The 57,212-nt window shown below is 59.3% G+C and carries 50 protein-coding genes, 2 tRNA genes and 3 rRNA genes (2 of these 55 cut by a window edge); 30 read left to right on the forward strand and 25 right to left on the reverse strand.

Going from position 1 to position 57,212, the window contains the following annotated elements:
- Together rimI and AB4N82_RS06465 are read right to left on the reverse strand one after the other, a co-directional pair.
- Positions 1–314 carry the 5' portion of a ribosomal protein S18-alanine N-acetyltransferase gene (gene rimI, locus AB4N82_RS06460; RefSeq protein WP_032886035.1) on the reverse strand. Its footprint begins 139 nt before the window's first position, so only the first 314 of its 453 coding nucleotides appear in the window; its start codon is at positions 312–314; its stop codon lies beyond the left edge, outside the window.
- Complete coding sequence (locus AB4N82_RS06465) at positions 307–1,050, reverse strand: hypothetical protein (RefSeq protein WP_050442822.1); 744 nt, start codon at positions 1,048–1,050, stop codon at positions 307–309. The genes rimI and AB4N82_RS06465 overlap by 8 nt, the downstream gene beginning before the upstream one ends.
- Before the next feature lie 187 nt (positions 1,051–1,237).
- On the opposite strand from AB4N82_RS06465, the gene mksB reads away from it, so the two are divergent.
- The 3 genes from mksB to mksF are packed head-to-tail and all read left to right on the forward strand — an operon-like array spanning position 1,238 to position 6,049.
- Positions 1,238–2,515: an Mks condensin complex protein MksB gene (mksB, locus tag AB4N82_RS06470; RefSeq protein ID WP_032886033.1), complete on the forward strand. Its 1,278-nt coding sequence runs from the start codon at positions 1,238–1,240 to the stop codon at positions 2,513–2,515.
- Positions 2,505–3,212 carry an Mks condensin complex protein MksE gene (gene mksE / locus AB4N82_RS06475; RefSeq protein WP_099601901.1) on the forward strand — a complete coding sequence of 236 codons (708 nt, stop codon included), beginning with the start codon at positions 2,505–2,507 and terminating at the stop codon, positions 3,210–3,212. Before mksB ends, mksE begins: the two co-directional genes overlap by 11 nt.
- Complete coding sequence (gene mksF / locus AB4N82_RS06480) at positions 3,209–6,049, forward strand: Mks condensin complex protein MksF (protein ID WP_032886031.1); 2,841 nt, start codon at positions 3,209–3,211, stop codon at positions 6,047–6,049. Before mksE ends, mksF begins: the two co-directional genes overlap by 4 nt.
- Before the next feature lie 95 nt (positions 6,050–6,144).
- Here mksF and AB4N82_RS06485 read toward each other — a convergent pair whose 3' ends face one another.
- The 10 genes from AB4N82_RS06485 to aptA form a co-directional block, all read right to left on the reverse strand.
- Positions 6,145–8,448, reverse strand: coding sequence for a PqiB family protein (locus AB4N82_RS06485; RefSeq protein WP_095183739.1), 2,304 nt, complete (start codon positions 8,446–8,448; stop codon positions 6,145–6,147).
- Positions 8,441–9,064 carry a paraquat-inducible protein A gene (locus tag AB4N82_RS06490; protein WP_032886029.1) on the reverse strand — a complete coding sequence of 208 codons (624 nt, stop codon included), beginning with the start codon at positions 9,062–9,064 and terminating at the stop codon, positions 8,441–8,443. Before AB4N82_RS06490 ends, AB4N82_RS06485 begins: the two co-directional genes overlap by 8 nt.
- A complete protein-coding gene (locus AB4N82_RS06495; protein WP_032886028.1) occupies positions 9,051–9,710 on the reverse strand; it encodes a paraquat-inducible protein A in 660 nt (219 codons plus the stop codon). Before AB4N82_RS06495 ends, AB4N82_RS06490 begins: the two co-directional genes overlap by 14 nt.
- A gap of 151 nt (positions 9,711–9,861) precedes the next feature.
- Positions 9,862–9,977, reverse strand: a 5S ribosomal RNA gene (rrf, locus tag AB4N82_RS06500).
- Between the two features lie 169 nt (positions 9,978–10,146).
- Positions 10,147–13,038, reverse strand: a 23S ribosomal RNA gene (locus AB4N82_RS06505).
- 247 nt (positions 13,039–13,285) lie between these two features.
- Positions 13,286–13,361, reverse strand: a tRNA-Ala gene (locus tag AB4N82_RS06510).
- 30 nt (positions 13,362–13,391) lie between these two features.
- A tRNA-Ile gene (locus tag AB4N82_RS06515) sits at positions 13,392–13,468 on the reverse strand.
- An 83-nt stretch (positions 13,469–13,551) separates the two neighbouring features.
- Positions 13,552–15,088, reverse strand: a 16S ribosomal RNA gene (locus tag AB4N82_RS06520).
- Together the 16S, 23S and 5S rRNA genes with 2 tRNA genes alongside form the textbook arrangement of a ribosomal RNA operon.
- A gap of 573 nt (positions 15,089–15,661) precedes the next feature.
- Positions 15,662–17,155, reverse strand: coding sequence for a CoA-acylating methylmalonate-semialdehyde dehydrogenase (locus AB4N82_RS06525; RefSeq protein ID WP_032887095.1), 1,494 nt, complete (start codon positions 17,153–17,155; stop codon positions 15,662–15,664).
- A gap of 39 nt (positions 17,156–17,194) precedes the next feature.
- Complete coding sequence (gene aptA / locus AB4N82_RS06530) at positions 17,195–18,544, reverse strand: omega-aminotransferase AptA (protein ID WP_122764423.1); 1,350 nt, start codon at positions 18,542–18,544, stop codon at positions 17,195–17,197.
- A 125-nt stretch (positions 18,545–18,669) separates the two neighbouring features.
- Between aptA and AB4N82_RS06535 the strand changes: the two genes are divergently transcribed.
- The 6 genes from AB4N82_RS06535 (at position 18,670) to AB4N82_RS06560 (ending at position 24,660) form a co-directional block, all read left to right on the forward strand.
- Positions 18,670–19,590 (forward strand): LysR family transcriptional regulator, encoded by a 921-nt coding sequence (locus AB4N82_RS06535; RefSeq protein WP_032887097.1) that lies wholly within the window; start codon positions 18,670–18,672, stop codon positions 19,588–19,590.
- Positions 19,591–19,677: 87 nt separating this feature from the next.
- A complete protein-coding gene (locus AB4N82_RS06540) occupies positions 19,678–21,072 on the forward strand; it encodes a uracil-xanthine permease family protein (protein ID WP_122764424.1) in 1,395 nt (464 codons plus the stop codon).
- An 87-nt stretch (positions 21,073–21,159) separates the two neighbouring features.
- Positions 21,160–21,819 carry a TetR/AcrR family transcriptional regulator gene (locus tag AB4N82_RS06545; RefSeq protein ID WP_032887099.1) on the forward strand — a complete coding sequence of 220 codons (660 nt, stop codon included), beginning with the start codon at positions 21,160–21,162 and terminating at the stop codon, positions 21,817–21,819.
- A gap of 12 nt (positions 21,820–21,831) precedes the next feature.
- Positions 21,832–22,413: an IMPACT family protein gene (locus AB4N82_RS06550; RefSeq protein WP_032887101.1), complete on the forward strand. Its 582-nt coding sequence runs from the start codon at positions 21,832–21,834 to the stop codon at positions 22,411–22,413.
- 57 nt (positions 22,414–22,470) lie between these two features.
- Positions 22,471–23,157 carry an SDR family oxidoreductase gene (locus tag AB4N82_RS06555; protein ID WP_122764425.1) on the forward strand — a complete coding sequence of 229 codons (687 nt, stop codon included), beginning with the start codon at positions 22,471–22,473 and terminating at the stop codon, positions 23,155–23,157.
- 144 nt (positions 23,158–23,301) lie between these two features.
- Positions 23,302–24,660 carry an 8-oxoguanine deaminase gene (locus AB4N82_RS06560; protein ID WP_032887103.1) on the forward strand — a complete coding sequence of 453 codons (1,359 nt, stop codon included), beginning with the start codon at positions 23,302–23,304 and terminating at the stop codon, positions 24,658–24,660.
- Between the two features lie 76 nt (positions 24,661–24,736).
- Here AB4N82_RS06560 and AB4N82_RS06565 read toward each other — a convergent pair whose 3' ends face one another.
- The gene (locus AB4N82_RS06565) at positions 24,737–25,828 is read right to left on the reverse strand and encodes a calcium:cation antiporter (RefSeq protein ID WP_032887104.1); all 1,092 of its coding nucleotides are present in this window, start codon (positions 25,826–25,828) and stop codon (positions 24,737–24,739) included.
- Between the two features lie 194 nt (positions 25,829–26,022).
- On the opposite strand from AB4N82_RS06565, the gene AB4N82_RS06570 reads away from it, so the two are divergent.
- Positions 26,023–26,976: an adenosine deaminase gene (locus AB4N82_RS06570; RefSeq protein ID WP_032887105.1), complete on the forward strand. Its 954-nt coding sequence runs from the start codon at positions 26,023–26,025 to the stop codon at positions 26,974–26,976.
- 46 nt (positions 26,977–27,022) lie between these two features.
- Here AB4N82_RS06570 and AB4N82_RS06575 read toward each other — a convergent pair whose 3' ends face one another.
- The gene (locus AB4N82_RS06575) at positions 27,023–27,709 is read right to left on the reverse strand and encodes an ArsR/SmtB family transcription factor (protein WP_032887106.1); all 687 of its coding nucleotides are present in this window, start codon (positions 27,707–27,709) and stop codon (positions 27,023–27,025) included.
- 137 nt (positions 27,710–27,846) lie between these two features.
- Positions 27,847–28,773, reverse strand: coding sequence for a LysR family transcriptional regulator (locus tag AB4N82_RS06580; protein ID WP_032887108.1), 927 nt, complete (start codon positions 28,771–28,773; stop codon positions 27,847–27,849).
- 116 nt (positions 28,774–28,889) lie between these two features.
- Here AB4N82_RS06580 and AB4N82_RS06585 point away from each other — a divergent pair, with 116 nt between their 5' ends.
- From AB4N82_RS06585 to AB4N82_RS06595, 3 genes are all read left to right on the forward strand, one after another.
- Positions 28,890–29,183, forward strand: a complete 294-nt coding sequence (locus AB4N82_RS06585; protein WP_032887109.1) for a putative quinol monooxygenase — start codon at positions 28,890–28,892, stop codon at positions 29,181–29,183.
- 23 nt (positions 29,184–29,206) lie between these two features.
- Positions 29,207–30,220: a zinc-binding alcohol dehydrogenase family protein gene (locus AB4N82_RS06590; protein ID WP_122753906.1), complete on the forward strand. Its 1,014-nt coding sequence runs from the start codon at positions 29,207–29,209 to the stop codon at positions 30,218–30,220.
- Positions 30,221–30,367: 147 nt separating this feature from the next.
- Positions 30,368–30,541, forward strand: coding sequence for a hypothetical protein (locus AB4N82_RS06595; protein ID WP_163033283.1), 174 nt, complete (start codon positions 30,368–30,370; stop codon positions 30,539–30,541).
- A gap of 8 nt (positions 30,542–30,549) precedes the next feature.
- Here the strand turns inward: AB4N82_RS06595 and AB4N82_RS06600 are convergent, their stop codons facing one another.
- Entirely contained in the window at positions 30,550–31,743 is a 1,194-nt protein-coding gene (locus tag AB4N82_RS06600; RefSeq protein WP_032887112.1) for a multidrug effflux MFS transporter, read from the reverse strand.
- Between the two features lie 84 nt (positions 31,744–31,827).
- Positions 31,828–32,025 carry a heavy-metal-associated domain-containing protein gene (locus tag AB4N82_RS06605; protein WP_032887113.1) on the reverse strand — a complete coding sequence of 66 codons (198 nt, stop codon included), beginning with the start codon at positions 32,023–32,025 and terminating at the stop codon, positions 31,828–31,830.
- 147 nt (positions 32,026–32,172) lie between these two features.
- Between AB4N82_RS06605 and AB4N82_RS06610 the strand changes: the two genes are divergently transcribed.
- The 3 genes from AB4N82_RS06610 (at position 32,173) to cueR (ending at position 35,219) form a co-directional block, all read left to right on the forward strand.
- Entirely contained in the window at positions 32,173–32,553 is a 381-nt protein-coding gene (locus AB4N82_RS06610) for a hypothetical protein (RefSeq protein ID WP_095186501.1), read from the forward strand.
- A gap of 66 nt (positions 32,554–32,619) precedes the next feature.
- Positions 32,620–34,821, forward strand: a complete 2,202-nt coding sequence (locus AB4N82_RS06615; RefSeq protein WP_122764426.1) for a heavy metal translocating P-type ATPase — start codon at positions 32,620–32,622, stop codon at positions 34,819–34,821.
- Positions 34,818–35,219, forward strand: a complete 402-nt coding sequence (cueR, locus tag AB4N82_RS06620) for a Cu(I)-responsive transcriptional regulator (RefSeq protein WP_122764427.1) — start codon at positions 34,818–34,820, stop codon at positions 35,217–35,219. The genes AB4N82_RS06615 and cueR overlap by 4 nt, the downstream gene beginning before the upstream one ends.
- A gap of 140 nt (positions 35,220–35,359) precedes the next feature.
- Here the strand turns inward: cueR and AB4N82_RS06625 are convergent, their stop codons facing one another.
- Together AB4N82_RS06625 and AB4N82_RS06630 are read right to left on the reverse strand one after the other, a co-directional pair.
- On the reverse strand, positions 35,360–36,259 hold the full coding sequence (locus AB4N82_RS06625) for a PA4780 family RIO1-like protein kinase (RefSeq protein ID WP_032887119.1): 900 nt from the start codon (positions 36,257–36,259) through the stop codon (positions 35,360–35,362).
- Between the two features lie 134 nt (positions 36,260–36,393).
- Positions 36,394–37,671: an acetyl-CoA C-acetyltransferase gene (locus AB4N82_RS06630; RefSeq protein WP_099602166.1), complete on the reverse strand. Its 1,278-nt coding sequence runs from the start codon at positions 37,669–37,671 to the stop codon at positions 36,394–36,396.
- A gap of 105 nt (positions 37,672–37,776) precedes the next feature.
- Here AB4N82_RS06630 and AB4N82_RS06635 point away from each other — a divergent pair, with 105 nt between their 5' ends.
- The 4 genes from AB4N82_RS06635 to AB4N82_RS06650 all read left to right on the forward strand — a co-directional run bounded on the left by AB4N82_RS06635 (position 37,777) and on the right by AB4N82_RS06650 (position 43,741).
- Positions 37,777–39,120: a 3-oxoacyl-ACP reductase gene (locus tag AB4N82_RS06635; protein WP_122764428.1), complete on the forward strand. Its 1,344-nt coding sequence runs from the start codon at positions 37,777–37,779 to the stop codon at positions 39,118–39,120.
- Between the two features lie 2 nt (positions 39,121–39,122).
- Entirely contained in the window at positions 39,123–39,971 is an 849-nt protein-coding gene (locus AB4N82_RS06640; RefSeq protein WP_122764429.1) for a MaoC family dehydratase, read from the forward strand.
- Positions 39,972–40,276: 305 nt separating this feature from the next.
- On the forward strand, positions 40,277–41,875 hold the full coding sequence (locus AB4N82_RS06645; protein WP_460104718.1) for a collagen-like triple helix repeat-containing protein: 1,599 nt from the start codon (positions 40,277–40,279) through the stop codon (positions 41,873–41,875).
- A gap of 183 nt (positions 41,876–42,058) precedes the next feature.
- Positions 42,059–43,741, forward strand: a complete 1,683-nt coding sequence (locus AB4N82_RS06650; protein ID WP_095186496.1) for a ShlB/FhaC/HecB family hemolysin secretion/activation protein — start codon at positions 42,059–42,061, stop codon at positions 43,739–43,741.
- Positions 43,742–43,866: 125 nt separating this feature from the next.
- Here the strand turns inward: AB4N82_RS06650 and AB4N82_RS06655 are convergent, their stop codons facing one another.
- The 3 genes from AB4N82_RS06655 to AB4N82_RS06665 are packed head-to-tail and all read right to left on the reverse strand — an operon-like array spanning position 43,867 to position 44,725.
- Positions 43,867–44,265, reverse strand: a complete 399-nt coding sequence (locus tag AB4N82_RS06655) for a response regulator (RefSeq protein ID WP_032887125.1) — start codon at positions 44,263–44,265, stop codon at positions 43,867–43,869.
- Between the two features lie 53 nt (positions 44,266–44,318).
- Entirely contained in the window at positions 44,319–44,507 is a 189-nt protein-coding gene (locus tag AB4N82_RS06660) for a hypothetical protein (RefSeq protein WP_032887127.1), read from the reverse strand.
- 26 nt (positions 44,508–44,533) lie between these two features.
- On the reverse strand, positions 44,534–44,725 hold the full coding sequence (locus AB4N82_RS06665) for a Flp family type IVb pilin (RefSeq protein WP_032887128.1): 192 nt from the start codon (positions 44,723–44,725) through the stop codon (positions 44,534–44,536).
- Positions 44,726–45,040: 315 nt separating this feature from the next.
- Here AB4N82_RS06665 and cpaB point away from each other — a divergent pair, with 315 nt between their 5' ends.
- Genes cpaB through AB4N82_RS06705 form a run of 8 tightly spaced genes read left to right on the forward strand, consistent with a single transcriptional unit; the run spans position 45,041 to position 52,480 of the window.
- On the forward strand, positions 45,041–45,988 hold the full coding sequence (gene cpaB, locus AB4N82_RS06670) for a Flp pilus assembly protein CpaB (RefSeq protein ID WP_095186494.1): 948 nt from the start codon (positions 45,041–45,043) through the stop codon (positions 45,986–45,988).
- A 17-nt stretch (positions 45,989–46,005) separates the two neighbouring features.
- Positions 46,006–47,223, forward strand: coding sequence for a type II and III secretion system protein family protein (locus tag AB4N82_RS06675; RefSeq protein WP_095186493.1), 1,218 nt, complete (start codon positions 46,006–46,008; stop codon positions 47,221–47,223).
- Positions 47,220–48,410, forward strand: coding sequence for a pilus assembly protein (locus AB4N82_RS06680; protein ID WP_032887131.1), 1,191 nt, complete (start codon positions 47,220–47,222; stop codon positions 48,408–48,410). The genes AB4N82_RS06675 and AB4N82_RS06680 overlap by 4 nt, the downstream gene beginning before the upstream one ends.
- Positions 48,407–49,678: a CpaF family protein gene (locus AB4N82_RS06685; protein ID WP_032887132.1), complete on the forward strand. Its 1,272-nt coding sequence runs from the start codon at positions 48,407–48,409 to the stop codon at positions 49,676–49,678. The genes AB4N82_RS06680 and AB4N82_RS06685 overlap by 4 nt, the downstream gene beginning before the upstream one ends.
- Before the next feature lie 10 nt (positions 49,679–49,688).
- A complete protein-coding gene (locus tag AB4N82_RS06690) occupies positions 49,689–50,573 on the forward strand; it encodes a type II secretion system F family protein (RefSeq protein ID WP_032887133.1) in 885 nt (294 codons plus the stop codon).
- A 1-nt stretch (position 50,574) separates the two neighbouring features.
- On the forward strand, positions 50,575–51,459 hold the full coding sequence (locus AB4N82_RS06695) for a type II secretion system F family protein (protein ID WP_032887134.1): 885 nt from the start codon (positions 50,575–50,577) through the stop codon (positions 51,457–51,459).
- 11 nt (positions 51,460–51,470) lie between these two features.
- Complete coding sequence (locus AB4N82_RS06700; protein WP_032887135.1) at positions 51,471–52,211, forward strand: tetratricopeptide repeat protein; 741 nt, start codon at positions 51,471–51,473, stop codon at positions 52,209–52,211.
- On the forward strand, positions 52,208–52,480 hold the full coding sequence (locus tag AB4N82_RS06705) for a DUF3613 domain-containing protein (RefSeq protein WP_032887136.1): 273 nt from the start codon (positions 52,208–52,210) through the stop codon (positions 52,478–52,480). Before AB4N82_RS06700 ends, AB4N82_RS06705 begins: the two co-directional genes overlap by 4 nt.
- Here the strand turns inward: AB4N82_RS06705 and AB4N82_RS06710 are convergent.
- Entirely contained in the window at positions 52,477–53,265 is a 789-nt protein-coding gene (locus tag AB4N82_RS06710; protein WP_122764439.1) for a response regulator, read from the reverse strand. The two genes, AB4N82_RS06705 and AB4N82_RS06710, sit on opposite strands and share 4 nt — an antisense overlap.
- Before the next feature lie 116 nt (positions 53,266–53,381).
- A complete protein-coding gene (locus tag AB4N82_RS06715) occupies positions 53,382–53,867 on the reverse strand; it encodes a prepilin peptidase (protein WP_177326438.1) in 486 nt (161 codons plus the stop codon).
- A 71-nt stretch (positions 53,868–53,938) separates the two neighbouring features.
- Between AB4N82_RS06715 and AB4N82_RS06720 the strand changes: the two genes are divergently transcribed.
- Both AB4N82_RS06720 and AB4N82_RS06725 read left to right on the forward strand, forming a co-directional pair.
- On the forward strand, positions 53,939–54,379 hold the full coding sequence (locus tag AB4N82_RS06720; RefSeq protein ID WP_032887137.1) for a TadE/TadG family type IV pilus assembly protein: 441 nt from the start codon (positions 53,939–53,941) through the stop codon (positions 54,377–54,379).
- Positions 54,376–57,117, forward strand: coding sequence for a PAS domain-containing sensor histidine kinase (locus tag AB4N82_RS06725; RefSeq protein ID WP_122764431.1), 2,742 nt, complete (start codon positions 54,376–54,378; stop codon positions 57,115–57,117). The genes AB4N82_RS06720 and AB4N82_RS06725 overlap by 4 nt, the downstream gene beginning before the upstream one ends.
- On the opposite strand, the gene AB4N82_RS06730 is transcribed toward AB4N82_RS06725, so the two are convergent.
- Positions 57,114–57,212: the 3' end of a pilus assembly protein TadG-related protein gene (locus AB4N82_RS06730; RefSeq protein WP_122764432.1), read on the reverse strand. Its footprint extends 1,911 nt past the window's final position; 99 of the gene's 2,010 nt are visible here — the last part of the coding sequence; the start codon falls outside the window, past its right edge; its stop codon occupies positions 57,114–57,116. The genes AB4N82_RS06725 and AB4N82_RS06730 overlap by 4 nt on opposite strands.

The following is a 57,212-nucleotide window of genomic DNA, read 5'->3' on the forward strand; positions in this document are numbered from 1 at the left end:
TCCAGGAAGCATTCGCGCGCCTTGGCAGCATAAGCGCGGGACATCAGGTGCTCCAGCAACGCCAAACCCAGGCCACGGCCCTGGTTTTCCGGCTTGACAGTGATGTTTAGCAAATGCGCCTCATCAAGGATGATCTGCACTACGCCGTGGCCCACTTGCTGCTCGCCTTCGAACATCAGCCAGATCTGGTACTTGCCCAGCCCATCGAGAAAGATCCCGCGAGTCCAGGGGTGGCTGAACGCCGCGTATTCGATTTTCAGCACGGCATCGAGGTCAGCCTCGGTCATCGGGCGGAAGGATAAAGCCTCACTCATCGGTTGTTTTCCAGCGCGCCATCAGCCGGCGCATGGCTTGCCAGACATCAGCCTTACGCTGTGGCTCTTCCATTAATAATTCCAGGCCCGGCAGGGCCCATACAGAACCCAGGCCCTCGACCTGCAGTTCGCGGTACCAGGACTCGGCATTCGCCTCTCCGGCAAACCGCACGGCGGGGAGGCCGATCAGCCACAGGCAGACACAGGGTTCGTCTTCCAGGCGCGCCGAGACAAAGCCTTGCACAAAGTCCCGCGCCGCTTCAGGGCCTTGGTCCATGGTGCCGCGTACCAACAGCGGCCAGCGTACCGGGTCCCCGACGATTTGCGGGCTGTCAGGCAGACCCGCAGCGCGCAGCATGTCTTTGAGCAGCATGTAGGCGGGGTCGCGCGTCTGGAAGCGTTCACCGGTGGGCAATTCCACCAACAGCAGACAGCGCCCGGCCCGCAGCAATTGCAGGGCAAAGCGCGGCGGCGGCACTACCGGGGCCTTGACCACCGGGGCTTCTGCTTCGGCGACCACGGGCTTGGCCACCGGCGACGGACGTGGCACTTCGATCTTGGTGCGTTCGACCGCCGGGCGCGCCTGCGGCTCTGGCTTGACGACTGCCACCGGTGCAGCGGCCTCCTCGCCAGAGGTCTCGAACGCGTCATAAGGCTCAAGCGCCTGCAGCAACTCGGGCCGCGACGGCGCGGCAAACGGCAGTTCGGTGCGGGGCAGCCAGTTGACCACCTGCATGGCGGTCAAGTAAGCGCGACGTCGGGACTCGATAAGCACAGCTCGGCCACTTGTGGATAAGTAAAGAGCGGGGATTCTACCGCTGTTCGGTAACAATCGCCCACTGCGCACTGACCGGCTGTGGATAAATCCCACGCCTGATGCAGTACAATCGCGACTTTTAATCGCCAACCAGCCGGCCATTCCCATGATCGAACCCAAGCGCGTCCTGCGCGCCCTCGCCGAACACTGGGCCTTACTTGAGCCACTGTGCGAACACTTCGACCAAGGCACCCTGAGCCTGAGCGAGCTGCGCGCACAACTGGCCGCCCAACAACTGGACAGCACGCCCCAGGACATCACTAGCCTGCTGGACGTGTGGATTCGCTTGGATATCCTGGTGCCTGTCGCCAAGAGCCCGAACCGTTTCGAGCTCAACGCGCAGATCCACGACTTCCTGGCGTATCTTCGCAAGGAGCACCGGCTTGGCCTGTGCCTGGAAATCGAAGCTTACCTGCGCCATCTTGAGCGCCTGGCCGGTTATATCCAGGACGCCTTCGACATCCGCGATGGTCACGACCTGGCCCGCCAACTGCGCCTGCTGGATATGCGCGTGCGGGATGTGCTGAAAAAACTCGCCAACGACGAACAAGCCCTCGCGGCCGTGGCCGACCGTGCCAAGACCAGCGACCGGCAGATCCCGTTGCGCCAGCGTTACGCCGAAGTCCTGGCGACCTGGGACGAATACGTCGAACCGATGATCCAGTTGGTGAACGCCGACGGCGCCTTCGAGCAAGGCGTGCGCAAGGTCGAGAATGTGCTGCTACGCATGCTCACCGAGCAGCAGCGCCTTGGCCACCTGGTGGACGACGACATGCTGCTGCGCACCCACGCGCGCATCCTCGAAATGCAGACCAGTGCCCAACTGACCTTGCGTCATGCGCGGGAGCTGCTGTTGCCGCTACGAGAGGAAGCACGCCGGCACAACGCCGTGACCCGTGGCGCCGCGCTGGCATTATCGGCCATCCGCCGTAAAGGCCTGGACGCTGTGCCGCAGGCGGCGATGCCCATGTTCACCCGGCCGCAAAGCACCTTCCTGGGCAGTGCCAGCCAGGTCGAGGCCTATGTGTACGCCCTGGCGAATTTCGAGCCGAAACCGGCGCGATTCCCCAAGGCGCACAAATCCCACAAGGGCGAAGCCCAACGCGCGCCGCGTACGGTCAAGGAAATGCTGGAGCGTTGCGAAGATGCTCTGCCGATGCCGGACCTGATGAACTGGCTGCTGGAGCAGGAACCGGACGGCGCCACCGACGAATTGCTGTACTGGTTCTCGCGGCTCTCGCGGGAAAAACGCTTCAAGCGCGAACGCCTGGAACGCCGCGATTACCACACACACGAGCACCAGGTCAGCCTGCGCTCCTTCGCCCTGCTCCCGGCCAGCACCGACTCCGCCGAGAATTCTGCGAGCACCCCTTATGCATCTTGATCTATCCGAACTGTCCCAGCTGGCGCCGATCTTTCGCGAGCTGTTCAAGGGTTACCACGTCAGCCGCCGCGACCCGGAGCTGTACGCGCAACTGTCAAACTTCCAGGACCAGTACCGCACGCTGTTCCGGGCGCTGGGTTTTGAGCTGGTCTGCGATACACGAGGCTTCTACTACTTCGTGCCGGACTCGGCGATCACCAGCGCACAGGTCAACAAGACCGCGCAGCGCCTGGCGCTGTTCACCTTCATCATCGTCGAGCACTTGGCCGACCAGGGCCGCGATCCGATCGCCGTGCTCGACGGCGGCAGCCTTGGACGGGATGAGTTGCCGTCGCTGCTGGAAAAATACCGCGACCTGTTTATCCAGGCCGAAGTGCAGACCCAGGAAGAACTCGAAGAAAAAATCATGCGCCGCATGACTCAGTTGGGTTTTGCCAGCGAAGACAACGGCATCTATCGCTTCCTGCCGCCGATGCACCGCTTCCTCGACGTGTGCCTGTCGGTGCAACAAGACCGCGACCTCGCCGCCAGCGTGCACAGCGTATTGCCATTGCCGGCGCCAGTGATCATCGACGAAGACAGCGATGAAAAACTGCTGAAAACCGATGATCCGCTGGACCTAAGCGACTTCGCAGAAGAAAGCGAAGAAGACGCACTGGCCCGTGCCATTGCCGAAGAACAGGAGACCGACGCATGAGCAAGGAACGCTACGGCATCCGCCGCTTCGCCCTATTGAACACCGCCGGTTACAGCCTCGGTTTGTTCCCCCTGGAAGAGCCGCTATCGGTGTATGGCGCGAACAACCTGGGTAAATCCGCATCGATCAACGCCTTGCAGTTCCCGATCCTGGCGCGCATGTCGGACATGAGTTTCGGCAAGTACACGTTGGAGCAATCGCGCCGTTTCTACTTTGCAACCGACACCAGCTACATCCTGGTGGAAGTGTCCCTGCCCCACGGTCCGCACGTGATCGGTGTGGTAGGACGCGGCCCGGGTGGCGGTTTCGGTCACCAGTTCTTCGCTTATGCGGGCAAGCTGGACCTGGCTCACTACCAAAAGAACGACACGTGCCTGCGTCAGAAAGAACTGTTTACCAACCTTGAGCGCGAGGGTCTGAAAGCCTACGAACTCAAGCCGGATGAACTGCGCCGTTTGCTGGTGGGCGGCCACACGTCGATCCCCCTGGACCTGACGCTGATCCCGCTGCGTTCCACCAGCGAACAGAGTCTGAAGACCTTCCGCGCGCTGTTTATCAACTTGCTGCATATGCGCGAAATCACGGCGGCCAAGCTCAAGCAATTGTTCCTCGATGCCTTCGAACACAGCCTGCGTTCCGGCAGTGTGGACTACATCGCCGCGTGCGAAGAAGCCTTCCGCGATGTGCGACGTATGGAACAGGATTACAACTCCCTGGTCGCAGCCGGCCCGTTGGTCGAGGCACTGGCCAATGGCGTTCGGCAGCGCGACACATTGCGCGGCAAACTGCATCGCCTGTCGCCATTGCTCGACTCGTTGCTGGGCACCTGGTCGGACTACGCCAGTGCACGTAAGGAAGAGCTGACGATCCAGGCCGAACACTATCGCAACGAGCAGGACGCGCTGCAGAACGACCAGCGTGGCGGCACCCAAGAGCTGATGCGCCTGGAGCGTGAGATCAGCGGCATCCAGCGTTGGTTGGGCGAGCTGTCGGTGCTCAAGCATCGCTTTGCCCTGGTGGATGACGTGAAGGTCCTGGAGCAACAACTGCTGGCGGCCAAGGATGCTCACGATGAACTGGCCGGCGCTTTGGCGCAGTCACGCCAGTTCAGTGCCGAGGATTTGGACGAGCGTCTGCGGGATCTGGAAAAGCGTTTGAAGTCGGTCAAGCAGCAGCTTGATCACGCAGACAACAACAGCTACGCCAAGCTGCGGGAAGAATTCTCACAGCAGGATGTCGAGCGTCTGATGCGTCTGTTCAACAGTTCGTTGTTCAGCCTCCCGTTGGGTGAACACGGCATCACGCTGGATGAGGACGGCCAGTGGGTCAAATCCCTGGAGCAGATCCTCGATGGCTTCAAGGGCGAGCGTTTCGAAGTGCCGGGGCTGTCCATCGACATCTCGCACATCGAACCACCGGCGTTGCAGGCCCTGGCAGATCGCGCCGCATTGCGCGACCAGAAAGAGCGCTTGGAAAAAGAACTCAAGCAGCTCAAGACGCAGCAGGCTGTAACTTCCGACCGCGCGGCGAGCAAGACCCAAACCGAGGCGCTGTACCAGCAAGTGCTGGACGCGCAAAAAGCCTTGGAAGATTTCCGCCGTGCGCAAACCCTGAGCGCCGAAGAAGGCGAGAAGCTGGAAAACCTGGCGCAGATGGAAGCCGCTCAGGACGAATTGAAGCGGTCCAGTGATGCATTTACCGAGCGCGTTCAGCAACTGTCGGCCAAGCTCCAACTGGTCGGTCGGCAGATCGGTGATATGGAAGCCAAACAGCGTACGCTTGATGACGCCTTACGCCGTCGTCAGTTGCTGCCGGCGGACTTGCCGTTCGGTACGCCGTTCATGGATCCGGTCGACGACTCCATGGACAACCTGTTGCCATTGCTCAACGACTATCAGGACAGTTGGCAAGGTCTGCTGCGCGCTGATGGCCAAATCGAGGCGCTGTATGCGCAGGTGCGCCTCAAGGGCGTCGCCAAGTTCGACAGCGAGGATGATGTCGAGCGTCGCCTGCAACTGTTGATCAATGCCTATGCGCACCGCACCGATGAGGCGCTGACCCTCGGCAAGGCACGCCGTGCGGCGGTCACTGATATCGCGCGGACCTTGCGTAACATCCGTAGCGACTACGACAGCCTTGAGCACCAACTGGCGCTGTTCAACCGCGAGATCAACAAGCGCCAGGTGTCCAACCTGCAAAGCTTCCGTATCGTGCTGGCGCCGAATAAGGAAGCCCTCAAGCATATCGACCAGATCATCCACAGCGCGGGTCAGTACGAGGAAGGTGAAACCTTGTCGGTCTTCGACCTCAGCCAGAGCGCCGAGCAAGACAACAAGAACGAAGAGGCCAAGGAATACCTCGCACGCCTGGTGGCGGCTAACCATAACCAACTGGGCCTCAAGGATCTGTTCGAGCTGGCTTTCGAGATCACCAAGGTGCATGGCCAGCCGGTGATTCACACCGACATCGACGGTGCAGCATCCAACGGCACCACCATGACCATCAAGGCGCTGACCAACATGTATTTGTTGCTGCACTTGATGGACCGCGACCAGGCCGGGCGTGTGCGCTTGCCGTATTACCTTGATGAAGCAGCGGACATCGATGAAAAGAACCAGGCCGCATTGCTGGAAACCAGCTTGCAGCTGGGCTTCGTGCCGATCCTGGCCAGTGTGAAGCCGCAGGTGTCTGCCCAGGTGGCAATCGACCTGGAAGGCGGCAGCGGGCCGAACGGGATCTACATCGATGAGGCGGACTGGAAGTACATCCGTCGCCATGACGCAGTCAAGGCGACGGTGAATGCGCAGGCGGATGAGCCGGAGTTGGATGAGGTCTGACGTGTTGCGCTGAAATGCAAAAAGGCCGCGATCTTATGGATCGCGGCCTTTTTTTAGGGCAGGTTTTTGCAGTGCTTTTGAGGGCGCTATCGGACCTACTTGCCGAGCGGAATTTTAGGCGCCCAGGTCAGCCATTCATCCTCAACCTTGTCGAACAGCGGAAAGGTTTGCTGCGGCCGTGCCGCGTTGCCCATGCGCTCGCCGTCTGGCGTGGCGAAGGCGATACCGCCGGAAACCAGCGTCTCAAGGGATTCGGTGCGCACGGTGGCGCCTTTGAACAGGCCGAAGTCGAGACCGAAGCCACTGGTATTCCAGAAACGACTGCCACCGCGCACCAGCGATGCGTACTTGGGCTCGATCAGGATGTGGATCAGCACACGGTCAGCGGTTTGGCCCAATTCGTAGCCAGTGACTTTGCCCACGGTAACTTCGCGGTAGGTAACGGGGACACCTTCCTTCAACGAGCCACGACGTGCGGCGCTGAGCGTGAGGCTCAAACCGTCTTCTCGTCGGACAGCTTCAGGCGGCTGGTCCAAGGCGACAAAGCTTTTTTGCGGACCGGAGCTTTTTACTGCTGGTTGCACTTCGATGTATTGGCCAGTGACCAGGGTTTCCAGGTTGGAGGTTTTCATCAAGCCCAGTTCCGGCTTGACCACCCAGAACTGGCTACCTGCACGCGCGATGCGGTCTGCCACCTGAGTGATGCGGGCGCTGAGGAGCACCGACTGCATATCGGCACTCAGGTCGACACTCTCGATCTTGCCGACATCAAGGCCTTTGAAACGTACGGCAGTGCCTGGGCGCAGGCCGTCGGCGCGGTCGACCTTGATGGTCACCAGCGTGCCATGCTGATTGGCGGCTTCACGGTCAGCGAACAAACGGAAACGCGGAATACGTTTTTTCAGCGGCACGTTTGGCTGGGGGGTTTCGAAGGCGATACCACCGGCCATCAGGCTGGCCAGAGATTCACTCTTGACCTGGATGCCGCCGGTGAGGCCGCCGGTCAGGGTGACGCCGCTGGCATTCCAAAAGCGCGTGGAGCCATTGACCAGGTTTTCGTATTCCTTCTCGATGTGAACGCCAATCACCAGTTGCTTGTTCTTGCGCGAGAACTGGTAGCTCTGCACCGAACCGACCTTGACCTGCTTGTAGAGGATCGGGCTGCCAACATCCAGGGAGCCGAGGTTATCGGTGAACAGCACCATGTGCAGGCCCGGTGAACGCAGGTCCAGTGGCGGCGCTTTGGCGCGGGCAACGTATTCGCGCTGCGGGGCGCTGCCCTTATCGCCAGGGCGGATGGCGATGTAGTTACCTTTTACCAATGCTTCCAGACCGGTGATGCCTGCAAGGGAGATGGACGGTTTCACAACCCAGAATTGGGTGTCCTGCACCAGGTAATCTTCGGCCAACGGATCGAGAGTCAACTCGGCATTGGCGCTGGAGAGGTCCGGGTCGATCTTCAGGGTTTTCAAACTACCCACCTGGATGCCTTTGTACATCACCGGCGTACGCCCAGCCTGCAGGCCTTCGAAGTCGGTGAGCTTGACCTTCACCCTGATACCAGCAGCGGCGGCGTCGAAGTCTTCATACAGACGGAAAGGCAGGCTTGGGTCGGTCGGGGGGCTGTCTTTGCGGTTCTCCGGCGTGGCGAAGGCGATACCACCCGCGACGATGCTGGAAAGAGACTCGCTGCGCACTTTTACACCGGAAAGGTTAGCGTCGATGCTGATGCCGCTGGCGTTCCAGAAACGCGTGTGTTTGCGCACCAGGTTGGCGTAAGTCGGCTCGATGTAGACCTTGATTTCAACGGTACTTTGATCTTCGGACAACAGGTAGCTTTTGACCTGGCCGACTTGGATTTGCTTGTAGAAGACTGGGCTGCCACGGTTCAGCGAGCCGAGACGATCAGCCTTGATGGTCAAGTGCAGACCGGGCTTGGCGTCGGATAACGGGGGCTCTTCAGAGAGCGCTTTGAATTTACGTGTGGGCTCACCATCGCCAGGGCTGGCGGCGATGTAGTTACCCGAGACCAGGGTTTCCAGGCCGGTGATGCCGGCGAGGCTGACGCTGGGTTTGACCAGCCAGAAGCGCGTGTTGGTCTTGAGGTATTGATCGACGTCCTTATTCATCTCGATGGTGGCGATCACCCCGCGATTGTTACCCTCGTCATCCAAAGCCAAGGCTTTGACCTTGCCCACGGGCATGCCCTTGTAGACCACTTCAGTCTTGTTGACCTGAATGCCTTCGCCACTTTCGAAGCGCACTTGGATCTCGATGCCCTGTTGGGAATAGGCACGCCATCCCAGCCAGCCGCCGATGATCAGAGCAATCAGGGGCAACACCCAAATGGCCGACCAGTTGGAGGCTGGGCGGGTTTTAGCTTTAGGCAATTCACTCATGGTCGTCGTCCGACTCCGTGTTATCCCAAATCAGTCGGGGATCAAAAGTTACAGCGGCAAGCATCGTCAAGATCACCACACTGGCGAACGCCGCTGCGCCGAGGTTGGCCTCGACGCTGGCAAGCCGTCCAAAGTTTACGACCGCCACCAGGATGGCGATCACGAAGATATCCAACATGGACCAGCGCCCAATGAATTCGATAAAGCGGTACATCACAATGCGTTGCTGTGCAGAGAGCGGCTGGTGACGCTGCACCGAGAACAGTAGCAGGCCAATGCCAACCAGCTTGAATGTCGGCACCAGAATACTGGCGATAAATACCACGGCGGCGATGGGAAACATACCGTGCTGCACCAGTTGGATCACGCCAGCCATAATGGTGCTGGGGTCTCCCTGGCCCAATGAGTTGATGGTCATGATTGGCAGCAGGTTGGCGGGGATATATAGAATTGCGGCAGTGATCAGCAATGCCCAGGTGCGGGTAAGGCTGTTGGGACGGCGAGCATGGATCAGCGCACCGCAACGCGTGCAAATTTGCTCATCGGTATCTGCTTGCTGCTTGTTTAACTCGTGGCATTCGGTACAGATCAGAATGCCCGCATCAATCGCCCGCATGATCATCTTCCCCTGACAGTGCTTGCCAGATCTGATGCGGCGACATCACCACCTCAAGCAGAACCTGAACCATTAATAGACTGACGAAGCAGACCAAACCCAGGCCAATCGTGATGGAGGCCATGTCGGCAAGTTTTACGATAGCTACCAGTACGCCCATCAGGTAGACCTCCAACATTCCCCAATCTTTCATGTGGTGGTAGATGCGGTACAGCAGCAGGCCGTAACTACGCCCGATTTTCCAACGAATACTGAGCAGCACCGCCAATTGGCAAAGCAACTTGAGCAAGGGAATGCCCATGCTGCATAGAAACACTACAGCTGCGACGCCCTGCATGCCGGTGTCGAACAAGCCAACTACGCCACTCCAGACGGTGTCCTCTGAGGACTGCCCGAGTAGATTGAGCTTCATGATGGGAAGAAAGTTCGCGGGGATGTACAGCAACAGCGCCGCGAGAACCAGCGCGAGGCTACGTTCGACGACATTGTGGCGATGAGCGTACAGCTCGTAGCCGCAGCGCGGACATTGCGCTTTTTCGCCGAGGGCGAGCACGGGTTTGCGCATCAGCAAGTCACACTCATGGCATGCCACTAGATCGTCCAGTGGTAAATCCGACACCTCAAGGGCATCAACCGGATCGGGCATAGTAGGGCTCTGGCTCTAAAAAAGGTTAGGTGCCTATTCTAGTGGTCTGGTTCAGAAATAACTGTGCAAATTTGTCGTGGACCTCTTCGCACTTTCCGCCCGCCCAAAACAAAACCCCATCTGCTTTCGCAAATGGGGTTTCGGAATTTAATCTTGACGATGACCTACTCTCACATGGGGAAACCCCACACTACCATCGGCGATGCATCGTTTCACTACTGAGTTCGGGATGGGATCAGGTGGTTCCAATGCTCTATGGTCGTCAAGAAATTCGGGTACTGAGTCGTGACCAGTTGGCCTCGCTTCAGCAAATTGGGTATGTGATAGCTTTCGGTGTTTGCAAGAGTCGAACTTTCGGTTCATTTCGTCTTCACACACCGCAATCTGGTGCTCTTTCGCCTTTCAGCTCGAAGCAAGCAAATTGCTTGGGTGTTATATGGTCAAGCCTCACGGGCAATTAGTATTGGTTAGCTCAACGCCTCACAGCGCTTACACACCCAACCTATCAACGTCGTAGTCTTCGACGGCCCTTTAGGGAACTCAAGGTTCCAGTGAGATCTCATCTTGAGGCTAGTTTCCCGCTTAGATGCTTTCAGCGGTTATCTATTCCGAACATAGCTACCCGGCAATGCCACTGGCGTGACAACCGGAACACCAGAGGTTCGTCCACTCCGGTCCTCTCGTACTAGGAGCAGCCCCTCTCAAATCTCAAACGTCCACGGCAGATAGGGACCGAACTGTCTCACGACGTTCTAAACCCAGCTCGCGTACCACTTTAAATGGCGAACAGCCATACCCTTGGGACCGGCTTCAGCCCCAGGATGTGATGAGCCGACATCGAGGTGCCAAACACCGCCGTCGATATGAACTCTTGGGCGGTATCAGCCTGTTATCCCCGGAGTACCTTTTATCCGTTGAGCGATGGCCCTTCCATACAGAACCACCGGATCACTAAGACCTACTTTCGTACCTGCTCGACGTGTCTGTCTCGCAGTCAAGCGCGCTTTTGCCTTTATACTCTACGACCGATTTCCGACCGGTCTGAGCGCACCTTCGTACTCCTCCGTTACTCTTTAGGAGGAGACCGCCCCAGTCAAACTACCCACCATACACTGTCCTCGATCCGGATAACGGACCTGAGTTAGAACCTCAAAGTTGCCAGGGTGGTATTTCAAGGTTGGCTCCACGCAGACTGGCGTCCACGCTTCAAAGCCTCCCACCTATCCTACACAAGCAAATTCAAAGTCCAGTGCAAAGCTATAGTAAAGGTTCACGGGGTCTTTCCGTCTAGCCGCGGATACACTGCATCTTCACAGCGATTTCAATTTCACTGAGTCTCGGGTGGAGACAGCGCCGCCATCGTTACGCCATTCGTGCAGGTCGGAACTTACCCGACAAGGAATTTCGCTACCTTAGGACCGTTATAGTTACGGCCGCCGTTTACCGGGGCTTCGATCAAGAGCTTCGCGTTAGCTAACCCCATCAATTAACCTTCCGGCACCGGGCAGGCGTCACACCCTATACGTCCACTTTCGTGTTTGCAGAGTGCTGTGTTTTTAATAAACAGTCGCAGCGGCCTGGTATCTTCGACCGGCATGAGCTTACGGAGCAAGTCCTTCACCCTCACCGGCGCACCTTCTCCCGAAGTTACGGTGCCATTTTGCCTAGTTCCTTCACCCGAGTTCTCTCAAGCGCCTTGGTATTCTCTACCCAACCACCTGTGTCGGTTTGGGGTACGGTTCCTGGTTACCTGAAGCTTAGAAGCTTTTCTTGGAAGCATGGCATCAACCACTTCGTTAACTAAAAGTTAACTCGTCATCAGCTCTCGGCCTTAAGATCCCGGATTTACCTAAGATCTCAGCCTACCACCTTAAACTTGGACAACCAACGCCAAGCTGGCCTAGCCTTCTCCGTCCCTCCATCGCAATAACCAGAAGTACAGGAATATTAACCTGTTTTCCATCGACTACGCTTTTCAGCCTCGCCTTAGGGACCGACTAACCCTGCGTCGATTAACGTTGCGCAGGAAACCTTGGTCTTTCGGCGTGGGTGTTTTTCACACCCATTGTCGTTACTCATGTCAGCATTCGCACTTCTGATACCTCCAGCAAGCTTCTCAACTCACCTTCACAGGCTTACAGAACGCTCCTCTACCGCATCACTTACGTGATACCCGTAGCTTCGGTGTATGGTTTGAGCCCCGTTACATCTTCCGCGCAGGCCGACTCGACTAGTGAGCTATTACGCTTTCTTTAAAGGGTGGCTGCTTCTAAGCCAACCTCCTAGCTGTCTAAGCCTTCCCACATCGTTTCCCACTTAACCATAACTTTGGGACCTTAGCTGACGGTCTGGGTTGTTTCCCTTTTCACGACGGACGTTAGCACCCGCCGTGTGTCTCCCATGCTCGGCACTTGTAGGTATTCGGAGTTTGCATCGGTTTGGTAAGTCGGGATGACCCCCTAGCCGAAACAGTGCTCTACCCCCTACAGTGATACATGAGGCGCTACCTAAATAGCTTTCGAGGAGAACCAGCTATCTCCGAGCTTGATTAGCCTTTCACTCCGATCCACAGGTCATCCGCTAACTTTTCAACGGTAGTCGGTTCGGTCCTCCAGTTAGTGTTACCCAACCTTCAACCTGCCCATGGATAGATCGCCCGGTTTCGGGTCTATTCCCAGCGACTAGACGCCCTATTAAGACTCGCTTTCGCTACGCCTCCCCTATTCGGTTAAGCTCGCCACTGAAAATAAGTCGCTGACCCATTATACAAAAGGTACGCAGTCACCCAACAAAGTGGGCTCCCACTGCTTGTACGCATACGGTTTCAGGATCTATTTCACTCCCCTCTCCGGGGTTCTTTTCGCCTTTCCCTCACGGTACTAGTTCACTATCGGTCAGTCAGTAGTATTTAGCCTTGGAGGATGGTCCCCCCATATTCAGACAAAGTTTCTCGTGCTCCGTCCTACTCGATTTCATGACTAAGAGATTTTCGCGTACAGGGCTATCACCCACTATGGCCGCACTTTCCAGAGCGTTCCGCTAATCTCAAAGCCACTTAAGGGCTAGTCCCCGTTCGCTCGCCACTACTAAGGGAATCTCGGTTGATTTCTTTTCCTCAGGGTACTTAGATGTTTCAGTTCCCCTGGTTCGCCTCTTACGCCTATGTATTCAGCGTAAGATAACCATCTTATGATGGCTGGGTTCCCCCATTCAGACATCTCCGGATCAAAGTCTGTTTGCCGACTCCCCGAAGCTTTTCGCAGGCTACCACGTCTTTCATCGCCTCTGACTGCCAAGGCATCCACCGTATGCGCTTCTTCACTTGACCATATAACCCCAAGCAATCTGGTTATACTGTGAAGACAACATTCGCCGAAAATTCGATTTGACTCTTTCGAGCCACTCACAAATTTTACCTTAGCCTGATCCGTTACCAGTGAAAGTAACGTTCAGTCTATCTTTCTATCACATACCCAAATTTTTAAAGAACGATCTAATCAAAGACTAGAAATCAACATTCACCATCATCACAATGGAATGCTCATTTCTAAGCTTTCAACAAACAGAAGCAGTAGTGGTGGAGCCAAACGGGATCGAACCGTTGACCTCCTGCGTGCAAGGCAGGCGCTCTCCCAGCTGAGCTATGGCCCCGTATTTCTACAGGCGTTTCCCACACAAAATTGGTGGGTCTGGGCAGATTCGAACTGCCGACCTCACCCTTATCAGGGGTGCGCTCTAACCAACTGAGCTACAGACCCAATTTCGGGCTGCTTCTTTATCGTCTTCTTCAATGAATCAAGCAATTCGTGTGGGAACTTATGGAGCAGCTGATGTCGTCGATTAAGGAGGTGATCCAGCCGCAGGTTCCCCTACGGCTACCTTGTTACGACTTCACCCCAGTCATGAATCACACCGTGGTAACCGTCCTCCCGAAGGTTAGACTAGCTACTTCTGGTGCAACCCACTCCCATGGTGTGACGGGCGGTGTGTACAAGGCCCGGGAACGTATTCACCGCGACATTCTGATTCGCGATTACTAGCGATTCCGACTTCACGCAGTCGAGTTGCAGACTGCGATCCGGACTACGATCGGTTTTATGGGATTAGCTCCACCTCGCGGCTTGGCAACCCTCTGTACCGACCATTGTAGCACGTGTGTAGCCCAGGCCGTAAGGGCCATGATGACTTGACGTCATCCCCACCTTCCTCCGGTTTGTCACCGGCAGTCTCCTTAGAGTGCCCACCATTACGTGCTGGTAACTAAGGACAAGGGTTGCGCTCGTTACGGGACTTAACCCAACATCTCACGACACGAGCTGACGACAGCCATGCAGCACCTGTCTCAATGTTCCCGAAGGCACCAATCTATCTCTAGAAAGTTCATTGGATGTCAAGGCCTGGTAAGGTTCTTCGCGTTGCTTCGAATTAAACCACATGCTCCACCGCTTGTGCGGGCCCCCGTCAATTCATTTGAGTTTTAACCTTGCGGCCGTACTCCCCAGGCGGTCAACTTAATGCGTTAGCTGCGCCACTAAGAGCTCAAGGCTCCCAACGGCTAGTTGACATCGTTTACGGCGTGGACTACCAGGGTATCTAATCCTGTTTGCTCCCCACGCTTTCGCACCTCAGTGTCAGTATCAGTCCAGGTGGTCGCCTTCGCCACTGGTGTTCCTTCCTATATCTACGCATTTCACCGCTACACAGGAAATTCCACCACCCTCTACCATACTCTAGTCAGTCAGTTTTGAATGCAGTTCCCAGGTTGAGCCCGGGGATTTCACATCCAACTTAACAAACCACCTACGCGCGCTTTACGCCCAGTAATTCCGATTAACGCTTGCACCCTCTGTATTACCGCGGCTGCTGGCACAGAGTTAGCCGGTGCTTATTCTGTCGGTAACGTCAAAACAATCACGTATTAGGTAACTGCCCTTCCTCCCAACTTAAAGTGCTTTACAATCCGAAGACCTTCTTCACACACGCGGCATGGCTGGATCAGGCTTTCGCCCATTGTCCAATATTCCCCACTGCTGCCTCCCGTAGGAGTCTGGACCGTGTCTCAGTTCCAGTGTGACTGATCATCCTCTCAGACCAGTTACGGATCGTCGCCTTGGTGAGCCATTACCTCACCAACTAGCTAATCCGACCTAGGCTCATCTGATAGCGCAAGGCCCGAAGGTCCCCTGCTTTCTCCCGTAGGACGTATGCGGTATTAGCGTCCGTTTCCGAACGTTATCCCCCACTACCAGGCAGATTCCTAGGCATTACTCACCCGTCCGCCGCTCTCAAGAGAAGCAAGCTTCTCTCTACCGCTCGACTTGCATGTGTTAGGCCTGCCGCCAGCGTTCAATCTGAGCCATGATCAAACTCTTCAGTTCAAACATCTTTGGGTTTTTAAGAAACCCTAAACTTGGCTCAGCAATCGTTGGTTACATCTTTGATTTCTCGCGGAGTAACTTGTGATGCTGATAATCTTGTTGACTATCAGTCTGACTCCACAAGCACCCACACGAATTGCTTGATTCAGTTGTTAAAGAGCGGTTGGTTAAGATCTTTCGTCTCAACCGAGGCGCGCATTCTACAGCAGCCTCATTTGCTGTCAAGTGATTATTTTCAGAAGCTTTCGAAGATTTCTTCAACAACTTCAACCACTTGCGCTTCTGATCTCTCATCAGCGGGAGGCGAATTCTACAGCGTTACACGCTGCTGTCAACACCTCTTTTTCAACTTCCTTTTGGCTTCGATGAACTGAAGCAACTTACCGCCGAAAACTGCGTAACTCATTGTTTACCAAGGAGTTTTCCGTTTCGACTGCGCCGGAAGTGGGGCGAATTATAGGCTCCTAGAATCTGTGGTCAACCTTCTTTTTCATATTTTTGCCATATAACTCAAAAAAAGCCCTAGAAACGAAAAAGCCGGCCCAAAAGGGCCGGCTTTCTGCTCATAGGGCCTTACAGACTAGGGAAAGCAAACTGCGACGCCTCATGACTGGCCCGCTGAGGCCAACGCTGGGTAATCGCCTTGCGCCGGGTGTAAAAACGCACGCCATCCGGACCGTACGCATGTAAGTCACCAAACAGCGAGCGTTTCCAGCCACCAAAGCTGTGATAAGCCACCGGAACCGGCAGTGGAACGTTCACCCCAACCATACCCACTTCAATCTCATCGCAGAACAGACGGGCCGCCTCACCATCACGGGTGAAGATGCACGTACCGTTCCCATACTCATGGTCGTTGATCAATTGCATCGCCGCCTCCAGGCTGCTCACCCGGACCACGCACAACACCGGACCGAAGATCTCCTCCTTATAGATGCGCATCTCAGGCGTCACACGGTCAAACAGGCTGCCACCGAGGAAGAAGCCATCTTCATTCCCGGTAATACTTAGCCCACGGCCATCGACCACCAACTCTGCACCCGAAGCAACACCGTCTTCTATGTAGCCGCTGACCTTATCCCGCGCCTGACCGGTTACCAGCGGCCCCATATCCAGCCCACACGTCGTGCCCGCACCTATCTTCAGCGCCTTAATCTGCGGCACCAGCTTGGCGATCAACGCATCAGCTACCTGGTCACCTACGCAGACGGCCACAGAGATGGCCATGCAGCGCTCCCCGCAGGAGCCATACGCCGCGCCCATCAGCGCACTGACCGCATTATCCAAGTCCGCATCTGGCATCAGTACGGCGTGGTTCTTCGCCCCGCCCAGCGCCTGCACGCGCTTGCCGCGCTTGGTCGCTTCGGAATAGATGTACTCAGCAATCGGCGTCGACCCCACAAAACTCAGCGCTTTGACTTCCGGCGCCTCAATCAATGCGTCAACCGCGCCCTTATCACCGTGCACCACACTCAGCACGCCTTTAGGCAGACCGGCTTCCTGCAACAGTTGCGCAATCAGCAGCGTCGAACTCGGATCACGCTCCGAAGGCTTCAGGATGAAGCAGTTACCGCATACGATTGCCAGCGGATACATCCACAGCGGCACCATAGCCGGGAAGTTGAACGGCGTAATACCCGCTACCACGCCCAACGGCTGAAAGTCCGACCAAGCATCAATGTTCGGCCCAACGTTGCGGCTGTACTCGCCCTTCAGAATCTCCGGCGCCGAGCATGCGTACTCAACGTTCTCGATGCCACGCTTCAACTCACCCGCCGCGTCTTCCAGGGTCTTGCCATGCTCCTCGCTGATCAACTGCGAGATTCGCGCTTCATTCTGTTCCAGCAACTGCTTGAAACGAAACATCACCTGGGCACGCTTGGCCGGCGGGGTATTACGCCACGCCGGGAATGCGGCCTTGGCCGAGTCGATCGCCTGTTGAATGGTTTCACGGCTGGCCAGCGGTACTTGGTGAATCACCTGGCCGGTGGACGGGTTATATACGTCGGCACTGCGACCACTGTCGTTGACCAACTCACCGTTGATCAAATGCTGGATAAGGCTCATGCAGGGCTCCTGAAAAGTTGTTCTATATAGAAAGAGAAATCAGTCGATCTTGTTCAGCACTTCGCCGACCGCATCAAACAGACGATCCAGATCCAGCGGCTTGCTGTTGAAGGTTGGCCCGAACTGCAGGGTGTCGCCGCCAAAGCGCACGTAGAAACCCGCCTTCCACAAAGCCATGCCTGCCTCGAATGGACGCACGATGGCATCACCGTCACGCGGGGCAATCTGGATCGCACCGGCCAAGCCGTAGTTGCGAATGTCGATCACGTTCTTGCTGCCCTTCAAGCCGTGCAGCGCATTCTCAAAGTGCGGAGCGACTTCGGCTACGCTCTGCACCAGGTTTTCCTTCTGCAACAGGTCGAGTGCCGCCAGGCCAGCCGCGCAAGCAACGGGGTGCGCCGAGTACGTGTAGCCGTGTGGAAATTCCACCGCGTACTCAGGCGTCGCCTGGTTCATAAAGGTCTGATAGATCTCGCTGCTGGCAATCACCGCGCCCATGGGGATCGCGCCATTGGTGACTTGCTTGGCGATGCACATCAGATCCGGAGTCACGCCGAAGCTGTCGGCGCCGAACATCGAGCCGGTACGGCCAAAACCGGTAATCACTTCGTCAAACACCAGCAGGATGTTGTGCTGGTCACAAATCTCTCGCAGACGCTTGAGATAACCCTGCGGCGGCACCAACACGCCAGCGGAACCAGCCATCGGTTCGACAAACACTGCCGCGATGTTGGAAGCGTCATGCAGCTCGATCAGCTTGAGCAACTCATCGGCCAATGCGATGCCGCCCAGCTCAGGCATGCCGCGGGAGAAGGCATTGCTTGCCAGCAAGGTGTGCGGCAAATGGTCAACGTCCATCATCGCCTGGCCAAACATCTTACGGTTGCCGTTCACGCCGCCCAGGCTGGTGCCCGCGATGTTCACACCGTGATAGCCACGGGCGCGGCCGATCATCTTGGTCTTGGTGGCTTGGCCCTTCAGGCGCCAGTAGGCACGCACCATCTTCACCGCAGTATCGGCACACTCGGAGCCGGAGTCGGTGAAGAAGACATGATTAAGGTTGCCTGGGGTCAGGTCGGTAATCTTTTCCGCCAGTTGGAAGGACAACGGATGACCGTACTGGAAGCCCGGGGAGTAATCCAACGTACCCAATTGCTTGGCCACCGCTTCCTGGATTTCCTTGCGTGTGTGCCCGGCGCCGCACGTCCACAGGCCAGACAACGAGTCGTACACCTTGCGGCCCTTGTCATCGGTCAACCAGCTACCTTCGGCGGCCACGATCAGGCGCGGATCACGCTGGAAGTTGCGGTTGGCCGTGTAGGGCATCCAGTGCGCGTCCAACTTCAGTTGGCTGGCCAGGGACGATGGGACGTTTTCAGGCATGTTCATCAGCAAAACCTCGCAGGGCAAAAGGCCGCGTCGGGATTGAAACGCGTTGTTGCAGCTAAATTGCCACGGCGATAAAGTCGGTGAAATTCAACTCTTCTAACCTTCAGTCAGGCCTTCACTAAACTATGAGCAGCCGTCGACCCGATCCTCTCGCCCAAGTGAGCGACTTTGATATTCGCCTGCTACGCATCTTCCGGAGTGTGGTGGAATGCGGCGGCTTCTCGGCAGCGGAAACCGTGCTCGGCATCGGGCGCTCGGCCATCAGTCAGCAAATGAGCGACCTTGAACAGCGTCTCGGATTGCGCCTCTGCCAACGTGGCCGCGCGGGGTTCTCACTGACCGAAGAAGGCCGCGAGGTCTATCAGTCAGCCCTGCAACTATTAAGTGCACTGGAAAGTTTTCGCACCGAGGTCAACGGTCTGCACCAGCATTTGCGCGGCGAGTTGATCATTGGCCTCACCGACAACCTCGTCACCCTGCCCCACATGCGCATCACTCACGCCTTGGCCCAATTAAAGGAGCGCGGCCCAGACGTGCAGATCCAAATCCGCATGATCGCCCCCAATGAAGTCGAACAAGGCGTACTCGATGGTCGTTTGCATGTGGGCGTAGTGCCCCAGGCCAGCGCCCTTTCGGGATTGGAGTACCAACCGCTGTACAGCGAACGCTCGCTGCTCTATTGCGCAGTCGGCCATCCGTTGTTTTACGCCGAAGACAAGCAGTTGGGCGACGAGCGCATCGACAGCCAGGACGCCATCGCTCCAACATTCCGTTTGCCTGCCGAAATCCAGGCCCATTACCAAGCGCTCAACTGCACCGCCAGCGCCTCGGACCGCGAAGGCATGGCGTTCCTGATCCTGACCGGCCGCTACATCGGCTACCTGCCCGACCACTACGCCAGCCTCTGGGTACAACAAGGCCGACTGCGTGCGCTGAAATCGGCTACGCGTTTTTACGATTTAAGCCTCGCATCGGTCACACGCAAAGGCCGTCGCCCTCATTTGGTGCTGGAAAGCTTCCTCGACAGCCTGGCCACAACGCGCTAGCTCAGGCTTTACGCTAAAAGCTGAGCAACTGGACAGCTTTTTGCAAGAACAGATGGAACTTGACCATCCGCCTTGAGTTAGCCCGCCATGCCACCAGAATCCTCCACCCCCAGCGACCTGATCTACGGCCTCAACGACCGCCCCAAACCCGTCCCGGCATTTCTGGCCGCACTGCAGCACGTGCTGGCCGCTTTTGTCGGCATTATCACTCCGCCACTGATCATCGGCTCCACTCTGGGCCTGACCGCCCATTTGCCCTATCTGATCAGCATGGCGTTGATGGTGTCCGGTGTCGGCACATTCATCCAGGCGCGTAGGCCATTTGGGATAGGCGCCGGGATGATCTGCCTGCAAGGCACCAGCTTTGCCTTTCTCGGCGCGGTACTGTCGGCAGGCTTCCTGGTGAAACAACGCGGCGGCAGCCCGGAAGACATCATGGCGATGATCTTCGGCGTGTGCTTTTTCGGCGCGGCGGTGCAGATCGTGCTGAGCCGTTTTATCGGCCAATTGCGTCGAGTCATCACGCCTTTGGTGACAGGGATTGTCATCACGCTAATCGGCATCAGCCTGATCAAAGTCGGCATTACCGACCTCGGCGGTGGCTTCAACGCCCCTGACTTCGGCGCGCCCACCAATCTTGCATTGGGCCTGTTCGTGGTGCTGACGATCATTCTGCTCAACCGTTCCAACACGCCCTGGGTGCGGCTCTCGGCGATCATTATCGGCCTGGCCCTTGGCAGCCTAGCGGCGTGGTTCAGCGGCAAACTCGTGCCCCAAGCCCTGCCGGACTTACCTCTGGTGAGCCTGCCGATTCCGTTTCGCTTTGGATTCAACTTCGACTGGAGCGCTTTCCTACCGATCGCGCTGATTTACCTGATCAGCAGCATCGAGACCGTCGGCGACCTCACCGCCAACTGCATGATCGCCCGCCAGCCCATCAGCGGCCCTTCTTATATAAGCCGACTCAAGGGAGGCGTACTGGGTGATGGCGTGAGCTGCATGATCGCGGCCACTTTCAGTGCCTTCCCCAACACCACCTTTGCTCAGAACAATGGCGTGATCCAACTCACTGGCGTGGCCAGCCGTTACGTTGGCTTATATATAGGCGTGGTGCTGTTTTGCCTCGGTTTGTTTCCGTTGATTGGTGCGGTGCTGCAGCAAATCCCCAAACCCGTATTGGGCGGCGCGACCCTGGTGATGTTCGGCAGTGTGGCCGCCGCTGGCGTGCGCATCCTCGCCCAGGCGCCGCTGGACCGACGCAGCATGCTGATCATCGCCACGTCGTTTGGCGTCGGCCTGGGCATCGCCGCCCAACCCAATCTGCTTCACCTGATGCCAACCCTGGTGCAGAACTTGTTCGACTCCGCCATCACCAGCGGCGGGCTGACCGCCATCGTGCTGTGCCTGCTACTGCCGGAATCCAAGGCGATCGAAACTGCCGCAAACCAAGCGCCGGAAAGCGACACCTTGGAACCGCTTTAAGGGTTTTATTGCATCGGGACTTGTCTGAGGCTTGAGGGTGGGTTATCTGTGCACACGTCGTCTCTATCGATCAGCACGGTAATCTCCATGAGCCTCGAAGTTCCTGCCCACAGCAACCACGCCGGTAAGCCCGCCAGCCGCATTCGGCAAAAGAACGAACAAGCGATTCTCCAGGCTGCTGAAGATGAATTCGCGCGCCATGGCTACAAGGGCACCAGCATGAACACTATTGCTGCCAGCGCCGGATTGCCGAAGGCCAACTTGCACTACTACTTCACGAACAAGCTGGGCCTGTATATCGCCGTGCTCAGCAATATCCTCGAACTGTGGGACAGCACCTTCAACACGCTGACCGCCGAGGACGACCCTGCCGTGGCCCTCTCCCGCTACATCCGCACCAAGATGGAGTTTTCGCGACGCCAACCCCAGGCCTCGCGGATCTTCGCCATGGAGATCATCAGCGGCGGCGAATGCCTCACCGAATATTTCAGCCAGGATTACCGCACGTGGTTCAGTGGCCGGGCGGCAGTGTTCCAAGCCTGGATCGACGCCGGCAAGATGGACCCCATCGACCCCGTGCACCTGATCTTCCTGCTGTGGGGCAGCACCCAGCACTACGCAGACTTCGCCACCCAGATCTGCCGCGTCACCGGTCGCACCAAGCTGACCAAGCAAGATATGGAAGATGCCGGCACCAACCTGATCCACATCATTCTCAAAGGCTGCGGCATCAAGCCGAGCCTCTAGACGAAGTCACTTATGCCTTTCACGCTCACCGGCCTTTGCGAGTTTCGTGAAGAAATACGCAAAAGCCGCTTCATCACCCTAGCCGCCCCGATCACCAGCCCGCAGGACGCTCAGGCTTTTTTCGAGCAACACAGCGACCTGAACGCCACGCACAACTGCTGGGCCTGGAAGCTGGCCGACCAATACCGCAGCAGTGACGACGGCGAACCCGGTGGCACTGCCGGGCGGCCGATTCTCGCAGCCATCGAAGCCCAGGGTTTTGATCAAGTCGCGGTATTGGTGATTCGCTGGTACGGCGGCATCCAATTGGGCACCGGCGGCCTCGCCCGTGCCTATGGCGGCGGAGCGAACAAATGCCTGCAGAATGCCGAGCGTCTCGAACTGATCAGCCGCGTACCACTGAGTTGCGCCTGCGGATTCTCCGAGCTGAACTTGGTGAAGCTGCGCGTTGCTGAACTTGGCGGCCTAGTGGTGGAAGAAAACTTCACCGCCAACGGTGTGGAGTTGCAACTGGCACTGGGTGAGGCGCACATCGACACGCTCCAAGCCCAGCTCGCCGACCTGAGCCGTGGGCGTATCCTGCTGCAACGCTGAAACTGTTACTGTTATTTGCTGAATCCCCCTGAACCGCGACTCTAAAGGAAGCTTTTCATGTCTAAGCCAAAAACCGCACTGATCATCGGCGCCTCGCGCGGGCTGGGCCTTGGCCTGGTCAAGCAATTGCTCCAGGACGGCTGGGACGTGACCGCCACCGTGCGTGATCCGAGCAAGGCTGATGCCCTTAAAGCGGTGGGTCCGGTGCAGATCGAAAAACTGGACATGGACGATCAGCAAGCCGTGATCGCCCTGGCCCAGCGCCTCAAAGAGCGCACCTTCGACCTGCTGTTCGTCAACGCCGGCGTCAAGGGTCCGGCCAACCAGGAGCCCGGTCACGCCACTCTCGCGGAAGTCGGCCAGTTGTTTTTCACTAATGCCGTGGCGCCGATCAACCTGGCGCAGCGCTTTGTCGGGCAGATCCGCAAAGACAGCGGCGTGCTCGCATTCATGAGTTCGGTATTGGGCAGCGTAACGATCCCCGACGGCTCAGACCTGGCGCTGTACAAGGCCAGCAAAGCCGCGCTGAACTCCATGACCAACAGCTTCATCACTCAACTGGGCGACCACACACTCACTGTTCTGTCACTGCATCCGGGCTGGGTAAAGACCGACATGGGCGGCGAAAACGCGCACATCGATGTCGACACCAGCGTGCGCGGCCTGGTGGATCAGGTAAATGCCTACACCGGCAAAGGTGGTCACCACTTCGTGGACTACAAAGGCGACACCATCGCCTGGTAAGCGACGAGCAGCGTTATCGACTGATTGCCGTCGATAACGCTGCGCGCGTAGACTGCGCCCTCGCCCCAACCGGCGACCCTGGATCAGCAGACAGGGCAACACTGAGCTGGCAAACCTGAACCCATCATTCAGAGGAGCCGGCCAATGCCTGCGACCCGTATCTGGTTAAAAAACCCCCTCGCGATTTTCACTGCCAATGGCCTTGATGCCCGGGGCGGCCTGGTGCAGCAGGACGGTGTGATCACCGAAGTGCTGGGCTGGGGAAAAGAGCCCGCTGTGCCTTGTGGACAGGTGTTCGACGCACGCGAACACGTGATCCTGCCCGGCCTGATCAACACCCACCATCATTTTTACCAAACCCTCACCCGTGCCTGGGCGCCGGTGGTCAATCAGCCGTTGTTCCCCTGGCTGAAAACCCTGTACCCGGTGTGGGCGCGTCTGACGCCCGAGAAACTTGCTCTGGCCACCAAAGTCGCCTTGGCCGAATTGCTGCTCTCGGGCTGCACCACCGCCGCCGACCACCACTACCTGTTCCCCGACGGCCTGGAAAATGCCATCGACGTGCAAGTTGATACGGTGCGCGAATTGGGCATGCGCGCCATGCTTACCCGGGGCTCCATGAGCCTGGGCGAAGCCGACGGTGGCCTCCCGCCGCAACAGACCGTGCAACAAGGGCAGGTCATCCTCGACGACAGCCAGCGCCTGATCCGCGAATACCACCAACGCGGCGACGGCGCACAGATCCAGATTGCTCTGGCGCCTTGCTCGCCGTTCTCCGTCACACCGGAAATCATGCGCGCCAGCGCCGAACTGGCCAACAGCCTAGACGTGCGCCTGCACACCCATCTGGCGGAAACCCTCGACGAAGAAGATTTCTGCCTGCAGCGCTTCGGCCTGCGAACCGTGGATTACCTCGACAGCGTGGGCTGGCTCGGCCCACGCACTTGGCTGGCACATGGCATTCACTTCAACCCTGATGAGATCGCCCGCCTTGGCGCCGCCGGTACCGGTATCTGCCACTGCCCAAGCTCAAATATGCGCCTGGCGTCCGGCATCTGCCCTACCCTCGACTTGCTAGCCGCGGGCGCGCCCATCGGCCTGGGCGTGGACGGTTCCGCCTCCAATGATGCATCGAACATGATTCTCGAAGCACGACAGGCCCTGTACATCCAGCGTCTACGTTATGGCGCAGAAAAGATCACCCCCGAAGGCGTGCTCGGCTGGGCCACCAAAGGTTCGGCGCAGTTGCTGGGGCGTACGGATATCGGTGAATTGGCCGTGGGTAAACAGGCGGATCTGGCGCTGTTCAAACTTGATGAGCTGCGGTTCTCCGGTAGCCATGATCCGATTTCGGCGCTGCTGTTGTGTGGTGCGGATCGTGCGGATCGGGTGATGGTCGCGGGCAAATGGCGAGTGATAGACGGGCAGGTCGAGGGCCTGGATCTGAAACGTTTGATCGCCGATCACAGCCAGGCGGCGCGACGATTGATCGCAGGGACTTAAGTAAACACCGTTCAACATGCGGGAGGGGAACGTCGATTCGTCGCACAACCCCTCCCGCTTTTTATCTGCTGTGTTCTTACAATCCCAGCAGCGACAACATGATGAATGTCGCAAACAGCACAAAATGGGTCATCCCTTCGATAGCGTTGGTTTCGCCATCGTTGAGGTTGATCGCACTGACAATCAGCGTGATAAACACCATCACCGTTTGCACCGGCGTCATCGCCATCTGGAAAGGCTGGCCAGTGTAGAGCGCCATGGCCTCCATCACCGGCACCGTCAAAATCACCGTCGACAACGACGCTCCCAGTGCAATATTCACCACCGACTGCATGCGGTTGGCCAATGCGGCGCGCAAGGCCGTGAGAATTTCCGGTGCCGCCGAAATGGCTGCAACCACAATCGCCGTAATCACCGGCGGTGCGCCCGTGCCTTCCAGACCCAGGTCGAGGGTCTTGGACATCACCTCGGCCAACGCGCCAATCACAATCACGCCAAACACCAACGTGCCGATGGAGAACACCAGGTTCACCGGCGGCGTTTGCTCCTCTTCCGGCAGTTTTTTGCGGCGTTTTTCCGGATAGCTGTAACTGAAGAAATAACTGTGCGGCCCCACCTGCATGCGCAGGAACAAGGTGTAGAGCACCACCATCGCGCCAATGGTGAAGGCCGAGTAAATTTTCCAGTCAGCTTCGGGGATGAATTCCGGCACCACCATCGACACGCCCATGGCGGTGAGGATCATCACGCTGTAGGTGCGCGCCGAGTCGTCGTTGTAGGACTGCTCGCCGTGCTTGATGCCGCCCATCAAGGCGGCCAGGCCGAGGATGCCGTTGATATCCAGCATCACTGCCGAATAAATAGTGTCACGCACCAGGGTGGGCGATGGCTCATTACTCATCATGATCGCCAGGATCACCACTTCCACCAGCACGGCGGCCAGGGTAAGGATCATGGTGCCGTAGGGGTCGCCAACTTTCTCCGCCAGTTGCTCGGCGTGGTGGGCCACGCGCATCGACGCCACTACGATAAAACCAATCAGCGCCACGCCTGCCAACAGCGCGACTATTTGCCCGCTGTGCAGCATCCAGTGCTCCAGCGGGTAGGCGGCGATGGCGGCAATCAGCGCCAGTAGCATGAATTTTTCTTGCTTGAGGGAGGTGAGCATTCGGGGCCTTTTTCGTACAGCAAATCAGTCATTGATGGGGTACAGACTGCGCCACGCTGCTAACGTTTCGTTACACCTTAGTTCACAACCCTCTTGCGCGAATAAAACGAATACTCTCCTGCCGGTCAGGTTTTACCGATTATTTCGGCTATGCCCTGTAGAATGCCACCATTGCACCTGATGAGAATTTAGACATGTACGATTGGCTCAACGCCCTGCCCAAGGCTGAACTGCACCTGCACCTGGAGGGCTCGCTGGAGCCTGAGCTGCTGTTCGCCCTGGCCGAGCGCAACAAGATTGCGCTGCCGTGGAACGACGTCGAAACCTTGCGCAAGGCCTACGCGTTCAACAACCTGCAAGAGTTTCTGGACCTGTATTACAAGGGCGCCGATGTGCTGCGCACGTCTCAGGACTTCTACGACCTGACCTGGGCCTACCTGCTGCGCTGCAAAGAGCAGAACGTGATCCACACCGAACCCTTCTTCGACCCGCAAACCCACACCGACCGTGGCGTGCCGTTCGAAGTCGTGCTCAACGGGATCGCCGCAGCACTCAAAGATGGCGAGCAGCAACTGGGCATCACCAGCGGGCTGATCCTCAGCTTCCTGCGTCACCTGAGCGAAGACGAAGCACAAAAAACCCTCGACCAGGCGCTGCCGTTCCGTGATGCGTTCGTGGCCGTGGGCCTGGACAGCTCCGAAATGGGTCACCCGCCGAGCAAGTTCCAGCGCGTGTTCGACCGTGCCCGCCATGAAGGCTTCCTCACCGTTGCCCACGCCGGCGAAGAAGGCCCACCTGAGTACATCTGGGAAGCCATCGACCTGCTGAAAATCCAGCGAATCGACCATGGCGTGCGCGCCATCGAAGACGAACGCCTGATGCAGCGCATCATCGACGAGCAGATCCCACTCACCGTGTGCCCGCTGTCCAACACCAAGCTCTGCGTGTTCGACGACATGGCCCAGCACAACATCCTCGACATGCTTGAGCGTGGCGTGAAAGTGACCGTGAACTCCGATGACCCGGCCTACTTCGGCGGTTATGTCACCGAGAACTTCCACGCGCTGTACACCTCCTTGGGCATGACCCAGGACCAGGCCAAACGCCTGGCACAGAACAGCCTGGATGCGCGACTCGTAAAGCCCTGACGTGAGCGAATGTTGGAGTGAGCGCCTGTGACCACGGCGCCTGCTCCTACAGCGCGGCCAATCGGGCGATCTCTTCCAGCCCGACGTCGTTGACCACCACAGCCTGGGACTCGTTGACCAGGCTGATCCAGTTCGATTGCAGGAACAACTGAAACAACCCAGCACCCAGCGCGCCCCCGAGGTGTGGTTGCTGCTGGCTCCAGTCAAAACAATCGCACAGCAGCGGCATTGCCAATGCTTGGGTAAAAATGCCCAGGCCCGCCATTTGCTGCGCGCCCTTGAATGTGACGGCGAGCCGTTGCTCATGGCGCTCGATCCACCTCGCCGCCATCATTCGTTCATACAACTGCGCCGCCAGCTCGCCACCAAGATGACCATGACACAGCCGAGCACGGCGTAATGAGGGCGGCGCAACCAAGACCTGCGTTGAAACACCCGGCGCACTGCGTGTGGCACTGGCCAGGGTAGTACTGGCCAAGGCATGGATGGCGGCGCTGACATCGCCGTCTGCCAAGCGAAACAGTCGCTTGCCATACCGCGCTTCGGTTCGCAGCAAGCCGCTACTGGTCAGCCGCGCCAGATGTGCATTGGCCGAGGCCGACGGTAGACCGGTAAGTGCCGCCAGTTCCTTCGACGACTTCGCCGAGCCGTCCATCAAGGACCACAGCATGGCTGTGCGTTTTGGCTCAGCAAGCAAGCTGGCAATCTGACTAATGCATGGTGCTTCTTCCATCGATTCACTCCCTGTCGAATTACTTTTCTGATGCGGTAGGCGCCAGAGTATAAGTGCGCCAAGGGCGGGTTCCGTGGCGTCTGACAGCCAGAGTAGGGACGGGTTTTGAGTGAAATTTCCTTGCGTTACGGAGGCTATTACACGAGGTCCAATCGCTCCGACAATTGAGCCGTCAATGTCGCACAGCGAGCTACAAGCATTTCCCGCAGCAGGTTGATGGGTTTGCTCAACTGCGCGCGATGGGCACACAGCAGATTGAGCGGCGTGCGCTCGCCGCGCAGTTCCGGCAGGATCAGGCGCAGTCGTCCGGCCAGCACGTCGGTGCTCACATCCAGCCAGGATTTATAGGCAATGCCCATACCCGCCACGGCCCAGCGGCGCACCACATCGGCATCGTCGCTGAAGCGGTCGCCGCTGACCGTCAGGCTGACTTCGCGCTTGCCGTCGTGAAACGTCCAGTGGTCATGCACTCGGGTGCCGAGCATATACAGCAAACAATTGTGCTGGGCCAATTGCTCCAAGTGTCGCGGCTCACCGTGGCGTGCGAGGTAACTGGGGGCTGCGCACAGCACACGAACATTGCGCGGCGCGACGGGCAGTGCAATCAGGCTGGAGTCCTCGGGCTCACCATAACGCAGGGCAATGTCCACCGGCTGGCGGAACAGGTCGGCAATCCGGTCACCCAACAGCAGGCGTACGGCGAGCTGCGGATACTCACGCTGGAACTCGTCCAGCCACGGCAGCAGTTGGTTGCGGCCGAAATCCGAGGGCGCCGACAGTTGCAGCACACCGCTGACATGGTCCTGACCGCTGGCCAAAAGACGTCGCCCTTCATCAAGGGAGCTCAACGAGGCGCGGGCGTATTCCAGAAAGCCCTCACCTTCGGCAGTCAGGCGCAGGCTGCGGGTGGAACGGGCCAGCAAGCGCGCGCCCAATTGTTGCTCGATACGCTTGAGCGCCGCGCTGGCCACGGCAGGCGACAGGTCCATCACCCGCGCCGCCGCCGACAAACTCCCCAAGTCCGCAGCGCGCACAAACAACTGCAAATCATCAAAACGCAGCATCCACCCACCCATTATCAAAATATTATTGAAACAGAGTGCTGTTTTAGCCGCTTTTATCTTCAGGGGAAATGACCAATCATCTGTCCATCCCGTTCATTACGTGTCTGGAATTGAATATGCCCACAGCTTTTAACGTCATCGCCACGCTGATCGCCAAACCTGGCCAACAGGCCACCCTGGAAACCCTGCTGCGCGGCCTGCTGGAACCTACCCGCCTTGAAGCCGGTTGCGAGCAATACGACCTGCACCAAGACCTGCAACACCCCGAGACTTTCTACATGCTCGAACGCTGGAGCGATGACGCCGCACTGGCCGACCATGACCAAAGCGCACATATCCAAAGTTTTCGCGCCAAGGCCGCTGATGTACTCGAACACTTCGAACTCAAGCGCCTGAAGTTTCTCGCCTGATCACCGCCTTTTCCGGAGCCCTCATGAAAGCCATTGCCTACTACGCATCACTGCCAATCACCGATGAAAAATCCCTGCAAGACATCGAATTGCCGGCGCCCGTCGCCGGCCCCCGCGACCTGCTGGTGGAAGTCAAAGCCATCTCGGTGAACCCGGTGGACACCAAGGTGCGCCAGAACGTCGCCCCGGAAAACGGCGCCGCCAAAGTGCTGGGCTGGGACGTCGCCGGTGTGGTCAAGGCGGTCGGCAGTGACGTGAGCCTGTTCAAGGTCGGCGACAAAGTGTTCTACGCCGGCTCCTTGGTACGCCCAGGTGGCAACAGTGAACTGCACACTGTGGACGAGCGTATCGTCGGCCATATGCCCAAGAGCCTGAGCTTTGCCGAAGCCGCCGCGCTGCCGCTGACCGCCATCACCGCCTGGGAACTGCTGTTCGAGCGCCTGCAGGTGCGTGAAGGTAAAGAGGACGAAGGCCAGAGCCTGCTTATCGTTGGTGCCGCAGGTGGCGTGGGTTCGATCCTGACCCAACTGGCCAGCCAGCTCACCGGATTGAAAGTAATCGGCACCGCCTCGCGCCCGGAAACCCAGGAATGGACCAAGGCCCTCGGCGCCGACCTGGTGATCGACCACAGCCAACCGCTGAGTGAAGCGTTGAAACAAGCCGGCCACCCGCAGGTCACCCACGTCGCCAGCCTGACCCAAACCGAGCATCACCTGGACCAGTTGGTCGAAGCGCTGCAACCCCAAGGCAAGCTGGCACTGATCGACGACCCCAAGGCGTTGGACGTGAGCAAACTCAAGCGCAAGAGCCTGTCGCTGCATTGGGAGTTTATGTACACGCGCTCGATGTTCGAGACGCCGGACATGATTGAGCAGCACAACCTACTCAATCGCGTGGCCGAGCTGATCGACGCCGGCACCTTGAAAACCACGGTGGGCGAGCACTTCGGCGTGATCAGTGCGGCGAATCTGCGCCGGGCCCATGCACTGCTGGAAAGCGGCAAGGCCAAGGGCAAGATCGTGCTGGAAGGGTTCTAAAACAACGGCTGTCAGTGTTGTCCGTTATTCGTGTGAGTAATGGGCGACACCGCTAGTCAGAGAGTTGATCTTTGTCATATTTGTGAGCGTATCCGGGGTTTATATTGGCCGCCTTTGCCACGATTCTTTTACATGAGGAAGTCAGCAATGAAGATCCTGATAAAAGCGTTAGCAAAATCCCAGTGGGAGGTCCGTCTGGACCAGAAAGCCATTACTTTCCACACTGAAGCCGAGGCGCGCGCCTTTGCCGATACCCTGCAAGCGCGTATCAAGGCGCCCCACCGTTTTCCAATCAGCCAGCAACACTCCGCCGCTGGCTGACCCGCCTCTCAGCCCTGCGCCTGCAAGGCTCTGGCCCGTTGCAGGCGTTGGGTCGACACGGCCACCGTCACCGCCAATACACCGCACAGGCTGATGACCATCGCCATTGGCATGGCCGTGCCATCGTGCAACACCCCCACCAGCGACGCCGCCCCCGCCGCCACACCGAACTGGATGCAGCCGAGCAATGCCGACGCACTGCCTGCCCGAGCACCCTGCCCGCTCATGGCACACGCCGAGGTGTTGGGCAAAATGCAGCCCAGACTGGCGATGCAGATAAACAGCGGCACCAGCAATGGCCATAGCGCATCGGTGCGCAACGCCGTGATGCCCAGCAGCGTCAGCCCCGCCAGCAGATACACCCACACCGAACGCGACAGCAAAAACGCCGGGCCACGCTTGGCCAGCAAGCGAGCGTTGAGCTGCGCCACCAGGATGAAGCCAGCGGCGTTGGAGCCGAATACCCAGCCGTAATGCTCAGCGGGCACGCCATACAGTTTGATAAACACGAACGGTGAACCCGCGATGTAGGCAAACATCCCGGCAATCGACAGCGCGCCGGTAAGGGCGTAACCGAGGTAAACCCGGTCGGACAACAGCCCAAAATAGCGGCGCAACGAGCCCGACAACGGCTGGCGTGGCTGATGGGCCGGAAAGGTTTCAGGCAAGCCGAATGCCACGGCGATAGCGGCCATCACACTGAAGATCGTCAATGCCAGGAAAATCGACTGCCAGCCCCACAACCCGACCATCACCCCGCCGGCCAGCGGCGCAAGAATCGGCGCCAGGCCGGTCACCAGCATCAACTGGGAAAACACCTTGGCCGAGCCCACGGCATCGCATTTGTCGCTGACCACCGCGCGGGAAATCACCATGCCCGCGCAGCCGCCAAGGGCCTGCACGAAGCGTGCGCCAATCAGCCAATCGAGGGAGGGCGCGTAGGCGCAGGCGAAGGACGCCAGGGTAAACAGGGTCACGCCGCTGAGCAGCGGCCCGCGCCGACCAAAACGGTCCGCCAGCGGGCCATAGATCAATTGGCCAATGGCCAGGCCGGCGAAATACACCGCCAGGGTCAGCTGGATGTGTTTTTCATCGGTGGCAAACGCTGTGGCCATCGCCGGGAAGCCCGGCAGGTAGAAATCGATCGCCAGCGGCGCAAAGGCGCTCAAGGCACCCAGAATCAGGATTATGCGAAGGTTCATCAGGCACCCAAGAGAGTCGGCAGCCCGACAGTCTAGCCGGGCCTGGATGCCTTGAACATAACGATAGCTCGCTAACTATTAAAATCAGGCGAGCTTGGCGCTGTAGCCTTCCTCGGTGATCAAGCTGATTACCTCTTCGGCAGACAAGCGGCTTTCCACGCCCACTTCCTTGGCGGCCAGGTCGACCTTCACACTGGCGCTTGAATCCTTACTCTGTACCGCCTGGGTCACCGCCCGGACGCAATGGCCGCAGGTCATTCCTTCAACACTGAATACTTGCATGACATAACTCCTTTGATGAGGTTGAACCCAGTCTCGACCTTGCCACAATGGCAAGGTCAAGTTCTGAAAAAATCGGCCGGGCTGGTATTCGGCGGCACTGTCGGCCAAGCTTGAACCATCTTTGATTCACACCACGGAGCATTCGCCATGCGCTGGTCGTATTTTGCCCTTGCCGGCTTGATGAGTTTGTCTGCCGCTGCGCCCATGGCCAGTGCCGATCAAGACTATGCCGTGCTGATCATTTCCCGCGAGCGCCTGGAAGTACCGACCAATTGCGAGATCGGCCTGTACATCCAGGACCAGTTGGCCGGGCGCCTGTTCCAGGAACAGTCCACCTCGTTCAACCTGCCCGCCGGCGATGTGTCACTGCGCCTGAAGCTGCTGCCGGGCCAAGCTGCGGGCTGCCTGCCTGGCCTGCTCGCCCCGCCCGCGCAAAACATCACGCTCAAGGCCGGTGACGTACGCAAGTTACGGATCGCCCAGGGCCCGGATGGCATGTACCTCAAAGCGGCTGCATTGGATTACTGAAGGCGCTTGACCTTACCCACAGGTCAAGGTTGATGCTAGGGGCAACTTCTTCTGGAGGAATGCCCCATGAATGGATCCACCACCTTTGATCTGCCCATCAGCGGCATGACCTGCGCCAGCTGTGCCGGGCGTGTCGAGCGTGCGCTGGGCAAGGTGCCGGGGGTGCAAAGCGTCAGTGTCAACCTGGCCAACGAGCGCGCCCACGTCGAAGTGCAGGGCCAAATGGACCCCGCCGTGCTGATTGCGGCGGTCGACAAGGCCGGTTACAGCGCCAGCCTGCCTCAAAGCGAAATCGCCACCGATACCGATCAAGCCCAGCGCCTGCACCGCGAGCGTTGGTCGCTGCTGCTGGCCATTGCGCTAGCATTGCCGTTGGTGCTGCCGATGCTGGTGGAGCCCTTTGGCCTGCACTGGATGCTCCCGCCCTGGGTGCAGTTCGCCCTCGCCACGCCGGTGCAATTCATTTTCGGTGCGCGCTTCTACATAGCCGCCTGGAAAGCCGTACGCGCCGGCGCCGGTAATATGGACCTGCTGGTCGCCATCGGCACCAGTGCCGGTTACGGCCTGAGCATTTATGAATGGCTCACCGCACATGCGGGTATGGCGCCGCACCTGTACTTCGAAGCTTCAGCGGTGGTAATTGCCTTGGTATTGCTGGGCAAATACCTGGAAAGCCGTGCTAAACGCCAGACTGCCAGCGCCATCCGTGCGCTGGAAGCCCTGCGCCCTGAACGTGCACTGCGTGTGCAGGATGGCCGTGAAGAAGACGTCGCCATCAGCGCGTTGAAGCTCGATGACCTGGTGTTGGTCAAACCCGGCGAGCGTTTCCCGGTGGACGGTGAAGTGATCGAAGGCAAAAGCCATGCCGACGAGGCGTTGATCAGCGGTGAAAGCCTGCCGGTGCCGAAACAACCCGGCGATAAAGTCACCGGCGGTGCCATCAACGGCGAAGGTCGTCTGCTGGTGCGCACCACCGCCCTTGGTGCCGAAAGTGTCCTGGCACGCATCATCCGACTGGTGGAAGACGCTCAAGCCGCCAAGGCGCCGATTCAGAAACTGGTGGATAAAGTCAGCCAGGTCTTCGTCCCGACCGTGCTGGTACTGGCGGTGCTCACGCTGGTGGGATGGTGGCTGTACGGCGCGTCGCTGGAGACCGCGATTATCAACGCCGTGGCCGTGCTGGTGATCGCCTGCCCTTGCGCCCTTGGCCTGGCCACGCCGACTGCAATCATGGCCGGCACCGGTGTCGCCGCCCGCTACGGCATCCTGATCAAGGACGCCGAAGCGCTGGAGCGCGCCCACGCAGTGAGCGCCGTGGTCTTCGACAAGACGGGCACCCTCACCTCCGGCACGCCAAAAATCGCCCACTTGGTCGCGGTGGATGGCAATCAAGCCCTGCTGCTGCAACAGGCCGGCGCGCTGCAACGCGGCAGCGAACATCCCCTGGCAAAAGCCGTGTTGGATGCCTGCAGCGAACAAGGGCTGAAGGTGCCTGATGTAAGCGTCAGCCAATCCCTCACCGGGCGCGGCATTGCCGGCACCCTCGACGGTCGGCCACTGGCACTGGGCAATCGCCGTCTGCTGGAAGAAATCGGCTTGAGCGCGGGTGACTTGGCAGGTGTCGCCAGCGATTGGGAGTCCGAAGGCCGCACCCTGTCCTGGCTGATCGAACAGGGTCCACAACCGCGCTTACTCGGGTTGTTCGCCTTTGGCGACACCCTCAAACCCGGTGCGTTGGAAGCCGTTGAGCAACTCAAGGCCCAGCACATCAGCAGCCACTTGCTCACCGGCGACAACCGCGGCAGCGCCCGCGTGGTGGCGCACGCACTGGGTATCGACGATGTCCACGCTGAAGTCCTGCCTGCCGATAAAGCCGCCACCGTCGCCGAGCTGAAAAAAACCGGCGTGGTGGCGATGGTCGGCGACGGCATCAACGACGCCCCGGCCCTGGCGGCGGCCGATATCGGCATCGCCATGGGTGGCGGCACCGACGTGGCCATGCATGCTGCCGGTATCACCCTGATGCGCGGCGACCCACGCCTGGTGCCGGCCGCTCTGGAGATCAGCCGCAAGACCTACGCAAAAATCCGCCAGAACCTGTTCTGGGCGTTTGTGTATAACTTGATCGGTATTCCCCTGGCCGCGTTCGGCCTGCTCAACCCGGTGCTGGCGGGCGCGGCTATGGCCTTGTCCAGCGTCAGCGTGGTGAGCAATGCACTGTTGTTGAAAACCTGGAAACCCACTGACCTGGAGGATCAACGCCCATGAACATCGGCCAAGCCGCACGCCAAAGCGGGCTGAGCGCCAAGATGATTCGCTACTACGAATCCATCGGCCTGCTCAAAGCCGCCCACCGCACCGACAGTGGCTACCGTGTGTACGGCACGGACGACTTGCACACATTGGCGTTTATCAAACGCTCGCGGGATCTGGGGTTTTCATTGGAAGAGGTCGGCAAGCTGCTGACCCTGTGGCAGGACCGCCAACGGGCCAGCGCCGACGTGAAAGCCCTGGCGCGCCAGCATATCGAGGCGTTGAACCAGAAGATTCTGGAGCTGGGGCAGTTGCGGGATACGTTGCAAGATCTGGTGGAGCACTGCCAGGGCGATCATCGGCCGGATTGTCCGATTCTCAAGGAGTTGGCTTCAGGAAGCTGCTGCGCGTGAGGCTCTAACTGACTAACTACAAAACCAATGTGGGAGGGGGCTTGCTCCCGATGGCGGTGTGTCAGTCTCAATATCTGTAACTGACACACCGCTATCGGGAGCAAGCCCCTCCCACATTTTGATCTTCATTTACCCGAAGATCATTGCATCCAAGGCGGCGGTGGCGGTTCTTCGGACGCTTTGCTCGGCGGAGCATCATCTGCCGCCCGAATCGCTTGCTTGCGCTCTTCATCCAGCCGCGCCGCTTCGATCTCGCGAATCACACCGCCCACATCCGCCAACTCTTCCGGCTCGTCGAACTCGCCGGTCAAGACGCTGGCCGGGTGCAAGGTACCGGCTTCGTACAGCGCCCACATTTCCTTGGCGTACTTGGTCTTCTTCAACTCCGGGGCAAAACGCCCGAAGTAGGAGGCCATGTTGCCCACATCCCGTTCCAGCATGTTGAACGCGTGGTTGTTGCCCGCCGCATCCACCGCCTGGGGCAGGTCAATAATCACCGGGCCCGTGGGGGTAAGCAGTACGTTGAACTCGGACAAGTCACCGTGCACCAGGCCGGTACACAGCATCAGCACTATCTGGGAAATCAGGAAGGCGTGGTATTCGCGCGCCTGGTCCGGCTCCAGTGTCACGTCATTCAGACGCGGCGCCGCATCGCCGTACTCGTCGGCCACCAGCTCCATCAACAGCACGCCTTCGAGGAAGTCGTAGGGCTTGGGCACGCGAACGCCCGCGCCGGCCAGGCGGAACAAAGCCGCCACTTCGGCGTTCTGCCAGGCATCTTCGGTTTCTTTCTTACCGAACTTGGAGCCCTTGGCCATGGCCCGGGCCTGACGGCTGTTACGGACCTTACGGCCTTCCTGGTATTCGGATGCCTGACGAAAACTTCGTTTGTTCGCCTCCTTGTAAACCTTGGCGCAACGCAATTCGTTGCCGCAGCGCACCACATAAACAGCTGCTTCTTTACCACTCATGAGAGGGCGCAGCACTTCGTCGACCAGACCGTCTTCGATCAGGGGTTCAATGCGTTTAGGAGTCTTCATCAGCTTTTATTGTGGGTCCTTTATTACCAAATACGCGTATGGCACTCGTTATACGGCAATCGGCTCGCCGGTGGGAGGGGCTACCGATCTTTGACCACTCAAGAATGCATCCTATATGCCAGTTTCGGCTGCAATCAACGCTCAATGATCGCCGTCACCCCTTGACCGCCCGCCGCGCAGATCGAAATCAGCCCTCGGCCCTTGCCCGCCGCATCCAGCAACTTAGCCAGGTTGGCGACGATACGCCCGCCGGTGGCGGCAAATGGGTGCCCGGCGGCCAGGGAGCTGCCCTTCACATTCAACCGGCTGCGGTCGATGGAGCCCAACGGCGCGTCCAGCCCCAGGCGGGTCTTGCAGTAATCCGCATCTTCCCAGGCTTTTAGCGTGCACAACACCTGGGCCGCGAATGCTTCGTGGATCTCGTAATAATCGAAGTCCTGCAGCGTCAGGCCATTCCTCGCCAACAGACGCGGCACCGCATACACCGGAGCCATCAACAGGCCTTCGGCGCCGTTGACGAAATCCACCGCCGCCGCTTCGCCATCGCGCAGATACGCCAGGATCGGCAGCCCCCGCTCCTTCGCCCAAGCCTCACTGCCCAGCAGCACCAGGGATGCACCATCGGTGAGCGGTGTGGAGTTGCCAGCGGTGAGCGTGCCCTTTTCGCTGCGCTCGAAGGCGGGCTTGAGGGCGGCGAGTTTTTCCAGGGTCAGGTCGGGACGCAGGTTGTTGTCGCGGGTCAGGCCCAGAAACGGGGTGAGCAGATCGTTGTGCCAGCCTTCGGCATAGGCGGCCGCCATTTTCTGGTGGCTCTCCAGCGCAAGCTGGTCTTGCTCGGCCCGGGGGATCTGCCAGGTCTGCGCCATCAACTCACAGTGCTGGCCCATGGACAAACCGGTACGCGGCTCGCCATTGCGCGGCAGTTCTGGTTTGAGGTGATGGGGACGAAGTTGTAACAGGACTTTTAATTTATCCGCCATGGATTTGCTGCGGTTGGCTTGCAGCAGGATCTTGCGCAGCCCTTCATTCACCCCAATCGGTGCGTCTGACGTGGTGTCCACCCCGCCGGCGATGCCGCATTCGATCTGGCCCAAGGCAATCTTGTTGGCCACCAGCAATGCCGCCTCCAGCCCGGTGCCGCAGGCCTGCTGGATGTCATAGGCCGGGGTCTGCGGCGACAGGCGAGAGCCCAGCACGCATTCGCGGGTCAGGTTGAAGTCGCGCGAATGCTTGAGCACCGCGCCGGCGGCTACCTCGCCCATGCGCAGGCCGTGCAGGTTGTAGCGTTCGATCAAGCCTTCCAAGGCGGCGGTCAGCATCGCCTGGTTGCTCGCCGTGGCGTAGGGGCCATTGGAACGGGCGAAAGGAATGCGGTTACCGCCAATGATCGCTACACGGCGCAATTGAGTCATGGAAAGCTCCCTCTGTCTGTTATGGGCTTGATCACTGAGCCTAGTCGAACGACTGCTACCCTGGGATGGTCAACCCTTTGAACCCCAGCCTTCGGAGAGCGTTCCATGTCTGACCGTTATATCGACTTCGCCAACTCAAGCCTCGGCCATCGCCTGGTCGCCGCCCTTGGCCTGCCGTCACCGGTACGCCTGGAACGCTGGCAAGCCGGACGCCTACGCCCGGTAGACGGTGCACTGCTGCTGGGCGGTGGAGCCCTGACACGCAAGGTGCAGGCATTTGCCAACAAACTCACCGACGCGATTTATACCTACGGCGCCGAGTCATCGACGTGGATTCCCGGGCACGGCCCCAAGCTCAAGGCAGTGGTGTTCGATGCCAGCGAGCTGCAACACACCGACCAGCTCAAGCAACTGCGCGAGTTCTTCCAGCCCCTGCTGAAAAACCTCGATAACAGCGCCCACCTGGTGATCCTCGGCCGCGCCCCGGAAAGTCTCAGCGACCCGTTTGCCGCCAGCGCCCAGCGGGCCTTGGAAGGGTTCAGCCGCTCCTTGGCCAAGGAACTGCGCAACGGCGGTGTGTTGCAATTGCTCTACGTCGGCGAAGGTGCCGAAGACCAGCTGGAAGGCGCGCTGCGTTTCTTCCTCTCACCGAAAAGCGCCTACATTTCCGGCCAGGTGATTCGCCTGGAGGCTTGCGCCACGCCCGTTGAGGACTGGACCCGCCCACTGGCCGGGCGCAAGGCGCTGGTCACGGGTGCGGCGCGTGGCATCGGCGCGTCTATCGCTGAAACCCTGACCCGCGACGGCGCTGAGGTCATTCTCCTTGACGTCCCCCAGGCCAAGGCCGACCTCGAAGCCCTGGCGGCGCGCTTGGGTGCTCGCACGGTGGTGCTGGATATCTGCGCCGAAGACGCCGCCAGCCAGTTGATCGAACACCTGCCCGATGGCCTCGATATTCTGGTGCATAACGCCGGTATCACCCGTGACAAAACCCTTGCCAACATGACCCCGGAATACTGGGATGCGGTGCTCGCGGTCAATCTCAATGCACCGCAGGTACTGACCAAAGCGCTGCTCGACAGCGGCAGCCTGCACGACAACGCCCGCGTGGTGGTGCTGGCGTCCATCAGCGGCATCGCTGGTAACCGTGGGCAAACCAACTATGCCGCGAGTAAGGCGGGTTTGATCGGCCTGGTGCAGGCGTGGGCGCCGTTGCTCAAAGAGCGCGGGATCAGCATCAATGCCGTGGCGCCAGGCTTTATCGAAACCCAGATGACCGCACACATCCCGTTCGCCCTGCGTGAAGCCGGGCGCCGCATGAGCTCCCTGGGCCAAGGCGGTTTGCCGCAGGACGTCGCCGAAGCTGTGGCCTGGCTGGGCCAGCCAGGTTCCGGCGCGGTCAGCGGGCAAGCATTGCGGGTGTGCGGGCAAAGTCTATTGGGAGCGTGAGCATGGAATGGCAGACCTTAGGCAATACCCCGTTTCTGCCGCCGTTGTATTGGCGAGCGGCGCTCAAGCGCAAGATTACCGGCAGCACACTGCCTGAACAGGGGCTGCGCTGCCGGGTCAGCGTCAACCCCAAGGACGTCGCGGCGTATCGCAAGGTCTGCGGTTTTGCCGACAGCCCGATCCTACCGGCGACCTACCCACACATCCTGGCGTTTGGATTACAAATGCAGCTGCTCACGGCCAAGGCATTTCCCTTCCCGTTGCTGGGGTTGATCCACCTGAGCAATTGCATTCGAATCCATCGCCCATTGGGCGGGGTAAACGAACTCTTCGTAAGCGTGCACGCGCAAAACCTCCAACCTCACGCCAAGGGCGCAACCTTTGAGGTGGTAACCACCGTCGAAGATTCTCTCGGAGTGCTGTGGGAAGCCGAGAGCCGAATGCTCTGCCGGGGCGTAAAACTCGAAGGCGAAGCTGCCGATGACACCCAGCCCACACCTGCACACATCAGCGAACTGACCCACTGGAAGGCCCCTTCGGATATCGGCCGTCGCTATGCGAGGGTCTCCGGCGACTACAACCCGATTCACCTGAGTGCCCCGACCGCCAAGTTGTTTGGCTTCCCCCAGGCCATCGCCCATGGACTGTGGAACAAGGCCCGCACACTGGCCGCACTCGGTGAGCACCTGCCCGCTGCCAATGTAGAAATCGAAGTGGTATTCAAAAAACCGGTGCGCCTGCCCAGCGAAGTGACGTTGCACAGCAGCACCGCCGGTTCCAGTGGCGAATTACTGTTGAAGGGCGCGGGAGATATTGAACATATGGTGGGGAAATGGCGGCCAATCGCATAACAAAACCTGCTTAATTGTATATATACGCCATAAGTAATAGCGGACTTGAAAAAGTCCGCTATTTGTTTATCTAAGCGACTGATTCAATAGACATATACATCTTGATACGCCCTCCCCTTATACCCTTACGACTAGTCATTAAGCACACACTTCACGCCCTCTATATAAATCGTTAATACCAAGTTGAGCCTTGAGGGAACACGCACCCGGGTCTGTTATAGACCTACGGACAAACGCATCGCTATCCCAAGAAATAACGAGCGTTTGAAGACAACTAAGGTTGTACGGGTGCAAGGAACTCAATCATGAAAACTCAAGTAGTGTTTTGGAAAGCAAGTACCGCGTTGGCCCTGGCAATAGCAATGACACTCGGTGGCTGCAGCAGCGGTGGTGGCGGGCATCACAGTAGCGGCTCCTCCTCTTCGGATACTGCCGGAACCGGTGGAGGTACCGGTGGCGGTACTGGTGGCGGCACTGGTGGAGGTACCGGTGGAGGCACTGGTGGAGGCACTGGTGGCGGTACCGGTGGAGGCACCGGTGGCGGCACTGGTGGAGGTACCGGTGGCGGCACTGGCGGAGGCACTGGTGGCGGCACCACCACGCCACTGGTCACCGCGACCGTCGTCGACACGCTGGGCAACACCGTGACCGGCGTGGGCGGCACCGTCAGCAGTCTCGGCACCACCCTCGGCAGCTTGCCGATTGTTGGCGCGACCACCCAAGGTCTGGTGGTGGCCACAGGCACTGCGGTCGGCAGCATCGGCAACGGCCTGTCGGATGGGCTAGGCTCGTTGGGCACTGACAGCAATGCACTGGGCAACACCCTCGACGGCGTAGGCCAAGGTGTTTCCGATCTGGGCGATGGCGTCAGCACCACCGGCGCTAACGTGCGCACGCTGCTGGGTAAAGTGCCCGTGGTCAGCGCAACTGCGCCAGTGGTGGGCGGCGCGGTCGACAAAGTCGGCAACGTGGTGACCATGCTCGGCGATACCCTGAGCACCGCCAGCACCACCGGCCCGCTGGGCAATGTGACAAATGCCGTGGGCGCCCGAGTGCTGGTGCCGGTCGTCTCGCTGGTGGAAAAAACCACCGGCAAAGTTGGCAACGCAACGGGCCTGGACAGCCCGGTCGGCGGCCTGCTGGATAAAGTCGGCAGTACCGTCGATGGCCTCGGCGATAAAGTCGCCGGCGCTGGCGGCACCGGTAACCCTGTGACCGGCGCCGTGGGTAACCTGCTCAATGGCGTCGGCACCGTGGTCGGCACCGCAAGCGGCTATGTCGACCCAGCCACCGGCAACAGCGGCGGTAGCGGCAGTGGCATCAAACTCGGTCTGCCGGAACTGATCGGTGGTGTCATCGCCGGCGCCGGCAACGGCCTCAACGCCGGCAATACCAATGGCGTGGTGAGCGCTGCTGGCGTCACCGGCGCCAGCGCCGGCGGCAAAGTGGCATCTCTGGGCACCTTGCTGGGCGGCAGCGGCACTCCAAACACCGCCGCGGGCGCTCCGATCATGGCGGTGACCACCAACCTCGGCAGCGCACTTAACCCTGCCACCAGTGGCATCGCCAGCCTGACCCAAAACGTCGGCAACGCCACCGGCCTGGGCGCGCCAGTCAATGGCCTGGTGACTAACGTCGGCGGCGCCGTCAACAGCCTGGGCGGCAAAATCAGCGGCGCCAATGCCAACCCGGTCACCAACGCCCTGGGCGGCACCGTGAGCGCTGTCGGCGGCACCGTGGCGTCGGTGGGCGGCCTGGTCACCGGCGGTACCAGCGGCGGCGGGTTGCTCGGCGGCGGCTTGAACCTGGGCGGCAGCGCATCTGCCGGCGCCAGTGCCAGTGCCGGGGCCAGCACCAGCGGTGGCCTGGGGGGGTTGCTCGGTGGCCTCACCGGCAAAAAATAGAATTGCACCTGGCCGATTAGACGGCCTCACCTACAGCGCCTACGCTTGGTTGAGACGAGAGATCTAATAAATCTCTCGTCTTTTTTTAGGGCCACTGAACGGCCCCTGAAAAACACCCGAACCGCGCCTTCAGAGCCCGGCGGGCACCTGCGAAACGCTGCTGCTTTGACCATGGAGTGTCCTATGCGCGCTTTGACACCGTTGTTATTGCTCACCCTCAGTGCTTACGCCCACGCCGATACCCTGCCCAGCTTCCTCAATAGCAACGACACCATCCGCAACCTGCCGGTGCCCAATCTGCCCGCCGATGCCTACCGCCCGAACACCCCGCAAACGCAGCTGCCCACCCCTGCGGCGAGTGAGGCGCAACCGTTACTGATGGACACCAAGGTGACCATTCGCAAACTGCAGATCGACGGCGGCACGGTCTACCCGCTCAACGACGTTGCCTTGGCGTTCGAGCCCTTGATCGGCCACGAAACCAACCTGGCCCAATTGATCGAGGCGACACGCAGCATCACCCGGCGCTACCAGGCAGACGGCTACCTGCTGTCCTATGCGTTTCTCCCGGAGCAACGCTTCGATGACGGCCTGGTGCACGTCATTCTGGTGGAGGGTTATATCCGCGATTACCAAGTACAAGGCGATATTGGCTCAGTGTCGTCCTACGTCGAAAAGCTCGCCGACAAACTCAAGGCCGAGCGCCCACTGACCCGTAAAACCTTCGAGCGCTACACCACACTCATGGGCGCGATCCCCGGCGTCACCTTGCAAGCGCAAGTGCCGCCACCTGGCACCACCGACGGCGGCACCCACATGCAGATCACTGCCAGCCGCAAGCCTTTCACCACCAGCATGAGCCTCAACCAAGCCAGTCGTGGCGGCACGCAAGCCTTGTTAACCGCCACCAGCAATTCCCAGACCGCCATGGGTGAACAACTGAGCGTGAGCGGCCTGTTCCCACCGGGCGACGACAAAGAACACTACTACCGCGCCGCCTACAGCCAATTCGTCAATGCCGAGGGCACCCAACTGGTGCTATCCGGTGAACGCTATCGCGCCGACCCCGGCACCAACCTGCAACTGGGCGGCGGCTTCGAACTCAAGCCCCATCAGGCAATCGACCGATTCTCCATTGGCCTGAGTCACCCGCTGATCGCCTCGCCCACCGAGTCGTTGACCCTGGGCACGCGGTTCTATGGGGTCGACCAGAAAACCCGCTATCAACTGGTGGGATTTCCCCAGCGCTTTGACATCGAAACCAACCTGCGCGCCGTGGCGTTCGAAGGCGACTGGCGCAAGGCCGACGCCGACCAACTGCGCATCCTCAGCGCGGGGCTGTACCAAGGCATCGACGGCATGGGCGCCAAGACACGCAGCGACCTCGAAGGCCTCAAACCTGACTTGGACTTCTTCCGCCTGCGCCTGTCGGGCGTGCAAAGCAACAAGCTGTTCGGCAACGTTCAGGGCGTGCTGTCAGGAGCGCTCTATTGGAGTGACGACACCTTGCCCGACAGCGAGCGCGCCACCTTCGGCGGGCAGAACTTCGGCCGTGGCTACCCCGATGATCAAGGCTCGGGCGACAAGGGCTGGGGCATGGCCTATGAGGTCAACTACAGCTACAACCGTGCAGGCGAGTGGGTAAGAATCCTGCAACCCTACATCGTGTTCGACCGTGCCAAGACCTGGTTCAACGACCAGCCCATCAAAGGCAACAACCTGTCTTCAGCCGCCGTGGGCCTGCGCTTTGGCGACGCGAAGTATTACAACATCGCGCTCGAAGCGGCCAAGCCGATGTCGGACGAGGCCCTCGACAGCCTCAACCGCCAGCCGCGGTATACGTTGAGTTTCAGCTATCAACTCTGACAAGGCCTACAGCGCTCAGTTTAGGCTGAGCGGGGTTCTGCGGCAGACGAGCTTGCTGTGGTAAGAGGGCTTGTTGTGGCGAGCGGGCTTGCTCGTGTTCGACTGCGCAGCAGTCCCCAAAAGCCCTACCGTTTGCTGAGAGGAAACAAGCTGTCCAACGTATCAATCAACCGCACCAGGTAAATCGGCTTGCGAAACAGATCCAGGACCTGCAGGCGCAGCATGTCGCTGACGTCATCCATTTCGGCATGACCGGACATCACAATCACCGGCAGGTGCGAGCGTGAGGTGTGTTCGCGCAGGCGCTTGATCAAGGAGATACCGCTTTCCTCGGGCATGCGCAGGTCGGTGATGACCAAGGCGATATCGGGGTGAAGTGTCAACTCTTGCAGGGCGAAGGTGACGGATGTTGCCGTAAAGCACACGAACCCCTCGTTTCCGAGGGATTCGGCGAGCTCGATCAGCGCGTCCTCTTCGTCGTCCACTAACAGGATTTGTTGCCGGGGGGACGACATGGGGCTCATGTAAGGATCCTGATACTAAACGTGCACTCAGGGTAGTCGTATCGCGCCATTGATCAAGTGGACAAGATACTGGCTTCGACCAACTTGAACAGCGCAGTGACTCTGTCGCTGATGGGCGTCATGAAGATACCGATCACAGCTGCACACATGGCAGCCACAATGGCGTACTCAATACCGGAAGCGCCATCCCTGGCGCAGACCATCAGTTGAAGCTTTAAGAACACCTTGCCAATTGCTGACATGCGACTCTCCAACAAGGGTTAAAAGCTCAAGTGCCGATACCGGTCTGAATCGATGTAAAAATGGCTTTCACTTTAGTGCTGATGGGCGTCATGAACAGCCCGATCACCGCTGCACACATCGCCGCGACAATTGCATATTCGATACCGGAGGCCCCCTCTCTTCCGTAAGACAAAATCTGGATTTTGATAAACACCTTGCGAATGACGTCAAGGAACATTTGACTTCTCCTTTGCGCTCCGGGCGCTGATGTAGCTGGGCTACAGCATGATCTCGCTGTGCCATTAGAGCATTGTCGGCAAATCCACTCCCAACAACTGTAATAAGCGACTAATCACAAAGTAGTAGCCAAATCGATGACGCCTGAAGAACCTTATTTCCCACTAATGAAGAGAAATTTTCCAAGGAGTAATGGCATTTCGTCCTAGCTGAACTACCTTCAAATAGCGAAATAGTTAGACCTTGATAGTGAACTGATTGCGCAGTGCTGGATGGACCAGACAGCAGGTTCTGCAGTGGGAAAGGGAGAGCCTTTATGAGCAGTCGCATCAGTATGATTCTGGCCGGGTTGCTCTTGTTGGGAGCGCTGATTGCCGGTTATTGGGGCCTCGTGTTGAGCCGTCCGGAACCGGCGGCCGCCGTGGTTGCTCAGCCCGTTGCCACCCCCTCTTCAACGGCCCCCGTCGAAGACCCGACACGTCAACCCGTGGTGGTACTGGCCCACGACGTGCCGCCCTTCGTCGCCCTCACCGCCGCCGACCTGACCCTGGAAAAACTGCGCACTGCACCGGCTGGCAGCCTCACCACGCTGGAGCAAGCCATCGGACGCACGCCTTGGCGCAGCCTGGAAGCCGGAACCTGGCTGACCGAACAAAGCTTCGAGGCTGGCGGAAGCCTCGCCCGGATGATCCGCTCTGACGAACGCGCGCTGGCCGTTGCCGTGGATGAAGTAACCGGCGCCGCTGGGCAATTGAACCCGGGTGATTATGTTGACGTGATGCTGTACCTGCGCCAGGAAAACGGTAACCCGCAACCCTCGGCGCAAACCGTAGTCCCCGCACTTCGCCTGCTTGGAGTGGGTGACCAACTCGGGCTGACCAATGACGGTAAACCCGGCTCCCCTGTAGCAACAACGGCCGAAGACAAAGCCAAGCAACAACAGAGCCGTGCCAGTGCGCGCACCGTGTTGCTGGCCGTTCCAGAACAACTGATGAGTCGGTTGGTGCTTGCCACGCAAGCCGGTGCAATGCGCCTGGCCCTGCGCAGCGCTGACGAACAACGCTTGAGCCAGTACTGGTCGGGCACCAATGAATCAGCGGCAAACCTCGACAACGCCAAGCGCGACCTCTACCAGTTCAATCAGTTGGCCTTTACTGCACCACCCACCAGCAACTTCAGCCCATCGGCCACCACCAGCGCTCCACGTCGCTCGGGTGTCGAGGTGATACGCGGCAACCAGGTTACTCAACAAACGCCCAGATAGCGCTAAGGATGCCTTGAATGAGCAGTCGTTCCCTGAGGTTTTTTTCACGAGCGTTCTGGGCCCTCGTCACCCTGACGCTGCCCATCGCGCTCGCACAGGCAGCACCGGGCAACTGCGCCAGCCTGGGCAAGCTTCCTGCGACGCTCGAAGTCGGTGAAGGCATGCAACAAGCCATGCAATCCCCGGTTGCCATTACCCGCCTGGCGGTCGGCGACCCCAAAATCGCCGACGTTCAAGTCAACGGCAACCAGGCGTTCCTGCTGACTGGCATCTCCCAAGGCGCCACCAGCCTTATGATCTGGACCGCGTGCTCTAACACCCCACGCCAGAGCATGGTGTTCGTCAAAGGCAAAGCCACTTCAGCGTTAACCAGCTTGTCGCTGTCCCCCTCGGACGACCCCTTGCTGCCGAGCCAGGTACAGACCGATATCCGCTTCGTCGAAGTCAGTCGCACCAAGCTCAAGGAGGCAAGCACCTCGATCCTGGGGATTGGCAAAAACTTCCTGATCGGCAGCCCCAACCTCGCGGTGCCCAGCGCTAACACCTTGGCTCTGCCGGTGAGCGCCTCCAACTTCAATATCGGCTTCGGCGGCGGGCGCGTGTCGGCGATGATCAATGCCTTGGAAAGCAGCGGTTTTGCCTACACCTTGGCGCGACCCAGCCTGGTCGCCCTGAGCGGGCAAAGCGCAACGTTCCTGGCCGGGGGCGAAGTGCCTGTGCCGGTGCCCAGCGCCGGCAGCGACACCATCTCCATCGAGTACAAAGAGTTTGGTATTCGGTTGACCCTGACCCCCACCGTGGTCGATCGAAACCGCATCACCCTCAAGGTCGCACCGGAGGTCAGCGAACTGGACTACAGCAACGCCGTGCAGATCCAGGGCATTCAGGTACCCGCACTCACTGTGCGTCGCACCGACACCAGCGTGTCCCTGGCCGATGGCGAAAGCTTCGTCATCAGTGGCCTGATCAGTACCAACAACCGTTCCACCATCAACAAATTTCCCGGCCTGGGCGACATCCCGATCCTGGGTGCGTTCTTCCGCGATTCCAACATCAGCCGCGAGGAAAAAGAGTTGCTGATGATCGTCACCCCCCACCTCGTACAACCCCTGGCGGCCGATGCGCAGTTGCCGTCCCTGCCCGGCGAAAAGCTGCGCAGCTACGACCCTAATTGGTACCGCCTGTTTTTCCTTGAAAATGGCAACTTCGACCGTCGCACGGGGCTGTCCCAATGAGCGAAAGCCTGAGCCAAACGTTTCTGGCAATAACGCGTAACAGCACCGATCTGGAGTGGCTTCAGGGCGCGCTTGCACCGTTGGGCCAAGTGGTCAGTGCCGGCGGCGGCAGTCTGGACGAACTGCTGGCACTGGTCGACGTGACCTTCGCCAACCTGGTCTTCATCGGACTGGACCGTGAAAACGTCACCACGCAATGTGCCCTGATTGAAGGGGCACTGGAGGCCAAACCCATGTTGGCCATCGTCGCGCTGGGCGACGGCATGGACAATCAACTCGTACTCAATGCCATGCGGGCCGGCGCCCGCGACTTTGTCGCCTATGGCTCGCGCTCCAGTGAAGTGGCCGGCCTGGTTCGACGCCTGAGCAAGCGCCTGCCGACGGTCAGCCACACCACTCACCTGGGTGGCCTGACGGTGCTCTATGGCACCCAGTGCGGTACCGACGGCGCGTTACTGGCCACCCACCTGGCGCAAGTGGTGCAAAAAAGCGGGCAGCAAACCCTGGTACTGGATTTGGGACTGCCTCGGGGCGACAGCCTGGCGCTGTTGGGCCTGGAAAGCTCGTTTCACTTCGGTGATGCCCTGCGCCACTTACGACGCCTGGATGCCACCTTGATCAACAGCGCCTTTACCTCGGCCGAGGCTGGTCTGCGCATTCTGGCCTACACCGACGGCGACGAATCGCTGGAGCAAACCAGCGCTGCCGAGCTGTACATGCTGCTCAGCGCCCTGCGCCAACACTTCCAGCACATTGTCGTAAACCTTACCGGCCAGCCGGACAGCGAAGCGCTGCGCACCTTCGTCAGCCATTGCGACAAGTTGCTGTGGTGCACCGATCAAAGCGTGCTCGACTGCCGACGCAACCTGGCGGTGCTCAATCGATGGCGTGAAAAAGGCATGAAACTGGAGCACGGCCGTCTGCTGGTCGACCGCTATATCAAAGGCGCCGCACCGGAGGCCGAAGCGCTGGGCAAGACCTTCGGCCTGGAAGTGATTGCGGTGCTGCCCCTGAGCGCGGAAATCCGCCTGAATGCCAAAAATCAGGGCCAGACCTTATTTGCGTTATCGCCCCGCGAGCCGCTCACCCAAGGCCTGCGCACCCTTGGCGAGCGCCTGGCCAAACGCTCCGAAGGCCTTGAGAAACCACCGGCCAACTGGCTTACCCGTCTCTGGAGTACGAAATGAGCAGCGATAAACTGTTCGGTTCGCCCTTACGCGGCACCGTCGACAACACCGATCACGACGGCCTCAAACTGGTCCTGCACCGCTACATCATCGATGCCATAGAGGAGTCGGGGAAAAACCTGTTGGAAGGCACGCGCCAATCTTTGGCGCAATTTGTGATGGATAAAGTCGCCGAGTACATCACCCGCATGCACCTGGCGATCTCCCGCTATGAAATGGAGCGCCTGGCAGAAGAAATCGTCGACGAACTCACCGGTTTCGGGCCGCTTGAGGTGCTGCTGCGCGATACATCCGTCACTGAAATCCTGGTCAACGGCCCCCACCGAGTGTTCGTCGAACGCGATGGCCTGCTGCACCAAAGCGACCTGCGTTTTATCGACGACCACCATGTGGAGCGGGTCATGCAACGCATCCTCGCACCCTTGGGGCGACGACTGGATGAGTCGTCACCCATGGTCGATGCGCGGTTGCCGGACGGGAGTCGGGTCAATGCGATCATTCCTCCGATTGCCCTGGACGGGCCCTGCCTGTCGATCCGAAAGTTTCGCAAGGACATGCTCAAAAGCAGCGACCTGATGGCCATGCAGACCATCGATCAACTGATTTTCGAGTTCTTCCAAGAGGCCGTGGGCAAGCGCTGCAACATCTTGATCAGCGGCGGTACCGGCACCGGTAAAACCACGCTGCTGAACATTCTGAGCCAACTGATCAACCCCCATGAGCGGCTCGTCACCATCGAAGATGTGGCCGAACTGCAACTGGGCCACCCCCACGTAGTACGCCTGGAAACCCGCCCGCCGAATGCCGAAGGGCACGGCGAAGTGAAGGCCAGCGACCTGATTCGCAACGCCCTGCGGATGCGCCCGGACCGCATCATTCTGGGGGAGATTCGTGGCGTGGAAGTGCTCGATGTACTCACGGCGATGAACACCGGCCACGACGGGTCGATGAGCACCGTGCACGCCAACAACGCACAGGATGCGCTGCTGCGCCTGGAGACGCTGGTGGGACTCACCGGCCGTGTGGTCGCGGAGAAAACCCTGCGCCAGATGATCTGCGCGGCACTGGATGTGGTGATCCAACTGACGCGTTTGCCCGACGGTCGCCGTTGCGTCAGTGAAGTGGTGGAAGTCGTGGGCGTGCGTGATGACGTGTACGTCACCAACACACTGTTCCGGCATGACAAACGCACCGGCTTCGGTTTCCTGCGCGAAGCCATCAACCCCGCCGGCGACAAACTGCGCCGCGAAATCCCGCTGCCGTTGTAGGAGCCGCCTGATGATCGGTCCGATCCTGCTCGCATTGATCTCTCTGGGCATGCTGTTGCTGGCGACGCACATGATGCGCAGTGGCTTGCGCCAGGCACAGGCCGAGCGTGTGATGGAGCGACTGGGCCAGGGCCAACCTAAGGCAGTGAATGACAAGGCCGTCGTGACCAGCCTTGAACGTATGTTCATCCGTGCCGGCCTGGGCAAGCCCACCGAACGCCTGGGGCTATGGCTCATGCTTTGGGGCTTTGGCGTGGCGCTCGGTTTCCTGGCTGCCGAATGGCTGGGCTTGCTGACGATGGTCGTACTGCCGCCACTGATCCTGCGGTTCTACCTGGCCCTGCGCTATCAACGCCGTTTGCGCCGGATGATCGAGCAATTGCCTCAGTTGCTCGATCACGCCGTACGCAGCCTCAAATCCGGCCGCACGCTGGCGGACGCCGTGCTGGGTGGCATTGAAGCCAGTGATGACCCGCTGAAGAAGTCCATGGGACGCATCAAGCGCAATGTCATCCTCGGGGTCAGCCTGCCGGATGCGGTGCACGACTTTGCCGAGTTTTACGAACAGGATGAGCTGCGCCTCTTTGCCCTGGGGTTGAAGGTCAATCATCGCTATGGCGGCAACGCCAGCGAGTTGCTGGAAAACCTGATCAAAATGATCCGCGAACGGGACCAGGGCGCTCGCCAACTCAGGGCGATGACGGGGGAGACTCGCGTGACCGCCGTGGTGCTGGCGTTGCTGCCGATCAGCGTGGCCGGTTACTTCCTGGTGACCAACCCAACGTATCTGGTGGGTATGTGGGCCGATGACAGCGGCAGGTGGATGTTGATTGGTGCCTTCGCCATGCAGGTCTTCGGTTGCATCGCCCTGTGGCGCATGCTGAGGAGCGTCTGACATGGCCATGTTGATCAGCGCAGTATTGTTTTTCGCAGCGACGTTACTGCTGGTCGGTAACGTCCTGGCTCACCGTCGTCAACAGCGCGTGGTCACCTCTCGGCTGCAGGGCGAGACCGAGCGTGAAGACAAGATAGGCCGATGGTTGCGCACGCTGGGCAACACCCGGATTGGCCAACGCACCATCAGCCTCGACAACGAAACCCAAACCCTGCTCAACCGTATTGGCTGGCGCAAGGCCGGGCAGCGCTCGATGTTCGCCGCCTGCCAAGTGGGCGCGCCACTGGTACTGCTGGGCCTGACGCTGCTGATACAAAGCGTGTTTTTCCCTGATGCGGACCCCGTTTGGCTAGCGCCCTTCCTCGGGCTGGCCACGGGTTACCTGCTGCCCAAGCGCGTGCTCGCGTCGCTGGCCAAACGGCGCCAGGAGCAGATCACCCAGGAAATCTCGACCTTCATTCCGCTGCTGCGCATCCTGTTTGAATCCGGCATGGCCGTTGAGCAAACCTTGCGCGTGATGTCCCAAGAAGCGCAAAAGCTGCTGCCGGTACTCACTTCGGAATTGCGCATTGTGCTGGCCAGGGTGGACTCGGGCCTGGAGCTTGGCGAAGAGTTGAACAAAACCAGCCTGATGCTGAGCGTCGATGAGTTCAGTGACACCTGCACGATTCTGCAACAGCTGCTGCATCAGGGCGGCGGCGCCATGAAGTCGCTGCAGGCACTCAAGCAACTGCTGGACGACCGGCGCCTGACGCGCATGCAGGAATACATTTCCAAGATGTCGGCCAAGATGTCCGTGGTCATGATGGTCTTTCTGTTTCCGGCGTTACTGATCGTACTGGCCGGTCCCGGCTTTATCGCCATCTCGAAGGCCATGGGGCCTTGAAAGGACAACCGATGAAAACACTGATTGCCGCGTGCAGTTTGTTGCTCATGAGCGGCTGCGCGAACCTGGGCCAGACGCCTTGGTCCGGGTTCGCCGCTAACGGCAGTTGCTCCAAGCCCAGCGCCGACCAGGAGCTTTCGCTGAACCTCGCCGACGACATGGCCAACGACGGCAAGCTGCACGCCAGCCTGGCCAATCTGCAAAATCTGCCGGACTCCTTGCCTCAAGTACGCTTGCGCAAAGCAAAGGTCTACCGGCTGTTAGGGCGCAACGACGCAGAGCCGTTGTACAAAACTCTGCTGGGTACATGCTTGTCGGCTGAAGGCGAACATGGACTCGGGCAACTCGCCGTCGCCAAGGGCGACAACGGTAAAGCACTGGCCCATTTGCAACGGGCCGCCCAGCTCTCGCCTACCGATGAAAAAATCCGCAATGACTTAGGAGTGGTCTACCTCAACCAACTGCGTATGGACGATGCACGTTTCGAGTTCCTCACCGCCATGGAGCTCAACCAGAGCAATCAGTTGGCCGCCATTAACCTGGTGACCCTGCTGATCTACCAGGACAACTGGGGGCAGGCCGCACAAGTGGTCAGTCGCATGGGGTTGAGCCCCGTTCAAGTCAGCCAGGCCCAGGCCCGGGCGCAGCAACTCAAGCGTTCGCCTGCGTCGCCCGCCAAGGATCAAATAGCGGCTGTCAGAGATGCCTTGCAGGCGCCTATCAAGTCAGTCAATCAGGGAGAATCCAGATGAAACTCGCATTGCTCGCCAACCTGCTGCTGGCAACGCTGCCCCTGACCGCCATGGCCATTGAGCCCGGCCCGTCTTCGCCTCAACAGAAACAGACCGAAGGCTGGCTACAGCTGCAGGTCAGCGGCCAACTGGCGTCGTCCAAGCCGCAGAAGGCGACCCCCGCTGAACGCGAGGGCGCCATGCTGCGCCTGATAGAGAGCTACAAGCACCCTATTCCTGAGTACTACGACCAGAAACAAGGCGGTACCTCGCCGAGCGGTAGCAACTAGTGGGCGGTCACCCGCTGGCGTATCGCCGAATTGCTCGGTGACAGCGCCAGCGCCAACTGCGTGCGGTTATGCATATGGGTGAGGCGCAACACCTGGGAAACGTAGAGCTTCACCGTGTTTTCAGTGATGCCCAGCTCACAGGCAATCTGGTAGTTGGTCTGCCCCTTGCCCACCAGCCGTGCAACGTCCAATTGACGCGGTGACAGCTGTTTGAAAATAACCGGCATCTCCACATCAAGTGCTTCACCCTCCCCCTGCGCCTCGGTGGCGGTGATGGAGGATTGAGGGTTGCTACGCACCTTGTCGAGATCGTGATAAAGGTCATCGATGGACGCCGACAGGTATTGCAGCTTCTGGTTCAGGTGCCCCAGCTCAAGGCTTTTATGCCGTTCCTGCAGCACCGCCTCCTGACGTTGCAACCCTTCCAGCAACTCGGGGAGATTGATCGGTTTTTGATAATAGTCCGCGATTCCTGCGCGCAGGGCCTTGATGACATCTTGTTTGTCGGCGCGCCCCGTCAGCATGATGGATTCAAAGGCACGCTGTTTACCGGCCAAACGCTGCAACGCCTGCACCAACTCGATACCGTCCATTTCCGGCATATGCAGGTCGCACAGCACCAGGCCGATGTCAGCGTCTTCGCTGAAACGTTTTACAGCCTGGAGGCTGGAATGGCATGGGATGCAGCGATAGCCGCTGCTTTCGAGGTATTCGCACAGCTCTTCCACGATCAAAGGTTGATCATCGACAACGAGCACTTTCACTAGAGAGGTAAGCTTGTTCACGCGCGACTCCATGCCTGGGCAAGCCAAAGACCAACCGTTCCATTCCAACCGCTTATTTTCCGTACAACTCACCCTTAAACGTAGACGTACTTTCTTACTATGTACATAGCACTAGGCTACGTCACGACTAATGGGATCCAAGCCCAAGCGAGTACAAATCCGACGAACAAAAAGGGCGCAAATGGCTGTTTGTTTGACGCCTGCGGCTCAAGGTGACAAAGAGCGTTTCTAACTCCTTGATTCATCAGCGGCCACATCCTGGGCGCCACCAACAACCATGCAACGCTCGCCAGCCCTGCGCCGACAAACGTGCCGAGCAAGTACTGGCTGTTGGTTGCCAACGCCAACGCCGCCAATAACTTCACATCCGCCGCGCCCAGCCGACCTAAGGCATAACCGGGCAAGGTAAACAGCAGCGCCAGGGTAAACGCCCATCCGCCCTCGGCAGCGGATGCCCCTAGCCAGGTGGACCCGCTCCAGAGCAAATAAACCAATGCCAGCAGCAACCCACCCCACGTCAGGCGGTTGGCGATCTGGCGTTGACGGATATCTTGCACGGCGCATAACGCCAGCCAAACAAACAGCAACAGGCTATGAATCACGTAAAAAAATCCCTTTTCGCTGAATGATTCTATGCTGATATCAGGTAGTGGTTGTCAGGGTAGACGCAGTCATGAAAAAGGGCCTCCCTAGAAAACAGAAAGGTGCCGCCGCGCTTGAGTTCGCGATGGTATTCATGATTTTTTTTGCCGTGTTTTATGGTTTGGTCAGTTACAGCCTGCCGTTACTGCTGCTGCAATCGTTCAACCAGGCAACGGCAGAAGGTGTAAGACGCGGCGTGGCGCTTGACCCTACGACGCCTGGCTACACCGATGCGCTGAAAACCCGCGCGATCAGTGCCGCCCAGGCGCAATTGCAGTGGCTGCCGCCGGCCTTCAAATTCGTACCGGCCTATGTCACAGCTGACTATTCGGGCACCGGGATGCTGACCGTACGAATCAATTACCCCTCCGACAACCTCAAGAGCGTTCTGCCCTTCCTGGTCCTGCCGGGCTTCGGCACTGTGCCCAACTTGCCTACGACACTCTCGGCCCAAGCGAGCCTGCAGTTTTGAACTCGGGGGAAAGGTTTTTCGATCGACTCCTGGGCCGCCCTCCGGGTATCTCTGCTTCGCCAGCACACGCCCCCGCGAACGCCGGCCTGCACATTTATCTGGATAATCAGGGTCGCGTGCTGCAAACCGACGGCGCGCTGCGCCATCGCTTGGCGAAAACAACCGACTCGCAACAACCGATGCCACTGCTGGACTATGTAGATGCCCACAGCGCCGTGGTGATCGAGGGCTGCCCCGGCGACTGGCAAGGACAAACCCTGGACCTGGATTTCAAGGCGCATGCGGGGCGCGTCCTGCAAACCCGAGGCTGGATTCAACCTCAAGGTGATGGCTGGGTATTACAACTGCTCGACATCGGCGACTTGATTGCCCACCGCAATCAAGCTGAAACCCGCGAACAGAATCAGTACCTGAGTGCCCAGATCAGTGAGCGACTGTGGGTTTGCAGCCTGGCGCGCCTGCCCGAGGAACTCCAAGACAACCTGCAAAGCATTGCGCAATGCTTGCAGATTCCCTGTGTCGCCATTGCCCTGCTCGATAGCCAGGAGCAGGGTTGGTTGATCCACAGCCACTATCGCGCACACGATGCACCTGCCCTGTGGCACGACGGACAGCCCCTGGGAACCGCGCTGGACAGCCTCGACGGCAAGACCCCCTTGAACCTGAGCCTGAACCATGGCCACAGCGAGCACCCGCGCTTGCAGGGCATTTTCAACAATGCCGCAGGCTTCCTGGTGCCCTACCGTGACGACCATGGCGTTGCCGCCTGGCTGCTTTGCGGGTTTTATCGCGGCGAAGAAAAGGCCAGTGACCGTGACTGGCTCCAACTGACCGCCGCCATCGCCGCCCCATTACTCAGCCGCCTTCGCGAGCAGCGTCATCAGCAGCAACTTGACCGGCTGGAAGCGTTGCAGGGGTTACTGGGCACCGGTTGGTGGGAACTCGAACCAGACACTGAAGAGATCCAGCTGGCACCGCAGTTGTTACAGCACCTGAGCCCCAACCACAGCACCCCGCGCATGGCCCTGACAGAGTGGCTGATGCTGATCCACCCCGCTGACCGCCAGGAGCTCGCCAGTCGCCTGCAAGACTTGCAGACAACGAGCAAACCGGTGTCCACCAGCGTACGTCTGCATCGTATGGACGCCGCACAAAACCCCCTTTGGTACCGCGTTCAAGGCCAAGCGTTAGGGGTGGGAAGCACACGGCGGCTGATCGGCTTCATGCTGGATATCAGCGATATAAAAAACCAGCAGCATCAAGCCGCCGCCGCTCACGCAAGGCTGGACAACCTGATCGCCAGCTCACCGGCAATCATCTACGTACAACGGTATGTCGAAGGCACCCTGCAGCCGCTGTTTTTCAGCGACAGCCTGCTGCCTCTACTCGGCCGCACCCTCGAAGAATGCACGCCGGCCAGTCTTATCGAATGGATTCATCCCGATGACCGTGACCTCTACTTCGAGCGCACTCGCCAACTGCTTCGCGAAGGCAACGTGCGCAGCCGCTACCGCGTTCGCGATAAACACGGCGTAGACCATTGGCTGCTCGACGAAGCCAAGCTGCTGCGCGATGAACTGGGTCTACCGGTAGAGGCCGTCGGGCTATGGCTGGACGTCACCGAAGCGACCCTGGCCGCCGAACAGATCAAAAAGAGCGAAGAGCGCTATCGCATCCTGGTGGAAGACTCCCCGGCCATGATCTGCCGCTACCGACCAGACCTGACCCTGACCTTCGGCAACACACCGCTGGCCAACTATCTGGAATGTTTGCCCACGCAGCTGCCGGGGATGAACCTGGGGCATTGGTTGTCGGTAGAGCAGCGCCAAGCCTTTGAGCAGCGCATCAACCAACTGACTCCGGAGTTCCCGGTCAGCACCGCCGAAATCAGCCTGGAACTGCCTGGCCGCGAGCATGCCTGGTGGGTCTGGTCGGACCGCGGGGTGTTTGATGAGCGCGGCGCGCTGGTGGAAGTGCAAGCCGTAGGCCGGGATAACACGGAAGTGCGCCGCTCCCAGCAACAGCTGACCCAAAGCGCCAAGATGGCCACCCTCGGCGAAATGGCCACGGGCCTGGCGCATGAAATCAACCAACCGCTGAACGTGATGCGCATGGCCATCGTCAACGTGCTCAAGCGCCTGAGTAGCGGCAACGCAGACGTCGATTACCTCACCGAAAAACTTCAGCGCATCGACGCCCAAGTGCTGCGCGCGGCGCGGGTGGTGGACCATATGCGGGTGTTTGGGCGCCGCTCGGAAATCGAGCAGCAGCCCTTCGACCCGGCACAGGCGGTGGAGGGCACGCTGTCGATGCTCAGCGAAGGCTTGAAGGGCAAAGGCATGGACCTGCGCGTCACCCCGGTGGACTTCACCGTGCAGGTCAAAGGCTACGTCGACCAGTTGGAACAAGTACTGATCAACCTGATGGTCAACGCCCGTGATGCACTGCTGAGCAATCGCGAACAGAACCCGGCACTGCGCCCTTGGATCGCACTGCATTGCGAGCACGACAGCCGCCACGTGCGGATCTGGGTCGAGGACAACGGCGGCGGTATTGACCCTCGCCTGCTGGAACGGATTTTCGAGCCGTTCTTCACCACCAAGCCGATTGGCGTGGGCACGGGGCTGGGGTTGTCGGTGAGCTACGGAATTGTGGAAAACATGGGCGGCCGGCTGAGCGTCGTCAATGGCGCAGAAGGCGCCAGGTTTTGTGTGGAGTTACCGATCGTGGAGGCTTAAAGCACCAATGCCGCTTGCCCGTGGGGTCTGCAACTGAGGTTGGCGCCGACTTCAACTTTGTTGAGGTTGATGCCCAAGGTGGACAGCAAGCCGTT

This window comes from Pseudomonas sp. H1_D04 (assembly GCF_054683855.1).

Coding starts and splice junctions, on each gene's coding strand:
- AB4N82_RS06490 (WP_032886029.1), bottom strand. CDS start 9,064: ATGCGGGCGATTGATGCGGGCATTCTGATCTGTACCGAATGCCACGAG.
- AB4N82_RS06650 (WP_095186496.1), top strand. CDS start 42,059: ATGCGCGCTTTGACACCGTTGTTATTGCTCACCCTCAGTGCTTACGCC.
- AB4N82_RS06705 (WP_032887136.1), top strand. CDS start 52,208: ATGAAACTCGCATTGCTCGCCAACCTGCTGCTGGCAACGCTGCCCCTG.
- AB4N82_RS06615 (WP_122764426.1), top strand. CDS start 32,620: ATGAATGGATCCACCACCTTTGATCTGCCCATCAGCGGCATGACCTGC.
- AB4N82_RS06665 (WP_032887128.1), bottom strand. CDS start 44,725: ATGTTCCTTGACGTCATTCGCAAGGTGTTTATCAAAATCCAGATTTTG.
- AB4N82_RS06525 (WP_032887095.1), bottom strand. CDS start 17,155: ATGAGCCTTATCCAGCATTTGATCAACGGTGAGTTGGTCAACGACAGT.
- AB4N82_RS06600 (WP_032887112.1), bottom strand. CDS start 31,743: ATGAACCTTCGCATAATCCTGATTCTGGGTGCCTTGAGCGCCTTTGCG.
- AB4N82_RS06605 (WP_032887113.1), bottom strand. CDS start 32,025: ATGCAAGTATTCAGTGTTGAAGGAATGACCTGCGGCCATTGCGTCCGG.
- AB4N82_RS06485 (WP_095183739.1), bottom strand. CDS start 8,448: ATGAGTGAATTGCCTAAAGCTAAAACCCGCCCAGCCTCCAACTGGTCG.
- AB4N82_RS06465 (WP_050442822.1), bottom strand. CDS start 1,050: ATGCAGGTGGTCAACTGGCTGCCCCGCACCGAACTGCCGTTTGCCGCG.
- AB4N82_RS06595 (WP_163033283.1), top strand. CDS start 30,368: ATGAAGATCCTGATAAAAGCGTTAGCAAAATCCCAGTGGGAGGTCCGT.
- AB4N82_RS06635 (WP_122764428.1), top strand. CDS start 37,777: ATGTCTGACCGTTATATCGACTTCGCCAACTCAAGCCTCGGCCATCGC.
- cueR (WP_122764427.1), top strand. CDS start 34,818: ATGAACATCGGCCAAGCCGCACGCCAAAGCGGGCTGAGCGCCAAGATG.
- AB4N82_RS06625 (WP_032887119.1), bottom strand. CDS start 36,259: ATGAAGACTCCTAAACGCATTGAACCCCTGATCGAAGACGGTCTGGTC.
- AB4N82_RS06550 (WP_032887101.1), top strand. CDS start 21,832: ATGCCTTTCACGCTCACCGGCCTTTGCGAGTTTCGTGAAGAAATACGC.
- AB4N82_RS06690 (WP_032887133.1), top strand. CDS start 49,689: ATGATCGGTCCGATCCTGCTCGCATTGATCTCTCTGGGCATGCTGTTG.
- mksF (WP_032886031.1), top strand. CDS start 3,209: ATGAGCAAGGAACGCTACGGCATCCGCCGCTTCGCCCTATTGAACACC.
- AB4N82_RS06660 (WP_032887127.1), bottom strand. CDS start 44,507: ATGTCAGCAATTGGCAAGGTGTTCTTAAAGCTTCAACTGATGGTCTGC.
- AB4N82_RS06695 (WP_032887134.1), top strand. CDS start 50,575: ATGGCCATGTTGATCAGCGCAGTATTGTTTTTCGCAGCGACGTTACTG.
- AB4N82_RS06700 (WP_032887135.1), top strand. CDS start 51,471: ATGAAAACACTGATTGCCGCGTGCAGTTTGTTGCTCATGAGCGGCTGC.
- mksE (WP_099601901.1), top strand. CDS start 2,505: ATGCATCTTGATCTATCCGAACTGTCCCAGCTGGCGCCGATCTTTCGC.
- AB4N82_RS06630 (WP_099602166.1), bottom strand. CDS start 37,671: ATGACTCAATTGCGCCGTGTAGCGATCATTGGCGGTAACCGCATTCCT.
- AB4N82_RS06645 (WP_460104718.1), top strand. CDS start 40,277: ATGAAAACTCAAGTAGTGTTTTGGAAAGCAAGTACCGCGTTGGCCCTG.
- AB4N82_RS06590 (WP_122753906.1), top strand. CDS start 29,207: ATGAAAGCCATTGCCTACTACGCATCACTGCCAATCACCGATGAAAAA.
- AB4N82_RS06555 (WP_122764425.1), top strand. CDS start 22,471: ATGTCTAAGCCAAAAACCGCACTGATCATCGGCGCCTCGCGCGGGCTG.
- AB4N82_RS06565 (WP_032887104.1), bottom strand. CDS start 25,828: ATGCTCACCTCCCTCAAGCAAGAAAAATTCATGCTACTGGCGCTGATT.
- aptA (WP_122764423.1), bottom strand. CDS start 18,544: ATGAACATGCCTGAAAACGTCCCATCGTCCCTGGCCAGCCAACTGAAG.
- AB4N82_RS06675 (WP_095186493.1), top strand. CDS start 46,006: ATGAGCAGTCGTTCCCTGAGGTTTTTTTCACGAGCGTTCTGGGCCCTC.
- AB4N82_RS06655 (WP_032887125.1), bottom strand. CDS start 44,265: ATGAGCCCCATGTCGTCCCCCCGGCAACAAATCCTGTTAGTGGACGAC.
- mksB (WP_032886033.1), top strand. CDS start 1,238: ATGATCGAACCCAAGCGCGTCCTGCGCGCCCTCGCCGAACACTGGGCC.
- AB4N82_RS06540 (WP_122764424.1), top strand. CDS start 19,678: ATGCCACCAGAATCCTCCACCCCCAGCGACCTGATCTACGGCCTCAAC.
- AB4N82_RS06720 (WP_032887137.1), top strand. CDS start 53,939: ATGAAAAAGGGCCTCCCTAGAAAACAGAAAGGTGCCGCCGCGCTTGAG.
- AB4N82_RS06575 (WP_032887106.1), bottom strand. CDS start 27,709: ATGGAAGAAGCACCATGCATTAGTCAGATTGCCAGCTTGCTTGCTGAG.
- AB4N82_RS06545 (WP_032887099.1), top strand. CDS start 21,160: ATGAGCCTCGAAGTTCCTGCCCACAGCAACCACGCCGGTAAGCCCGCC.
- cpaB (WP_095186494.1), top strand. CDS start 45,041: ATGAGCAGTCGCATCAGTATGATTCTGGCCGGGTTGCTCTTGTTGGGA.
- AB4N82_RS06640 (WP_122764429.1), top strand. CDS start 39,123: ATGGAATGGCAGACCTTAGGCAATACCCCGTTTCTGCCGCCGTTGTAT.
- AB4N82_RS06610 (WP_095186501.1), top strand. CDS start 32,173: ATGCGCTGGTCGTATTTTGCCCTTGCCGGCTTGATGAGTTTGTCTGCC.
- AB4N82_RS06580 (WP_032887108.1), bottom strand. CDS start 28,773: ATGCTGCGTTTTGATGATTTGCAGTTGTTTGTGCGCGCTGCGGACTTG.
- AB4N82_RS06585 (WP_032887109.1), top strand. CDS start 28,890: ATGCCCACAGCTTTTAACGTCATCGCCACGCTGATCGCCAAACCTGGC.
- AB4N82_RS06560 (WP_032887103.1), top strand. CDS start 23,302: ATGCCTGCGACCCGTATCTGGTTAAAAAACCCCCTCGCGATTTTCACT.
- AB4N82_RS06495 (WP_032886028.1), bottom strand. CDS start 9,710: ATGCCCGATCCGGTTGATGCCCTTGAGGTGTCGGATTTACCACTGGAC.
- AB4N82_RS06680 (WP_032887131.1), top strand. CDS start 47,220: ATGAGCGAAAGCCTGAGCCAAACGTTTCTGGCAATAACGCGTAACAGC.
- AB4N82_RS06685 (WP_032887132.1), top strand. CDS start 48,407: ATGAGCAGCGATAAACTGTTCGGTTCGCCCTTACGCGGCACCGTCGAC.
- AB4N82_RS06570 (WP_032887105.1), top strand. CDS start 26,023: ATGTACGATTGGCTCAACGCCCTGCCCAAGGCTGAACTGCACCTGCAC.
- AB4N82_RS06535 (WP_032887097.1), top strand. CDS start 18,670: ATGAGCAGCCGTCGACCCGATCCTCTCGCCCAAGTGAGCGACTTTGAT.